This is a genomic window from Dorea sp. D27 (genome assembly GCF_001185345.1).
Taxonomy (GTDB): domain Bacteria; phylum Bacillota; class Clostridia; order Lachnospirales; family Lachnospiraceae; genus Extibacter.
Map to the genome: position 1 here is coordinate 832,053 of NZ_KQ236743.1, position 56,299 is coordinate 888,351.

Annotated in this window: 56 protein-coding genes, 1 tRNA gene, 1 pseudogene and 2 riboswitches (2 of these 60 only partly in view); of the genes and pseudogenes, 43 read left to right on the forward strand and 15 right to left on the reverse strand. The window is 50.2% G+C overall.

What is annotated here, in order from left to right:
- The 4 genes in view from HMPREF0980_RS03960 to HMPREF0980_RS03975 are tightly spaced (at most 29 nt apart) and all read left to right on the forward strand, a layout consistent with a single transcriptional unit that may run on beyond the window.
- Positions 1–529 carry the 3' portion of a ribonuclease HII gene (locus tag HMPREF0980_RS03960; protein WP_049727819.1) on the forward strand. The gene continues 131 nt to the left of window position 1, outside the view, so the window shows 529 of its 660 coding nt (coding positions 132–660); the start codon falls outside the window, past its left edge; the stop codon is at positions 527–529.
- A gap of 29 nt (positions 530–558) precedes the next feature.
- Complete coding sequence (locus tag HMPREF0980_RS03965; RefSeq protein WP_049728319.1) at positions 559–909, forward strand: YraN family protein; 351 nt, start codon at positions 559–561, stop codon at positions 907–909.
- 9 nt (positions 910–918) lie between these two features.
- Complete coding sequence (gene pgeF / locus HMPREF0980_RS03970; RefSeq protein WP_049727820.1) at positions 919–1,752, forward strand: peptidoglycan editing factor PgeF; 834 nt, start codon at positions 919–921, stop codon at positions 1,750–1,752.
- A 20-nt stretch (positions 1,753–1,772) separates the two neighbouring features.
- Positions 1,773–2,654 carry a mechanosensitive ion channel family protein gene (locus HMPREF0980_RS03975; RefSeq protein WP_049727821.1) on the forward strand — a complete coding sequence of 294 codons (882 nt, stop codon included), beginning with the start codon at positions 1,773–1,775 and terminating at the stop codon, positions 2,652–2,654.
- A gap of 61 nt (positions 2,655–2,715) precedes the next feature.
- On the opposite strand, the gene HMPREF0980_RS03980 is transcribed toward HMPREF0980_RS03975, so the two are convergent.
- Positions 2,716–2,788: transfer RNA gene (locus HMPREF0980_RS03980), tRNA-Thr, on the reverse strand.
- A gap of 141 nt (positions 2,789–2,929) precedes the next feature.
- Between HMPREF0980_RS03980 and HMPREF0980_RS03985 the strand changes: the two genes are divergently transcribed.
- Both HMPREF0980_RS03985 and HMPREF0980_RS03990 read left to right on the forward strand, forming a co-directional pair.
- Entirely contained in the window at positions 2,930–3,835 is a 906-nt protein-coding gene (locus tag HMPREF0980_RS03985) for a S66 peptidase family protein (RefSeq protein ID WP_049727822.1), read from the forward strand.
- A gap of 116 nt (positions 3,836–3,951) precedes the next feature.
- Positions 3,952–4,860, forward strand: a complete 909-nt coding sequence (locus HMPREF0980_RS03990) for a tyrosine-type recombinase/integrase (RefSeq protein ID WP_049728320.1) — start codon at positions 3,952–3,954, stop codon at positions 4,858–4,860.
- Between the two features lie 8 nt (positions 4,861–4,868).
- Here HMPREF0980_RS03990 and HMPREF0980_RS03995 read toward each other — a convergent pair whose 3' ends face one another.
- Positions 4,869–5,900: a 3-deoxy-7-phosphoheptulonate synthase gene (locus HMPREF0980_RS03995; protein ID WP_049727823.1), complete on the reverse strand. Its 1,032-nt coding sequence runs from the start codon at positions 5,898–5,900 to the stop codon at positions 4,869–4,871.
- Between the two features lie 154 nt (positions 5,901–6,054).
- Between HMPREF0980_RS03995 and HMPREF0980_RS04000 the strand changes: the two genes are divergently transcribed.
- A complete protein-coding gene (locus HMPREF0980_RS04000) occupies positions 6,055–6,393 on the forward strand; it encodes a hypothetical protein (RefSeq protein ID WP_049727824.1) in 339 nt (112 codons plus the stop codon).
- Positions 6,394–6,478: 85 nt separating this feature from the next.
- Positions 6,479–7,027, forward strand: a complete 549-nt coding sequence (locus tag HMPREF0980_RS04005) for a glutathione peroxidase (RefSeq protein WP_049727825.1) — start codon at positions 6,479–6,481, stop codon at positions 7,025–7,027.
- Here the strand turns inward: HMPREF0980_RS04005 and HMPREF0980_RS04010 are convergent, their stop codons facing one another.
- On the reverse strand, positions 7,028–8,014 hold the full coding sequence (locus HMPREF0980_RS04010) for an amidohydrolase family protein (RefSeq protein ID WP_049727826.1): 987 nt from the start codon (positions 8,012–8,014) through the stop codon (positions 7,028–7,030).
- Entirely contained in the window at positions 8,011–8,574 is a 564-nt protein-coding gene (locus HMPREF0980_RS04015; protein ID WP_049727827.1) for a TetR/AcrR family transcriptional regulator, read from the reverse strand. The genes HMPREF0980_RS04010 and HMPREF0980_RS04015 overlap by 4 nt, the downstream gene beginning before the upstream one ends.
- Before the next feature lie 172 nt (positions 8,575–8,746).
- On the opposite strand from HMPREF0980_RS04015, the gene HMPREF0980_RS04020 reads away from it, so the two are divergent.
- From HMPREF0980_RS04020 to HMPREF0980_RS04060, 9 genes are all read left to right on the forward strand, one after another.
- Positions 8,747–10,501 (forward strand): NAD(P)/FAD-dependent oxidoreductase, encoded by a 1,755-nt coding sequence (locus HMPREF0980_RS04020; protein ID WP_049727828.1) that lies wholly within the window; start codon positions 8,747–8,749, stop codon positions 10,499–10,501.
- Positions 10,485–11,753 carry an NAD(P)/FAD-dependent oxidoreductase gene (locus tag HMPREF0980_RS04025; protein WP_049727829.1) on the forward strand — a complete coding sequence of 423 codons (1,269 nt, stop codon included), beginning with the start codon at positions 10,485–10,487 and terminating at the stop codon, positions 11,751–11,753. The genes HMPREF0980_RS04020 and HMPREF0980_RS04025 overlap by 17 nt, the downstream gene beginning before the upstream one ends.
- Positions 11,750–12,112, forward strand: a complete 363-nt coding sequence (locus tag HMPREF0980_RS04030) for a DUF1667 domain-containing protein (RefSeq protein WP_049727830.1) — start codon at positions 11,750–11,752, stop codon at positions 12,110–12,112. The genes HMPREF0980_RS04025 and HMPREF0980_RS04030 overlap by 4 nt, the downstream gene beginning before the upstream one ends.
- Before the next feature lie 14 nt (positions 12,113–12,126).
- Positions 12,127–13,866: an FAD-binding oxidoreductase gene (locus HMPREF0980_RS04035; protein ID WP_049727831.1), complete on the forward strand. Its 1,740-nt coding sequence runs from the start codon at positions 12,127–12,129 to the stop codon at positions 13,864–13,866.
- Positions 13,867–13,887: 21 nt separating this feature from the next.
- Positions 13,888–15,453 (forward strand): FGGY-family carbohydrate kinase, encoded by a 1,566-nt coding sequence (locus tag HMPREF0980_RS04040; RefSeq protein ID WP_049727832.1) that lies wholly within the window; start codon positions 13,888–13,890, stop codon positions 15,451–15,453.
- A gap of 298 nt (positions 15,454–15,751) precedes the next feature.
- Positions 15,752–16,420: a hydrogenase nickel incorporation protein HypB gene (gene hypB, locus HMPREF0980_RS04045; RefSeq protein WP_049727833.1), complete on the forward strand. Its 669-nt coding sequence runs from the start codon at positions 15,752–15,754 to the stop codon at positions 16,418–16,420.
- Between the two features lie 30 nt (positions 16,421–16,450).
- Positions 16,451–19,153 (forward strand): FAD-dependent oxidoreductase, encoded by a 2,703-nt coding sequence (locus HMPREF0980_RS04050; protein WP_049727834.1) that lies wholly within the window; start codon positions 16,451–16,453, stop codon positions 19,151–19,153.
- Between the two features lie 6 nt (positions 19,154–19,159).
- The gene (locus tag HMPREF0980_RS04055) at positions 19,160–19,504 is read left to right on the forward strand and encodes a hydrogenase maturation nickel metallochaperone HypA (RefSeq protein WP_049727835.1); all 345 of its coding nucleotides are present in this window, start codon (positions 19,160–19,162) and stop codon (positions 19,502–19,504) included.
- A gap of 18 nt (positions 19,505–19,522) precedes the next feature.
- Positions 19,523–20,563 carry a DUF5692 family protein gene (locus HMPREF0980_RS04060; RefSeq protein ID WP_049727836.1) on the forward strand — a complete coding sequence of 347 codons (1,041 nt, stop codon included), beginning with the start codon at positions 19,523–19,525 and terminating at the stop codon, positions 20,561–20,563.
- Between the two features lie 98 nt (positions 20,564–20,661).
- Here the strand turns inward: HMPREF0980_RS04060 and HMPREF0980_RS04065 are convergent, their stop codons facing one another.
- Both HMPREF0980_RS04065 and HMPREF0980_RS04070 read right to left on the reverse strand, forming a co-directional pair.
- Positions 20,662–21,372: a FadR/GntR family transcriptional regulator gene (locus tag HMPREF0980_RS04065; protein ID WP_049727837.1), complete on the reverse strand. Its 711-nt coding sequence runs from the start codon at positions 21,370–21,372 to the stop codon at positions 20,662–20,664.
- Positions 21,373–21,419: 47 nt separating this feature from the next.
- Positions 21,420–22,373, reverse strand: coding sequence for a LysR family transcriptional regulator (locus HMPREF0980_RS04070; RefSeq protein WP_049727838.1), 954 nt, complete (start codon positions 22,371–22,373; stop codon positions 21,420–21,422).
- 137 nt (positions 22,374–22,510) lie between these two features.
- Between HMPREF0980_RS04070 and HMPREF0980_RS04075 the strand changes: the two genes are divergently transcribed.
- The 5 genes from HMPREF0980_RS04075 to HMPREF0980_RS04095 all read left to right on the forward strand — a co-directional run bounded on the left by HMPREF0980_RS04075 (position 22,511) and on the right by HMPREF0980_RS04095 (position 29,924).
- On the forward strand, positions 22,511–23,815 hold the full coding sequence (locus HMPREF0980_RS04075) for an NCS2 family permease (RefSeq protein WP_049727839.1): 1,305 nt from the start codon (positions 22,511–22,513) through the stop codon (positions 23,813–23,815).
- Between the two features lie 16 nt (positions 23,816–23,831).
- Complete coding sequence (locus tag HMPREF0980_RS04080; RefSeq protein WP_049727840.1) at positions 23,832–25,562, forward strand: adenine deaminase C-terminal domain-containing protein; 1,731 nt, start codon at positions 23,832–23,834, stop codon at positions 25,560–25,562.
- Positions 25,563–25,645: 83 nt separating this feature from the next.
- A complete protein-coding gene (locus HMPREF0980_RS04085) occupies positions 25,646–26,074 on the forward strand; it encodes a hypothetical protein (protein ID WP_049727841.1) in 429 nt (142 codons plus the stop codon).
- 50 nt (positions 26,075–26,124) lie between these two features.
- A complete protein-coding gene (secD, locus tag HMPREF0980_RS04090) occupies positions 26,125–28,296 on the forward strand; it encodes a protein translocase subunit SecD (protein ID WP_049727842.1) in 2,172 nt (723 codons plus the stop codon).
- Entirely contained in the window at positions 28,293–29,924 is a 1,632-nt protein-coding gene (locus tag HMPREF0980_RS04095; protein ID WP_049727843.1) for a Na/Pi cotransporter family protein, read from the forward strand. The genes secD and HMPREF0980_RS04095 overlap by 4 nt, the downstream gene beginning before the upstream one ends.
- A gap of 30 nt (positions 29,925–29,954) precedes the next feature.
- Here the strand turns inward: HMPREF0980_RS04095 and HMPREF0980_RS04100 are convergent, their stop codons facing one another.
- Positions 29,955–30,326, reverse strand: coding sequence for a metal-dependent transcriptional regulator (locus tag HMPREF0980_RS04100; RefSeq protein ID WP_049727844.1), 372 nt, complete (start codon positions 30,324–30,326; stop codon positions 29,955–29,957).
- Between the two features lie 138 nt (positions 30,327–30,464).
- Here HMPREF0980_RS04100 and HMPREF0980_RS04105 point away from each other — a divergent pair, with 138 nt between their 5' ends.
- From HMPREF0980_RS04105 to HMPREF0980_RS04180, 17 genes are all read left to right on the forward strand, one after another.
- Positions 30,465–30,647 carry a YjfB family protein gene (locus HMPREF0980_RS04105; RefSeq protein WP_049727845.1) on the forward strand — a complete coding sequence of 61 codons (183 nt, stop codon included), beginning with the start codon at positions 30,465–30,467 and terminating at the stop codon, positions 30,645–30,647.
- 373 nt (positions 30,648–31,020) lie between these two features.
- The gene (locus HMPREF0980_RS04110; RefSeq protein WP_049727846.1) at positions 31,021–31,524 is read left to right on the forward strand and encodes a MogA/MoaB family molybdenum cofactor biosynthesis protein; all 504 of its coding nucleotides are present in this window, start codon (positions 31,021–31,023) and stop codon (positions 31,522–31,524) included.
- Between the two features lie 33 nt (positions 31,525–31,557).
- Positions 31,558–32,709, forward strand: coding sequence for a ThiF family adenylyltransferase (locus tag HMPREF0980_RS04115; protein ID WP_084002644.1), 1,152 nt, complete (start codon positions 31,558–31,560; stop codon positions 32,707–32,709).
- A gap of 102 nt (positions 32,710–32,811) precedes the next feature.
- Positions 32,812–32,943: riboswitch (molybdenum cofactor riboswitch) on the forward strand.
- Positions 32,944–32,991: 48 nt separating this feature from the next.
- Positions 32,992–33,471: a 4Fe-4S dicluster domain-containing protein gene (locus HMPREF0980_RS04120; RefSeq protein WP_049727848.1), complete on the forward strand. Its 480-nt coding sequence runs from the start codon at positions 32,992–32,994 to the stop codon at positions 33,469–33,471.
- The gene (locus HMPREF0980_RS04125) at positions 33,468–35,270 is read left to right on the forward strand and encodes an aldehyde ferredoxin oxidoreductase family protein (protein ID WP_049727849.1); all 1,803 of its coding nucleotides are present in this window, start codon (positions 33,468–33,470) and stop codon (positions 35,268–35,270) included. The genes HMPREF0980_RS04120 and HMPREF0980_RS04125 overlap by 4 nt, the downstream gene beginning before the upstream one ends.
- Before the next feature lie 104 nt (positions 35,271–35,374).
- Positions 35,375–35,650, forward strand: coding sequence for a MoaD family protein (locus HMPREF0980_RS04130; protein ID WP_049727850.1), 276 nt, complete (start codon positions 35,375–35,377; stop codon positions 35,648–35,650).
- 2 nt (positions 35,651–35,652) lie between these two features.
- Positions 35,653–36,138 carry an NADH-quinone oxidoreductase subunit NuoE gene (gene nuoE / locus HMPREF0980_RS04135; protein WP_049727851.1) on the forward strand — a complete coding sequence of 162 codons (486 nt, stop codon included), beginning with the start codon at positions 35,653–35,655 and terminating at the stop codon, positions 36,136–36,138.
- Positions 36,139–36,846, forward strand: a complete 708-nt coding sequence (locus HMPREF0980_RS19710; protein WP_330375843.1) for a (2Fe-2S) ferredoxin domain-containing protein — start codon at positions 36,139–36,141, stop codon at positions 36,844–36,846. It begins immediately after the preceding gene.
- Positions 36,779–37,957, forward strand: a complete 1,179-nt coding sequence (locus HMPREF0980_RS19715) for an NADH-ubiquinone oxidoreductase-F iron-sulfur binding region domain-containing protein (protein WP_330375844.1) — start codon at positions 36,779–36,781, stop codon at positions 37,955–37,957. The genes HMPREF0980_RS19710 and HMPREF0980_RS19715 overlap by 68 nt, the downstream gene beginning before the upstream one ends.
- A complete protein-coding gene (locus HMPREF0980_RS04145) occupies positions 37,957–38,718 on the forward strand; it encodes a 2Fe-2S iron-sulfur cluster-binding protein (protein WP_049727852.1) in 762 nt (253 codons plus the stop codon). The genes HMPREF0980_RS19715 and HMPREF0980_RS04145 overlap by 1 nt, the downstream gene beginning before the upstream one ends.
- A gap of 13 nt (positions 38,719–38,731) precedes the next feature.
- The gene (gene moaA, locus HMPREF0980_RS04150) at positions 38,732–39,709 is read left to right on the forward strand and encodes a GTP 3',8-cyclase MoaA (RefSeq protein ID WP_049727853.1); all 978 of its coding nucleotides are present in this window, start codon (positions 38,732–38,734) and stop codon (positions 39,707–39,709) included.
- A gap of 6 nt (positions 39,710–39,715) precedes the next feature.
- Positions 39,716–40,144, forward strand: coding sequence for an MOSC domain-containing protein (locus HMPREF0980_RS04155; RefSeq protein ID WP_049727854.1), 429 nt, complete (start codon positions 39,716–39,718; stop codon positions 40,142–40,144).
- Between the two features lie 18 nt (positions 40,145–40,162).
- Positions 40,163–40,300: riboswitch (molybdenum cofactor riboswitch) on the forward strand.
- A gap of 114 nt (positions 40,301–40,414) precedes the next feature.
- Positions 40,415–41,311 carry an ABC transporter substrate-binding protein gene (locus HMPREF0980_RS04160; RefSeq protein ID WP_049727855.1) on the forward strand — a complete coding sequence of 299 codons (897 nt, stop codon included), beginning with the start codon at positions 40,415–40,417 and terminating at the stop codon, positions 41,309–41,311.
- A gap of 33 nt (positions 41,312–41,344) precedes the next feature.
- A complete protein-coding gene (locus HMPREF0980_RS04165) occupies positions 41,345–42,028 on the forward strand; it encodes an ABC transporter permease (RefSeq protein WP_049727856.1) in 684 nt (227 codons plus the stop codon).
- Positions 42,015–42,620: an ATP-binding cassette domain-containing protein gene (locus HMPREF0980_RS04170; protein ID WP_049727857.1), complete on the forward strand. Its 606-nt coding sequence runs from the start codon at positions 42,015–42,017 to the stop codon at positions 42,618–42,620. The genes HMPREF0980_RS04165 and HMPREF0980_RS04170 overlap by 14 nt, the downstream gene beginning before the upstream one ends.
- Positions 42,617–43,849 carry a molybdopterin molybdotransferase MoeA gene (locus HMPREF0980_RS04175; protein ID WP_049727858.1) on the forward strand — a complete coding sequence of 411 codons (1,233 nt, stop codon included), beginning with the start codon at positions 42,617–42,619 and terminating at the stop codon, positions 43,847–43,849. Before HMPREF0980_RS04170 ends, HMPREF0980_RS04175 begins: the two co-directional genes overlap by 4 nt.
- A 24-nt stretch (positions 43,850–43,873) precedes the next feature.
- Positions 43,874–45,781, forward strand: a complete 1,908-nt coding sequence (locus HMPREF0980_RS04180; RefSeq protein ID WP_049727859.1) for a molybdopterin biosynthesis protein — start codon at positions 43,874–43,876, stop codon at positions 45,779–45,781.
- A 119-nt stretch (positions 45,782–45,900) separates the two neighbouring features.
- Here HMPREF0980_RS04180 and HMPREF0980_RS19890 read toward each other — a convergent pair.
- Positions 45,901–46,017, reverse strand: a pseudogene (locus tag HMPREF0980_RS19890) (ABC transporter permease); the annotation flags it as partial.
- 296 nt (positions 46,018–46,313) lie between these two features.
- Between HMPREF0980_RS19890 and HMPREF0980_RS04185 the strand changes: the two are divergent.
- From HMPREF0980_RS04185 to HMPREF0980_RS04190, 3 genes are all read left to right on the forward strand, one after another.
- Positions 46,314–47,171: a DUF4003 domain-containing protein gene (locus HMPREF0980_RS04185; protein ID WP_255351346.1), complete on the forward strand. Its 858-nt coding sequence runs from the start codon at positions 46,314–46,316 to the stop codon at positions 47,169–47,171.
- Positions 47,172–47,251: 80 nt separating this feature from the next.
- Positions 47,252–47,407: a hypothetical protein gene (locus tag HMPREF0980_RS18860; RefSeq protein ID WP_157039362.1), complete on the forward strand. Its 156-nt coding sequence runs from the start codon at positions 47,252–47,254 to the stop codon at positions 47,405–47,407.
- Entirely contained in the window at positions 47,404–49,200 is a 1,797-nt protein-coding gene (locus HMPREF0980_RS04190; RefSeq protein WP_049727860.1) for a recombinase family protein, read from the forward strand. Before HMPREF0980_RS18860 ends, HMPREF0980_RS04190 begins: the two co-directional genes overlap by 4 nt.
- Positions 49,201–49,278: 78 nt before the next feature.
- Here the strand turns inward: HMPREF0980_RS04190 and HMPREF0980_RS04195 are convergent, their stop codons facing one another.
- The 7 genes from HMPREF0980_RS04195 to HMPREF0980_RS04225 all read right to left on the reverse strand — a co-directional run bounded on the left by HMPREF0980_RS04195 (position 49,279) and on the right by HMPREF0980_RS04225 (position 54,721).
- Entirely contained in the window at positions 49,279–49,578 is a 300-nt protein-coding gene (locus tag HMPREF0980_RS04195; RefSeq protein ID WP_049727861.1) for a hypothetical protein, read from the reverse strand.
- 28 nt (positions 49,579–49,606) lie between these two features.
- On the reverse strand, positions 49,607–50,632 hold the full coding sequence (locus tag HMPREF0980_RS04200; RefSeq protein ID WP_049727862.1) for a zinc-binding dehydrogenase: 1,026 nt from the start codon (positions 50,630–50,632) through the stop codon (positions 49,607–49,609).
- Entirely contained in the window at positions 50,632–51,288 is a 657-nt protein-coding gene (locus HMPREF0980_RS04205) for an L-fuculose-phosphate aldolase (RefSeq protein WP_049727863.1), read from the reverse strand. Before HMPREF0980_RS04205 ends, HMPREF0980_RS04200 begins: the two co-directional genes overlap by 1 nt.
- Before the next feature lie 30 nt (positions 51,289–51,318).
- On the reverse strand, positions 51,319–52,386 hold the full coding sequence (locus HMPREF0980_RS04210) for a 2-hydroxyacid dehydrogenase (RefSeq protein ID WP_084002645.1): 1,068 nt from the start codon (positions 52,384–52,386) through the stop codon (positions 51,319–51,321).
- A complete protein-coding gene (locus HMPREF0980_RS04215; RefSeq protein ID WP_049727864.1) occupies positions 52,383–53,780 on the reverse strand; it encodes a PTS galactitol transporter subunit IIC in 1,398 nt (465 codons plus the stop codon). The genes HMPREF0980_RS04210 and HMPREF0980_RS04215 overlap by 4 nt, the downstream gene beginning before the upstream one ends.
- 19 nt (positions 53,781–53,799) lie before the next feature.
- Positions 53,800–54,165: a PTS sugar transporter subunit IIB gene (locus HMPREF0980_RS04220; protein ID WP_084002646.1), complete on the reverse strand. Its 366-nt coding sequence runs from the start codon at positions 54,163–54,165 to the stop codon at positions 53,800–53,802.
- A gap of 103 nt (positions 54,166–54,268) precedes the next feature.
- The gene (locus tag HMPREF0980_RS04225) at positions 54,269–54,721 is read right to left on the reverse strand and encodes a PTS sugar transporter subunit IIA (RefSeq protein WP_049727865.1); all 453 of its coding nucleotides are present in this window, start codon (positions 54,719–54,721) and stop codon (positions 54,269–54,271) included.
- 229 nt (positions 54,722–54,950) lie between these two features.
- Here HMPREF0980_RS04225 and HMPREF0980_RS04230 point away from each other — a divergent pair, with 229 nt between their 5' ends.
- Positions 54,951–56,299: the 5' portion of a BglG family transcription antiterminator gene (locus tag HMPREF0980_RS04230; protein ID WP_049727866.1), read on the forward strand. The gene runs 652 nt beyond the window's last position; 1,349 of the gene's 2,001 nt are visible here — the first part of the coding sequence; it begins with the start codon at positions 54,951–54,953; the stop codon falls past the right edge of the window.

Sequence of the window (56,299 nt, forward strand, 5' to 3'; positions counted from 1 at the left end):
AGTAGGCAGGGGACCGCTTGCCGGGCCGGTAGTGGCCGGGGCGGTAATCCTGCCTAAAGACAATCCGATACTGTATCTGAACGACTCCAAGAAGCTGTCGGAAAAGAAAAGGGAACTGCTGTACGATGAAATCATGGAGAAAGCAGTGGCAACCGGCATCGGTATCATAGGGCCGCGGCGCATTGATGAAATCAACATCCTGCAGGCCACATATGAGGCCATGCGCATGGCGGTCGCAGACTTGAAGGTACGGCCGGACATCCTGCTCAATGACGCGGTAACGATTCCGGAAGTGGATATCCCCCAGGTACCCATCATAAAAGGAGATGCCAAAAGCATATCCATAGCGGCGGCAAGCATTATTGCCAAGGTGACCAGGGACAGGCTTATGGTGGAATATGAAGAGGTTCTGCCGGGATATGACTTTGCAAACAACAAAGGATATGGTACGAGGGCACATATCGCGGGTCTGAAAGAACTTGGACCATCACCTATACACAGGGCGACATTTATCAGGAATTTCATATGAGCGGCAATCCGCGACGGAAAGAGGTGACGATGGCTTACAATAAGAGGGCAGAGGGCAGCCGGTATGAACAGATGGCCGGAACGTATCTGGAAGAGTGCGGTTACGAGATTATCCGCTATAATTACCGGTGCCGTATCGGCGAGATTGATATCATTGCGAGAGACAAGGATGCACTCGTATTCTGTGAAGTCAAATACAGAAGGAATACATCCAAAGGACATCCCGCGGAGGCGGTGGATGCAAGGAAACAGCGGGTGCTGGCAAAATGCGCCATGTGCTATATTACCGTAAACGGGCTGTCCGGCATGTCTTGCCGGTTTGATGTGATAGCAATACTGGGGGGAGAAATCTCTCATATTAAGAATGCATTTGAATGTTGAGGAGAACAGATGAAGCTGGATTTAAAATACAAGAATAAGGAACATATATTTGACATCAGAGAAAAGGAAGGGGTGCCATATCTTGTCTATCCGCTGCTCGAAGAGACGGGAATCATAAAGCATGGATTTTCTACGAGGATGGGGGGCGTCAGCACAGAAAACTGCGCCACGATGAATATCAGCACGACGCGTGGGGACGCGCCGGAAGCCGTGACGGAGAACCGCAGACGCATAGCAGCGGCAATCGGGGTACGGCCGGAAGATATGACATACACGCACCAGACGCATACCACGAAGGTTGCAGTGGTTGAAGAAAAGGACAGAGGCACCCGTTTTATGGAGACGGATGGAATGGTGACGAATGTGCCTGACATATGCCTCGTCACATTCTATGCCGACTGTGTGCCGCTGTTTTTTGTTGACCCGGTGCATAAGGCTATCGGTCTTACGCATTCCGGATGGCGCGGCACGGTAGGGAGAATCGGGGAGGTCACGGTGGAGAAGATGGCCGAGAATTACGGCACGGATCCGAAAGACGTGATTGCTGCCATCGGGCCTTCTATCTGCCAGGACTGCTATGAAGTCAGTGAAGATGTAATCTGTCGTTTCAGGGAAAATTTTCCTGAGGACTGCTGGCCGGATATATTCTATAATAAAGAGGATGGAAAGTACCAGCTGAACCTGTGGAAGGCCAACGAACATGTTCTCACGAAAGCTGGTATACTGAAAGAACATATAGCGACGACGAATGTCTGTACACATTGTAATCCGGACATTCTTTTCTCACACAGAACGGCAGGAGAGAAAAGGGGAAACTTAAGCGCGTTCCTTGCACTTAAGTAGACGCGGGAGGAGTATAACTTATGGGAACAAACGAAGTCACAGAAGTTACGCAAGAAGCGGTAGAAAATGCAAATGAATTTGTACAGTATTTCCAGGATCATATTCCGTCCCTGATTGGATTTGGGATAAAAGTACTGATTGCGCTCATTGCATTTTTTATCGGCAGGATACTGATAAAATGGGCGAGAAAGATAGTGAGGGCATCTCTGGAACGTTCTGAGGCGGATAAAGGCGTGGAGCAGTTTGTAGATTCCGTTCTCAAAGCGGGCCTGTACGTCTTGCTCATATTTACCATTGCCGCAAAGCTGGGCGTGGATACGACATCCGTGGCGGCGCTTGTGGCATCGGGAGGCGTGGCTATCGGCCTTGCGCTGCAGGGGAGCCTGTCGAATTTTGCAGGAGGAGTGCTCATACTACTTCTGAAGCCGTTCACGGTAGGAGATTACATCATCGAGGATTCCAACGGCAATGAAGGGACTGTGAAGGAGATTCAGATATTCTACACGAAGCTCAGCACGATTGACAATAAGACGATTGTCATACCTAACGGCATGCTCACGAACAACAGCCTGACCAATGCCACGGCCAAGGACGAGCGGCGGCTCGACCTGAAGGTAGATATCTCTTATCATGCAGATTTGAGGAAGGCAAAAGATATCATTGAAAATCTGCTGAAAAAAGATGACTGCATATTGAAAGAGGAAGAGATTGTCGTGTTCGTAGATGAGCTGGCGGCGAGCGCTGTCATCATCGGAGCCCGGGCGTGGGTGAAAAGCGAGGATTTCTGGCCGACAAAGTGGCGGCTGCTGGAGGAGATCAAGCTGACGCTTGATGCAAGGGGAATAGAGATTCCGTACCAGCAGGTAACGGTGCATATGTCACAGCAGGAAGCAAAGAGATAATAGAACATAAATAGAGTAGAGAAATAATTCTCAGCAATTATTTCTCTACTCTATTTATATAAGCTGGAAATCGGACTTGAACCGACGACCCCTTCATTACGAGTGAAGTGCTCTACCGACTGAGCTATTCCAGCCTGCCGACTGCTTGACCGCAGCCACAAATATTATTATAGCGTATTTGCCAAGTTTTGCAAGAACTTTTTGCAAATATTTTAAAGATTATGTTAGAATAGGTTATACAATGCATAAAAATCGTATTTGATGAGGAATGAGATATGGAACATAGAGTGATTTATCCCCGTCCGTTGAAAAAAGGGGATCAGGTATGTGTTATTGACCCGGCCAATGCATTTACGGAGGAAGGAATCCGCAATGCGCGGGCATTTTTGGAAGGGAAAGGGTTTCGAGTCGTCTTTTCGGAGGATATGGCATTTAAACGGGGAACGGCCGAAGAGAGGGCAGACAGGCTGAATGGCGTACTGCGCGACCGAAGTAACAGGGCGGTGCTCTGTATGTGGGGCGGCTATGGTACGATACCGCTGCTTGATAAGATAGACTATGAGGCGGTAAGAACCAACAGGCCCATATTTTCCGGATTCAGTGATATTACGGCAATCCACACAGCCTTCCAGAACAGGGCAGGCCTTGTGACATTCCACGGTCCTGCTCTTTACAGTCCCAAACGTCCGGTAACACCAGAGGCGCAGAAGCAGTTTATAGATATGGTGATGCACCCGCAAAGCAGGAGAGAATTATGTAACCTGAATGGCGAACCGTTCCGCACCATCAGAGGGGGAACCGCGCAGGGCCGCCTTACAGGGGGGAACATGACAATCGTAAGCCGGCTTATGGGGACGCCTTATGAGATTGACACAGAAGGCAAAATCATTTTTCTGGAAGAGGTGGGAGAGAAGCCGTACCGCCTCCATGGAATGCTGTATCAGCTCAAGCTCGGCGGAAAATTCAAGGATGCCGCGGGCGTCATCATCGGCGGGCTGACCGGGTGTGACGACGAAGGCCGTCCTGGAAGCGGAGAGGAGGCTGTCCGTACCGTTCTGGAAGATACGGATATCCCTGTCATCTGCAATGTGCGCGCAGGCCACTTGCGTGATCCTCTGACGCTGCCCCTTGGGTCAGAAGCAAAGCTGGAAGGAGACAGAGTGATCATCATAGGGACATAAATGCAGAAGCGGAGCTTTTCTTGTATTTTTTGTGATTTTATGTTATAGTATGAATAATACTACTAACATTATTAAAACATTTTTCGTACAAGCGGGGAGGGGTTCCAGTGGAGTGCATGCTGACGACTGATCTGGCGTCAAAAAAGCTCGGCCAACGTATATGGCCGGACTATACGAAGCATTTTAAAAGCAGCACGACTGCGGCGTCATACCGGGCGGACATACAGGAATTCATGGAATTTTGCGGGAAGGATTTTCTCAGGACGGACAGGGAGGACGCAGAAAGATATTATCTGTATCTCAAGGAAAGGCAGGAACATGATGTTCTGGGCACACAGACAGTATCCAAGAAGATAAGAGAGCTCCATTCCTTTGCCGGATTTATAGAAGAAAACAGAACTGTTTATGCGATAAGAGAAGAGTTTCAAGACCACTTCCGCCTCTTCATAAGCCGGCTGGAAAGACAGGAAAAGCTGGCGGGATCAATACCTGTAGAACATGTGGACGCGCTATTTAGAGCAGCAGAGGATAATCTGATGGCCTATACCATCTTTACCCTGCTGTACAGAGTGTCACTGTCTTCGACAGAGATTGCGGGACTTCGGATCGGAGACTTTGCAGCCTACGACGATGGGGTATATGTGTTGGCAGGGAACCGGAGAGAACCATGCTTCGTACCAGATGACGCAGCAGAAGTACTGGAGCGGTATCTTGAAAAAAAAGCCACGGAAGGATACCTGTTTTGCAACAGCCGTGGAAAGAAGCTGAACGTGATGTTCATAAGCCGTCTTATGAAGAAGTATACTTTACAGGCCGGGATTCCGGGCTACAGCGCACAGGAGCTTAAGAATTCCTGTGCGTTCACCCTGTTTGCCTATGGGGCCGGACCGGAAGAGACAGCCCGGCAGCTCGGAATTACAGTGACGCAGATTAAGCGCTACCGCGGCAGGAGCTACCGGGAAAATATGATGAGGAAAGCCAACGAGCTTGTTAAGCTCAAGGTTGAGCCGCCCGGAAAACAGTGAAGGGACTCCTACGCTTCATCCGCAATTTTCAAGATAAGCCGGCGAGTGTCTTCCCATCCAAGACATGGATCCGTGATAGACTTTCCATATACACGGCTGCTGTCGATCGGCTGGCAGCCTTCTTCGATATAGCTTTCTATCATTACACCTTTGATGAGGCTTTTCAGCCCGGAATTGTATCTGCGGCTGTGAAGCACTTCGCTGACAATCCGTATCTGCTCTTTGAACTGCTTGTCGGAATTAGAATGATTCGTGTCAATCACTGCTGCAGGGTTCCTCAGTTCCCGTTCCTGATACAGCGCAAGCAGACGCACCAGATCCTCATAGTGGTAATTCGGGATACATGTACCGTACTTGTCCACACCTCCCCTGAGTATTACATGTGCGAGCGGATTGCCGTCTGTCGCCACATCCTGCCCGCGGTAGATGAAGCTGTGAGAGTTCTGTGCGGCGGTAACGGAGTTGAGCATGACGGAGAGATCTCCACTCGTAGGGTTCTTCATACCGACAGGAATATCCATTCCACTGGCGGTCAGGCGGTGCTGCTGGTTCTCGACAGAGCGTGCGCCGATGGCTTCGTAGGAAAGTATATCGTCCAGGTAGCTGCGGTTTTCTGGATACAGCATTTCGTCCGCGGCAGTGAGCCCGCTCTCTTTTATAGCGCGTATATGCATCTTGCGGATTGCGATAATGCCTCCCAGAAGGTCGGGGGCTTGATCGGGTACGGGCTGGTGGAGCATGCCTTTGTAGCCCGCTCCCGTAGTGCGGGGCTTGTTCGTATAGATTCTGGGGATAAGCACAAGCCGCTCGCGCACATCGTCATTCAGCCTTGCCAGACGGCTGACATATTCACATACGGAGTCCTCATTGTCAGCAGAACATGGACCTACGATCACCACGAACCTGTCGGATAAACCTGTGAAAATGTCGCGGATCTCCTTATCCCGCTTCCGTTTTAATGCAATCATATCATCTGTCAGCGGATACTCTGATTTTAAGTCCGCCGGAAGAGGAAGTTCTTTATTTACAGTCATTCCCATTACATCACCTGCTTTCTCTATTATACGGAGTTGATTGTACCATAGTTGGCGCATTTTGTAAAAATATGTTGATACTTGCGATTTCTTTTACTATATTTTGACATTTGGATAAGCTATAATAGAGGAAAAACAATCAGTATAAGGGGTAAAGAGTATGGAGGATAGAGAATTTAAGATTTGCACGTGGATTCATCATGCAGCCACATTCACGGGACTGTCCGCAGGCATCTGGGCGCTGGACAGGAGAACGCGAAACACGAGGCAGAAGCCGAGCGTGCTGAAAGAGACTGCGCTCGTACTGTACATAATCTGCCAGATATGGGCGGCAGTTAAGATCGTGGCGTCCCTTCTGTCCGGCAGGGAGCGGTTGAAAGACAGTTATGACAATATACACAGCCTGTGCAATGATAAGAAGAAGGAGAGGGGGCTCACCTGGATGCTTACCATCGTATCAGCCTGTGTAAAGACAGGCACGCCGGTGCTGCTCAGATAGATTTCAGATGCCTCCAATTGGGAATAATTACTGCATTATCAATGCATACTAAATGAAACATGATTACCAGGAGGAGTGGAAGCATATGAATATGAACGAGATTGAATTGAGACGTATTGACGGTACGATGGAAAGTATGGAGAAGTATAAGGGGAAGATCCTTCTTGTCGTGAATACAGCGAGCAAATGCGGGTTTACCCCGCAGTACGAGGAACTGGAAGCTCTCTACCGCAAATACCGTGAGAAAGGATTTGAAATTCTTGCGTTTCCGTGCAACCAGTTTAAGGAACAGGAGCCAGGCGATGATAAGGAAGTGGAGGCATTCTGCAGAAAGAATTACGGAGTGGACTTTCCTGTATTTTCAAAGACGGAGGTAAAGGGGGAACACGCGCATCCACTCTACCGCATTCTGACCGAACAGCAGGAATTCAGAGGATTCGACTCCGAACACCCGCTGAGCGGAAAGCTTCACGAGATTCTGTCTGCCGAGGACCCGGATTATACGGAAAAGAATGACATCAAGTGGAATTTTACGAAATTCCTGATCAACAGGGACGGTACCGTCGTAGACCGGTTCGAGCCAACCGCCGGTATGGATAAAGTAGAGCAGGCGGTAGAGCAGCTGTGCAGATGATCATTTTATGAAATCAAGAAAATTATAGGAATAGATATGTTCCAGTACAGGGCCGGGCAGCCCGAGTCCATGCATGGTGACAGGAGGTCTCTCGACGACATAGTGACCGTCTGATTCAAGAAGATAGTCACCTTCTGTCTCAAGATAACTTCGGATCAGCTTGACGCGGGACCGGCATTCTTCCAGATTGAGCGGAACGTCTTCCGATTTGATGAGTGCGCGTGCCCCGATGTCTGTGCCATAAAGGATACGGCTCTCGTATGCCAGGAAGAATTCCCTTGCCCTGTCAGCCTGAGACGACAGATTGTAGTAGAGCTCGATGCCAGGCGTGATATCGATCCTCATTTCAGGAAAGGCATCCAGTATTTCGGACAGCCGTTCAAGCTGTTTAGAGAGGAAGAAAAAATGTGGAAATAAAATTTTAAGCCGGGGGTGCCGTTCTAAGACATGCAGTATCTGGCCGTACTGGTCTTCATTGCCTATGAAAGTGCCGTCATAGAACCACCCGGCTTTTTTTACATAGTCGGCTACATGCTCTGCATCCCAGAATTCTTCCGGATCATTTATATGCATATACACAGGTATCTGCTCCTCTTCCAGCCTTGCCCAGTATGTCTCCCATACAGGGCTGTCAAAGTCTGGTACATGGAAGTGCTTTCTCACATCGGGCTTTCCCTCCAGCATCTTGATACCGGTACAGCCCATATCCATAAGCCTGGTCACCTCTTTGTCGAGACGTCCGGAAAGCCGGGAGGCACTGTCCGTGGAAAGGTCAGCCGTATCGTAGACAGAACGTGCGATGCCGCCAAAGACATATACAGGTACGGAGCACTGTTCTTTGAATGCGAAGGCATCTTCTTCCACCGGCAGGAGCCCTCCCTTTGGTATGCACTGCAGTGCCACCGCTTCAAGTCCAATCTCACGTATAATCTTATTCAGGCGGTCCATGCCGACGGAAGCGGCGTAGTGAATATGTGCGTCAATCATAAGAACTCCTCCTGTATGAATTGTTCGGTCTGCTGAATGAACCTTGCGGGGTCAAGTTCGCCGTTGCCAAGCTTCTGGTGTAGGAAGAGTCCGTCGGACAGGAGCAGAAGCAGCCAGGCAAAATAGTCGGGGGGAACCCGGTCTGTGCGTTCGCTGATTTTTTCTGATATGACAGAAGCGAATTCCCGGTAGCGGTCCAGAAGCTTTTCACGGATAGCTTCATTTCCAAGCATAGCGTCGTAGAAAAGATGAAGCCGCATCCCCGCGGTAGAGATATCCCGTTCCAGAATATACTTTACAAGCCTGTGTACGGAAGTATCCTTTGAGGCATCCCCGGTCCATTCGATGAGGTCATGATACTGCCGGTCCAGATACTTGTCCGTGATATCAAACAGAATGTCGGTCTTCGTCTTATAATGGTAATACAGCGTACCTTTCGAGATTCCGGCAAAACGCGCGATCTCAGACAGGGAGATATCAGAAAGCTTCTTAGACTTCAGCAGATCTTCCGTTGCCTCGATTATCAGTTCTTTTACATTGTCTTTTCTTGGTGCAGCCATATCAAATCCCCTTAATCCTTTTATATATCCAGTTTACAGCCCGTGCCCCGGAAAGTCAATTTCAGAATTCTTCCGGCAGAAACTGCTTTCTGATTGACAATTAAAAATCGCTTTGCTACTATGAGAATAAGAAGTCGGTCGTGTGGACGACTATCGGGAAAGAAGTGATTAGATGAATGGAGATAGTCTGGAAAGAAAGCTGAATAAAAAGCTGCAGAAGCACTACGGGACGGCAGTACGGGCCAGGATAGGCCAAGATGCCATCCGTGTGTCGGGGACGCTCTCCAGTTGGACGGATATTGTTGCCGCATGCAGCATGTGTGTGCAGAAGGGCTCACATCTGCATGTGGTCAATGATATCGTTCTTGACGGCGTCGCGATGCCAAAGATGCGCGAGCCGTCCTGGAGCGATGAGAAGCTGGAGGGAAGGCGGCCGGATGTACTTGTCATCGGCGGAGGAATATCCGGAGCCAGTATCGCGAGGGAGCTTTCCAAATGGAAACTGGACATCCTGCTTGTTGAGAAGGAGGCAGATCTTGCCGTTCAGGCATCGGGCAGAAATGACGGGGAGGTGCATCCGGGCGTGGACCTGAATAAAGGGACGCTGAAGCAGCACTATGTACTTCTTGGCAATAAAATGTACGGGAAAATCTGCCGGGAGCTCGACGTGCCCTTTGAGCGGTGCGGCCAGTATGTGGGATTTACCCGGTGGTGGATGTATCCTGCCGTGCTGGCCTATGTCTGGCACAGGAAGTTCATATGCAAAGTTACAGACACCGTGATTCTCGGCCGGAAGGAACTTCGCAGGAAAGAGAAAGAACTGAATCCAAAGATATACTTTGCCATGTACAATCCGAGCGCCGGTTGTGTCTGCCCTTACGGCCTCACGATAGCCTATGGTGAGAACGCGGCGGAAAACGGGGCACAGATAAGCCTCAATACGGCGGTACTCGGGATGGAGGTGAAGGAAGGGCAGATAGAAAGCGTACAGACAAACAGAGGGCGCGTCTATCCTGCCATCGTCATCAACGCGGCAGGGACTTTTGCGGAGGATATCGCAGCCATGGCAGATGACAGGTTTTATTCCATCCATCCACGAAAAGGGACGAATTCCATACTGGATAAAAAGGCAGGACATATTGTAAAAGGCATCGCATCTGTCAAGACATTGAAGCACAATCCGGCCCATACGAAAGGGGGAGGCATCCTGCATACGGTACATGGCAATCTGCTCGTAGGTCCCAATGCAGAAGAGACATACGAGAAGGAGAACTTTGCGACGAGGCAGGAGAGCATCGATGCAGTGTTTGCCAAACAGAAGATGACGGCAGGGAGGCTTGATAAGAAGGACATCATTACATATTTTACCGGAGTCCGTCCCGCTACCTATGAGGAAGATTTCATAATAGAGAAAGGCCGCAGGACACAAAACCTCATACACTGTGCAGGCATACAGTCCCCGGGCCTTACGGCCGCCCCCGCGGCTGCGCTCGATGTGGAGAAGATGGCGGTGGAAGAGCTCAGAAAGAAAAGGGCGGTAGAGCAAAATGATGCATTTAATCCGATTCGCAAAGGAATACCGGTACTGAAAGATATGCCAAAAGAAGAAAGGGACAGGATGATTCGTAAGAATCCTGATTATGGGATCATCGTCTGCCGGTGTGAAGAAATCAGCAAAGGAGAGATACTGGATGCATTGAAATCCCCCGTCGCCGTTCCTACGGTAGACGGAATCAAGAAGAGGCTGAGGCCAGGCATGGGGCGCTGCCAGGGAGGATTCTGCCTGCCCCTTGTCATGGATATCATAAGCGAGTACCTGCAGCTTCCGCCTGAGGATGTAACAAAGGCTGGAGCCGGTTCCGCCATAACGTATGGACGGACGAAAGGAGCGGGACAAAGGAGGCGGGACGATGGAGAGACCATATGACGTGACGGTGATCGGTGGCGGTCCCGGAGGACTTGCAGCCGCGCTCAAGGCAGATGAAGCGGGGGCGCATGTTCTGCTGATTGAGCGGGAGGCACGGCTGGGCGGGATACTGAAGCAGTGTATCCATGATGGATTTGGTCTGATACGGTATGGGGAAAGGCTCTCCGGGCCGGAATATGTAGAACGCTTTACAGATTCTTTCAGGCAGCGGACGATCGCATGTCTGCTCCAGACGTTTGTCACTGCGATTGATCAGCGTAAAGATGGATTCCTTCTTACGGTGGTGAATGCGCACGGTGTCATGGAATATAGGACGAAGACGATTGTGCTCGCCACCGGCTGCCGGGAACGGACGGCGAGGCAGGTGGCAATCCACGGTACAAGGCCGGCCGGCATATTTACGGCAGGGACGGCACAGCATCTGGTCAACCTGTCGGGGCAGATGCCAACGAAAAGATGTGTCATCCTGGGAAGCGGCGATATCGGCCTCATAATGGCGCGGCGTCTTACGCTGGAAGGGGCGGAGGTTGCAGGAGTGTATGAAGTCAAGCCGGAACCGTCGGGACTTAGGAGGAATATTGCCCAGTGCCTGGAGGACTATGACATTCCGCTTCATCTGTCCCAGACGGTGACAAGAGTGTTTGGCGACAGCCGTCTGGAAGCGGTGGAAGTCGCCCGTGTGGATAGTAGTATGCGCCCTGTGCCTGGAACAGAGAAAATAATCGGCTGTGATGCGCTCATACTCTCCGTGGGGCTGATACCTGAGAATGAGATTGCAGAAACGCTCAAGGTGCCGATGGACCGGGGGACAAAAGGACCTGTCTGCAATTCAGATTTCATGACCTGTGTGCCCGGCGTATTTTCATGTGGAAACGCCCTCCATGTCAGCGACCTGGTCGATTACGTATCTGAGAGCGGAGAACTGGCAGGGGCTGCCGCGGCCTGCTACCGGCCGGAGGCTGACTGTAAAGAGGATGTGCCGCTGCTGCCTGACGGCTCGCTGCAGTATATCGTGCCACAGAAGATAAATGTACATGACGGGAAAGAGACGGTTCTGTATTTCAGAAGCCGGGAGACTGTAACGGACGGTACATTCGTCATCGAAGTTGACGGAAAGGAACTGTTTGTGAAGCATTACCGGAACTTAAGGCCGCCGGAGATGGAACGAATCAAAGTGGATTTCAGCGGGTCCGGGCTGAGGGAGGATGCCAGAATCACAGTACGTATCCGGCAGAAGGAGGGAGCAAGATGAAAGAGCTGACCTGTATCGTATGCCCGAATGGATGCACGCTTTATGCAGAAGAAACGGAAGCGGGATTCCAGGTGGCCGGGAACCTGTGCAGAAGAGGGGAAGAATTTGCCATAACGGAGCTGACCAATCCGGTGAGGACGGTATGCTCTACCGTGGCAACGGCATTTCCCAGAGTACCGGTCATACCAGTCAGAGTGTCCAGGGAGATTCCGAAGGAGCGGATATTTGACGTTATGGAGGAAATCAACAAGATTGTCGTGTCAGAAAGAGTGGAAAAAGGAGCTGTCCTGATGGAAGATGTGCTTGGGCTGGGAGCAGACATCATCGTGACGAGCAGTATACTTTCAGAGCAGGAATAAAGGAGAGGAAGCATATGAGCAAACCGTACAAAGGTTTTGAACCAAAATGGGTGAAGGAGGCTGCGCCGAAAGACAGCTATCGTTCCATCTTCCGATGGGGAGATCCGGATTACGTGAAGTATCCGAAGGAATCCCTTTACAAGATGATGAAGGAAAAGTTTAATATGACGGATGACGACTTCAGACAGTACGACGGGGATATCGGGATGGACCGCGTAGAGCTGGGAGCTCCATGCGGACTCGCAGGCGTTCATCTGGATGCGCTGCGGGAAATTGCCGGGAAAGAATATGTGACGACAGAGGATTATCCCCGGCTGGCGGTAGCTTACGGCAAGACCGGATACGACGCTCTGCGGCTGCGCCGCAGGCGGGTGGACTGCCTGCCGGATGTGGTCGTGTATCCGAGTACGACGAAGCAGGTAGAAGATATCGTGGCATATTGTTCCGCACATAAGATTCCCCTCTACGTCTACGGAGGCGGGAGCAGCGTCACCCGCGGAGTGGAGCCGGTGAAGGGCGGAGTATCGCTCGACATGAGGAAGCGTTTCCAGAAAGTCATCTCCTTCAACGAGACAGATCAGACGATTACCGTGCAGAGCGGCATGGCTGGTCCGAAGCTTGAAAAGGCGCTGAACCGCGCCCCGGAATTGTTCGGGGCCAGACGCCGCTATACGTGCGGCCATTTTCCACAGTCATTTGAATACAGCAGTGTCGGCGGATGGGTCGTTACGAGGGGGGCTGGACAGAACAGTACATATTACGGCTGTATCACAGATATCGTCATGGGTCAGAAATATGCAACCCCGACGGGAACCATACAGACGAGCTGCTATCCAAGAGAAGCGACCGGACCGAACCTGAACCAGATTATGATGGGAAGCGAAGGGGCGTTTGGTGTGCTGACAGAAGTGACGCTCAAAGTATTCCGCTACATGCCTGAAAACAGGGAACGCTTTTCCTATATTTTTAGAAATTGGAAGACAGCGCGGGAAGCCGCCCGCGAGATGATGCAGTGCGAAGCAGGATTCTCTTCCGTATTCCGCCTGTCGGATCCAGAGGAGACGAACCTGATGCTGCGCCTTTATAATGTGGATGAAACGCCGCTCTGGAGCCTTCTCAACGTGCGTGGATACGAGGACATGAAACGATGTCTGTTCCTTGGATTTACAGACGGAGAGAAAGGATTCTCAAAAAATGTGGCTGACAATATCAGACGCATTGCGAGAAAATACGGGGGAATGAGCCTGACGTCTTATGTGACGAAGAGCTGGGAGAAAGGCCGGTTCAATGACCCGTATCTCAGAGATACGCTTCTGGATTTCGGAATTATGACCGATACGCTCGAATGTACCGTCAACTGGTCAAACATGGCGAAGGTACACAGGGAAGTGAGGAAAGTGTGCCATGCCCTCCCGAATACGATTGTGACGACACATATGTCGCACTGCTACCCACAAGGGGCTAACCTCTACTTCATCTTCATCACACGGATGGATGATGCGGACAGGTTTAAAGCGTACCACAGCACGATACTGGATGCTATCCAGAAGTCAGGAGCGGCCATGAGCCACCATCATGGCATAGGGAAAATGTTCGCTCCATGGCTGGAAGGGCAGCTTGGAAGAACGGAGTATGGAGCTTTTAAAGCGCTGAAAGAATATTTTGACCCGGATAATGTCATGAATCCCGGCGGTACGCTTGGCCTTGACCTACCGGAGGAGGAAAAGCGGTTTCTGAGGGATGATATCCGCTAGGGCAGGAGAGGGGGGACCTTGATGAAACAGGAACATATCGTACTTACCTTTGACGTGGGTACCCAGAGCTCCAGGGCCATGCTGATTGACAGCAGCGGAGCCATCCTTGCAAAGGCGCAGGAAAAGCATGAACCTCCATATTATTCTGTGGAGCCGGGATATGCCGAGCAGCGGCCGGATTTTTATTACGAACATATATGCAGGGCATCGCTTCAGCTAAAAGAGCGCTGTAGAGAACTGTGGGAGCGTATCGGGGCTGTGACAATAACGACAATCCGGGACACGACGGTCTGTGTGGACGAGGATGGAATCCCGCTCCGCCCTGCAATCGTATGGCTGGATAAGCGCAGGGCCAAGGGGCGGCCCGCCATGTCGCAGGTTACCCGGATCATGCTGAAAGCGGTCGGTATGGAAGAGACGGCCAATCTGCAGTATACGAAATCACACTGTAACTGGATTATGCAGAACGAGCCGGATATATGGAACCGCACGTACAAGTACCTGCTTCTTGGCGGCTATCTCACTTACAAGCTGACCGGGAACATGTCTGACGCGGCGGCCAGCCTCGTGGGGCATCTTCCTGTGGATGCGCAGAGCCGTTCCTGGCAGAAGAAGGGGGCGCTGACGCGGCCGGTCTTTGATATTCCTAATAGCAAGCTCTGCAATGTCGTCGAGAGCGGCCGGCCGCTTGGCAAAGTTACCGGGCAGGCGGCGAAGGATACGGGGCTGGCCGAGGGTATGCCGGTGCTGGCGACCGGTTCCGACAAGGCGTGTGAGATACTCGGACTTGGATGTGTGACAAAAGAGAAGGCCGCAGTCGGGTTCGGGACGACAGCAACCATTACATATACGATGGACCGGTATCTGGAACCGGAACGCTTCATACCTCCTTATATCTCGATTCTTCCGGGCTGCTATACACCTGAGATAGAGATCTACAGAGGTTACTGGCTCATATCGTGGTTCAAACAAGAATTTGCTGAAAAGGAAGTAAAACAGGCGTCCGAACTTGGGATACCTGCGGAGGAGCTGCTGAACAAGCGGCTTCAGGACATACCTGCAGGCTGTGACGGCCTGCTGTTCCAGCCTTATTTTACGCCGAATGTGACGATGCCGGCGGCAAGAGGGGCAATCATAGGCTTCTCCGACCAGCACACGAGAATACATATCTACCGTGCCATCATCGAAGGAATCAACTTTGCGCTTATGGACGGGATGCGGCTGATGGAGAGGCGGTCCGGACATAGGTTCAGGGAAGTGCGGCTTGGAGGAGGAGGTTCCAGAAGCAGTGAAATCTGCCAGATTACAGCAGACATGTTCGGCATTCCAGTCATCCGTACACAGACATACGAGGTGACAGGAATCGGAAGCGCCATGACCGCATTTGTGGCAATGGGCGTATTCAAGGACTATGAGCATGCGGTTCAGGGCATGGTACATGTAAAAGACGTGTTTGAACCAGATCTGAAGCAGCATGAGATATATGAAGAGCTGTATGCGGATATATTCCGGAACATCTATGGAAAGCTGTCTCCCCTTTACACGAAGCTGAATGAGATATATAACAGGAAAACTACAGACAGGTAATTTCAGGAAGGGGTGCATATACCCGTGGCAGCATGTTTTGTCCGGGTATATGCACCCCCTTAGCCTTTCGTTGTAAGGAGAGAATGTCCCGCCTTGTCCGATACTATAAAATTGGAATTGGCTAAACCAGATACCAAATATTAAAAATAAAAAATAATAACCAATAATAGAATTTTATTTAGTGTAAAATGCATGAAAAAATCGCTTTAAATTGACATATATTGTTTAAAATAATATAATCAAATTACAATGACAGAAAAATAACGATAACTGGTATAACCAAATGGAGATGAGAAAAATGGAAAAATTCAGGGTACTGGAAATCAAGCAGAGTGTTTTTGCAGACAATGACAAGCGGGCGGATGAGCTGAGGAAGGAGCTGAAGGCAAAGAAGGTATTTCTCCTGAATCTCATGTCTTCTCCCGGTGCGGGAAAGACGTCGACTCTGGCAAGGACGGCTGAACAGCTGAAAGACGAGATGCGGATTGGCGTGATGGAGGCAGATATTGACTCGGATGTCGATGCCAGAACGATGGCGGAGCTCGGTGTTAAGACGATACAGCTCCATACAGGGGGCATGTGCCACCTCGACGCCGGCATGACGGCCCGGGGATTAGAGGGGCTTCAGACGGACGATGTGGATCTGGCCATTCTTGAGAATGTAGGGAACCTCGTCTGTCCGGCGGAATTTGATACCGGGGCGGTAAAAAATGCCATGATATTGAGCGTGCCGGAAGGGGACGACAAGCCGTTGAAGTATCCGCTCATGTTTACTGTCTGTGACGTGGTTCTGATCAATAAGATTGACGTGCTGCCTTATTTTGACTTTGATATGGATCTATGCAGACGGAACATCTTAATGCGCAATCCGAATGCCCGGATCATTCCGGTCTGCGCGCGAACCGGCGAAGGGATTGATGTCTGGGCCGACTGGCTCCGGATGCAGGTGGAGGAATGGAGAAGATAAGGGCAGGCCGGGAAAGAAAGGAGAGAGGGCATGGCAGAACAGAGAGAATTGATTATACAGCTGGGGCAGAAGATTACAGACCGGATTGGCCATAAGGTGACGGTGGAAGATCCGGAATACTGGGGGCTTGCCTGCGTCGTATCTGACGAGATGGCAGAGGTGGCATTGAAGATGAAGGTACGTAAGCCAATGACATTTGAGCAGCTTCTCGCCGCTACGGGAAAAGAGGAAAAGGAGCTCCAGGAGCTGCTGGACGAGATGAGCCGGGTGGGAATACTGGAATACAACTGGGAGAACCCGGAGCGTAAGAAGCAGTATGTGCTGCCGATGTTCGTTCCCGGGAGCGCTGAATTCACCAATATGAACAAGGAACAGCTGGAAGCCCATCCGGAACTTGGGAAATTCTTCGAGCGCATGTCCAGGCTCCCTTTAGAGAAGGTCACGCCCTTGGTGCCTCAGGGAGGCGCTGGGATAGGGATGCACGTCATACCTGTGGAGAAAGCGATTGAGATGGAGCAGGAATCCGTGGATATCGAGCACATCTCCCACTGGCTGGAAAAGTATGACGGGAAATACGCCGCGAGTCCCTGTTCATGCAGAATGTCGAGGAAGACATATGATGAGGGCTGTGCGGACGATCCTCAGGACTGGTGCATCGCAGTGGGCGATATGGCGGACTACGTGGTAGAGACGAATAAGGGAGGAAGGTACGTCACATACGACGAAGTTCTGGATATATTAAAACGAGCAGAGGACAATGGATTTGTACATCAAATAACGAATATAGACGGCAGGAACAAGATATTTGCCATCTGTAACTGCAATGTCAATGTCTGTTACGCGCTTCGTACTTCGCAGCTTTTCAACACTCCCAACATGTCCCGTTCTGCTTACGTTGCAAGGGTTGAAGCAGAAGATTGCGTCGCCTGCGGACGTTGTGTGGAATACTGCCCGGCAGGGGCGGTAAAGCTCGGACAGAAGCTGTGTACGAAAGAAGGACCGGTGGCCTATCCGAAGCATGAACTTCCGGACGATACGAGATGGGGACCGGATAAATGGGATGAGGACTACCGGGACAACAACCGGATCAACTGTTATGACACGGGTACCGCGCCGTGCAAGACGGCCTGTCCGGCCCACATCGCCGTACAGGGGTATCTGAAAAAAGCGGCACAGGGAAAATATACAGAGGCGCTTGCGCTGATCAAAAAGGAGAACCCGTTCCCGGCAGTGTGCGGACACGTATGCAACCGCCGCTGTGAGGATGCATGTACAAGAGGAACCGTGGATCAGGCTGTAGCCATCGACGAGGTGAAGAAATTCATCGCCCGGCAGGATCTGGATGCAGATGTACGTTATATCCCGCCCATTATCCCGCCGACTACGGGGCGGCTGTTCGAGGAAAAGATTGCGATTATAGGGGCGGGGCCGGCCGGCTTAAGCTGCGCGTTCTATCTGGCGGAGAAAGGTTACAGGCCTGTAGTGTTTGAAAAGAATGAGAAGCCCGGTGGCATGCTCGTATATGGCATTCCATCATTCAAGCTTGAGAAAGATGTGGTTGACGCAGAGATAGAAGTCATACGCCGGATGGGCGTAGAGATTCGCTGTGGTGTCGAGGTTGGAAAAGATGTCACCTTGGATGAACTGCGTTCTGAAGGATACAGGGCATTCTATATCGCCATAGGCTGCCAGGGAGGCAGGATGGCGGGCATACCGGGAGAGACGGCGGACGGCGTGATGACGGCGGTGGATCTTCTGCGTATGGCAGGGAAAGACGAGTCATATAAGATAGATGGACGGACCGTCGTAGTCGGAGGCGGCAACGTTGCCGTCGATGTGGCGCGGACCGCTGTAAGATGCGGTTCATCTGAAGCAGCCATGTATTGTCTGGAGGGGCGTGATACCATGCCGGCTTCTGCGGAAGAAGTGGAGGAGGCCGAAGAAGAGGATATATCCATCCACTGCGGATGGGGACCGAAGGAGATACTCACGGAGGACGGAAAAGTCAAGGGCATCCTATTTAAGAAATGCCTGTCCGTATTAGATGAAGAGAACAGGTTCGCGCCGGTCTATGACGAGGAAGAGACCGTTACTGTTCCGTGTGAGCACGTATTCTTGAGCATCGGCCAGAGCATCCTTTGGGGGAATCTGCTGGACGGCACCAGGGTAGAACTTGGCAGGGGAAACGGCGCTGTGGCGGACACGCTTACATATCAGACATCAGAGCCGGATATATTTGTCGGCGGGGATGTGTATACAGGTCCGAAGTTTGCCATTGACGCCATCGCGGCAGGCAAGGAAGGTGCGGTATCCATCCACCGGTACGTGCAGCCTCACAGCAGTCTCACGATAGGGCGGAACCGCCGCCAGTTTATTGAGCTGGACAAAGAAAACATAGAACTTGAAGCCTATGACAATTCCTCCCGGCAGACACCGGGAACGGATGAGAGCATAGACCGGCGCAGGTCATTCCGTGACGTCAGGAAGACGTTTACGGAGGAACAGGTCAGGACCGAGACGGCCCGCTGCCTTGGGTGCGGGGCTTCCATAGTGGATGAGAACAAATGCATCGGATGCGGGGTATGTACGACAAAGTGCGGATTTGACGCGATTCATCTGTTCAGGGAGCACCCCGGCTGCAGCAACATGTATCGTTCGGAAGAGAAGTTCAGGGCGATTCTGCCATATGCGGTGAAGCGGGGGCTTAAGATCAAGTTCGGCAGAAAGGATTAGGACGGTATGCATGAGCTTGGAATCGTATTTCATATTATCGACAGCCTGGAAGCTGTAGGAAGAGAGAACCGGCTTTCGAAGGTTGCCAATGTTACGCTGGAGATTGGAGAGGTCTCAGGCGTGGTGGATTCTTATCTGAAAGACTGCTGGAAATGGGCGGTAGACAGGTCCGAACTTCTGCGCGGCGCGGAACTTATTACCCTCGATATGCCGGCGGTGACGCTCTGCGAGGACTGTGGCAAATCTTACGGTACGATAAAGTACGGGAAGACTTGCCCATACTGTTCAGGCGGAAATACATACCTCGTGGCAGGGAATGAATGTAACATCAAAGAAATAGAAGCTTGTTAGAAATGAGGGAGGATACTTATGTTATTTCAAATCTATGGTGATAACGCGGGCTGGCAGCTGCTAGGCTGGCTTCTCGTATTTGCAGGACTGGTGCTTGTTAATGAGCTGGCAAGACGGACGAAGAAAGGTGGAATCTTCTGCCTGATGATCATACCGGCCGTCCTTACGGTCTACTTTATCGCAATCTATGTCGGTGCGGCAAATGGGGCGGAGTGGGCACTCGATAATCCCACCTATGTTCATATGAACAGCTGGTTCCATTATGCGAAGCTTTATGCGGCTACCGCCGGCTGTATCGGATTTATGATGATTAAGTATAAATGGAAATTTGGAAAAGCAGATTGGTTCAAGGTATTTCCATTCATCATCGTAGCGGTCAATATCCTGATAGCGGTGGCCAGCGATTTTGAATCAGGGATAAAGGGCGCCATGGCGCTTGCGGAATATGGAGACCGCTGGTGGCTGTCTTCTGAAAATGTATGGCTGTACGGTGGCTGGTGGAACTGGGTAAATGGAATTGCAGGAATACTCAATATCTTATGTATGACAGGCTGGTGGGGAATCTACTCGTCCAAAGACCGGAAGGATATGCTGTGGCCGGATATGACATGGTGTTTTATCATAGCCTATGACCTCTGGAACTTTGAATATACTTATAACAATCTCCCCACCCACGCTTGGTATTGCGGTCTGGCGCTGCTGCTGGCCCCGACATTTGCCAATGCCTTGTGGAACAAGGGCGGATGGATCCAGAACAGGGCGAATACGCTGGCGCTCTGGTGCATGTTTGCACAGGTGTTCCCGATGTTTCAGGACACGAGCCGCTTTGCGACGATTCCAGTCTTATATGCGGACGGATTCATGGACGCGGCTACGAGACCTACAGCGGCCAATCCTGTCATGCAGGGAGTGGTGGCCCTGCTTGCCCTTGGAGCAAATGTAATCTGCCTGTCCGTGATAATCAGAAGGTCGAAGCAGCAGAAGAAGAATCCATACAAGAACGAGATATTTACAGACCAGAGAGATTATCAGCTCGCGATTGCAAGGGCTGAGAAGTGAAATCTGGTTGAGGAAGATGAATAGAAGATGAAAGCGTACGGAGAAGCGGACGTGCGTATAAGGGCATGTGCCCCTATACGCACGCACGCTTCTCCTGACTAGACATCGTAATAGATTTCCCGGCTTCCGCTGATGCATTCCCCGATGGAATAATTGATCCATTCGATGGCGCCTTTCGTATCCCGGCTGCTGATATAAGTCCACATCGTATAGTTGCTTTCATAAAGCGACTGTATGCCATACAGATCCAGATATCGCTCCCACATCGTGAAGATGGGGGCGCGGAACGACTGGAAGATGAGGGGAAGCAGCGTGTTCTGCGACGCCAGGGCAAATTCATGCTGGAATTCAAAAGCAGCCTGAATGGCATCTCTGGTGCTTTGCGCATCTCGAATGTGCTCTACCTTTTCGCGCAGGACTTCCACCTCCTCATCGCTGATACGGTCGATACAGAGCTGTGCAGCCAGAGTATCAAGGGCGATGCGGACTTCGAAGATAGAACGGATCTCTTCGTTGCGTATCCGCCCGCCGTTGTACTTCATGATAGACATTAAGGTGTCGAGGGTCCCTTTCCTGCGGTAGTCGGCGACATACGTCCCGCTTCTTGGCTTCACGATAAGAAACCCCTTTTTTTCCAATTCAGAAAGCCCGCTGTTGACGACAGCGCGGCTTACCTGCATCATTTCAGCCAGATGCCGTTCCGGGGGCAGTTTCTCGCCAATCTTCAATTTTCCTGATAATATCATATGTTCAAGCTGGTCAACAAAAAGTTCTCGCAGTGAGGGAGAACTGATTTTCTGAAATTCCATAAACATCCTCCTCGTCTGTATTATAGCTGCCAATAATCTGCCTCTGATTATTGACAGCGGGGATACCTGCCGCCACTTGTGAAAGTGACGAAGTATTCGCGGGCGCTGCTGATAAAATCTCTTGCATAGACCGGCAGGTAAGCTCCTTTCCGGTATGCGGCGACTGTTGAGGTAAAGGCCCTCTCATCTCTAAGAGAAAAACAGACCGGCGGCAGGTCGAAAGCCGTGCTGCGGACATAAGTCTCCGGTGCGAAGCAGAGCCCCTCATTGTGCTGTACGAGCAGAAGGGCGGCCTGCGTATTGCGCGTGTAAAAGGAGACCGACGGATTTACATAGTGCTCTTTCAGAAGCCGGGCCGTGACTGCACCGGTGTTCTGCTCCGGCGAATTGAGGATAAATGTCTCTCCCCTCAGCATTTCCCAGTCCACAGACGGATAACAGCCTCTCGCCCGTTGATAATCAGGAAGTCCTTCTGCCATCGGATGCTTTTGGGAGACGACGAGCAGTATCTCTTCTCTGCCCAGTTTTTCGCAGTCCAGTTTGGGATGGATATTCTCTTCGCTGAAAATTGCAAAATCTATCTGGCTGTCCTCCAGCAGCCGTTCCTGTATCGAATGGGTCTCCTCCAGAAAATGCACCTTTACGTGAGGATGCAGCCTGTGAAAAGCGGGCAGGATAAAAGGAAGCATACAGGAACTGCGCATGAGCGGGAACGCTACCGTCAGTTCCCCGTCCTTGAGCGAGAGCAGGTCTCCAAGCTCCTTTTCCCAGTCCTGCGTCAGCGCAAGCACCCTGGAAGCGTACTCCATGTAGCGCCTGCCGGCATAAGTTGGAATGTAGCAGTTGTCTATCCGGTTGAACAGCTTCAGGCCGAGGTCGCGTTCCATCTTCTTCAGATGCTTGCTCAATGTCGGCTGGGAAATGAACAGATCCTGTGCCGCTTTTGTAATATTTTGATGTTTTGCAATGCAGATTACGTAATTGAGTTCATGAATATTCATAATAATATCTCCGGAAGTATTCTCATTTGGAATGGTGCCCATGGTTAAGATGAATTAGACAATCAATTATGGTTATCATACAATGAAAGGGCAAAAGAAGCAAGAAAATACAATGAGGAAAATAGGAGAGTAACTTTATGAGACAGTGGCTGGAAAAACAATTTAAACTATCAGAATTTCACACCAATATAAAGACAGAGCTTCTGGCGGGAATCACCACGTTCGTGACGATGGCTTATGTGCTTGCAACCGTTCCGAACATGTTGGAATCGGCAGGACTTGACAAGCATGTGATGTTCACGGTGCTGATACTGCTCGTCATCCTTACGACATGCGCGATGGCGCTGTACACGAACCGGCCGTTTGCGCTTGCGCCGGGCCTTGGCAGTGTAGGGATCGTGACAGCAATGATGGCAAATGACGGAATCGCGCCGTCCGTGACGGCAGGCGTCATATTCTGGAGCGGCGTGCTGTTTATTGCCATATCATTCCTGGGACTTAGAGAAGCGGTCGTGCGGGTCATACCTGTCAGCCTGAAACATGCCGTCAGCGCTGGCATCGGCCTTTTCATCGCACTGCTCGGCGCAAAGAGCTGCGGCCTTATCATAGCAAATGAAGCGAAGAAAAGCCTTGGATTCGGTGATTTGAAATCACCGGAGGTAATTGTCGCGGTCATCGGTTTCATCCTCCTGCTCATTCTGAAGTCCAGGAAGATCCAGGGAGATATGATACTTGCAATCGCGGCAACTACCATCGTGGGAATCCCGTTCGGAGTAACTAAGATGCCGGAGAGCCTGCTGACGATGCCGGCAGGTATCGGCGGACAGTTTATGAATATTGATCTTATGGGAGCGTTGAATTTTGCATATATTCCGTTTTTGATCGCATTGTTTGTGCCTGATTTCTTTTCCACATTTGGGACAGTGCTCGGTGTCGGGGCCAAAGCAGGATATCTTGATAAAGACGGCAACCTTCCGGGCATAGACAGGTGCTTCAAGGTAGATGCTATTGCGACAAGCTTCGGAGCCTTATTCGGAATGCCGAGCATGACGACGTACCTGGAATCTTCGGCAGGTGTTGAGGCAGGAGGCAAGACCGGGCTTACGGTTATATTTACTTCTGTCCTGTTCGGGCTTGCGCTTTTCCTGGCACCTGTGGCGCTCATGATACCTTCGGCGGCTACCGCACCGGTGCTCATCTATATTGGCGTCAACATGCTCGGCGCTATGAGGAACATCAAGTATGACGATCTGACGGAAGCCTTTCCGGCCTTTGTCTGTATCGCGTTTACAATCTTCGGCAACAATATCGCAAATGGTATCTGTGCAGCGCTGCCTTCTTACCTTATCATGAAGACTGCGTCCGGCAAGATCAGGGAAGTAAAGCCGGCTATGTGGATACTTGTGGCAGTATGTCTCTTGTACTTTTATTCCATTTTGTAGATAGAGAGGGGATGTTATGGAGAAGGTAGATTGGCTCATTAAAAATGCAGAAGTATATAATTCATATCTGAAGCTGTTTGAAATGGCAGATGTGTACGTATTAAAAGACAGGATTTACTATGTATGCAGGGAGGCCCAGAAATCGGAACAGCATAGTCTTGAGGCGGAGCATGTGCTGGACGGGAGCGGTTACCGTATGCTGCCGGGCTTCGTCGATATCCATATGCATATAGAGAGTTCCATGATGACGCCGGTATCATTTGGAGAACGGGCGGCTGAGTGCGGGGTGACGACCCTGGTATCAGAGCCTCATGAGATTGCAAATATAGTCGGTGTCTCGGGCATTCATGAGATGATCAACGGCGCGAAAGATGCGCCGATAGATATCTATTATGGAATCCCAAGCAGTGTGCCGTCCACGAACAGCCGTCTTGAGACGACAGGCGGTGTCATCGGATTTGAAGAGATGAAGCACCTGATGGACGAGGACGGTGTCGTGTGTGTCGGGGAAGTCATGAATTACCGCCAGATTATACGCGGGGATGAGCTGGAGATTACAAAGTATCTTGATTATCTGAGGGAGGAAGATCCATACGCTGTGATAGAGGGACACTGTCCGTCCCTCACAGGGCTTGATCTGGCGAAGTTCCTGTACAGAGGAATTGACGGCGACCATACGGAACATACGCTGGCGGAGCTGAAAGACCGCTTCGCCAATGGAATGTTCGTCGAGATACAGGAGAAGATGCTGCGGCAGGAAGTGCTGGATTACATTGTGGAAAACAGGCTATATGAGCATTGTTGTTTCGTGACCGATGATACGATGGCGGATGAGCTCATGGAGCACGGGCAGCTGAACCATGTCGTACAGACTGCGGCTGCATTGGGATTTCCTCTGGAAGAGGCCATATACTGCGCTTCCTACACACCGGCACGACGGATGAACTTAAGAGACAGAGGGGCAATCGCCCCGGGCAGAAAGGCGGACTTCCAGCTTCTGAAAACGGCGGAGTGCGGCAGCTTCCAGCCGGAATATGTGTTCAAGGATGGAAGAGAAATCTATCGGAAAGGGGCTCGGCGGAGGCAGGAGGGCACTTACGCTTTTCCGGCGACATTCTATGACAGCCTCCATCTGCCGGAACTTACCGCTCAAAAGCTCGTACCGGCGGAAGGCATTGCAGGGAAGGAAGCAGAAGTGCGTGTCATCCAGGTACAGGACGGCTGTACGCAGACGAAAGAAGTCCGTGTAGTGATGCCGGTGGAAGGCGGCCGCCTCCGGTGGGAAGAGAGCGGATGTATGCTGGCGGCTGTGTTTGAGAGACACGGAATCAACGGCAATATCGGCTATGGATTTGTCACAGGCGACTGTATCAGCAGAGGGGCGGCAGCTACCACTTATTACCATGACCATCACAACCTGCTTGTAATCGGAAGTAATGTGGACGACATGCTTGCAGCGGCACGGCGCATAAAAGAGCTCAAGGGCGGCATCTGTACGGCAGAGGACGGCACGATAGCCGCGGAGCTGCCTTTGCCGGTTGCAGGCATCTTGTCAGAAGAGCCGGCTGACGCAATTGGCAGGATGCTCGGAAGGGTCAGGAAGAGTCTGATCTCTCTCGGGTACCGGCACTATAATCCGATTATGTCGCTCTGTACGCTTGGCTTACCGGTCAGCCCGGCACTAAAGCTGACGGACTGCGGACTTGTGGACGTAGTAAAAGGTGAGACCGTACCGCTTATCCTGTAGGCGGGATGCTTTAAAAGCCCCTATTGACGGATACCGTCCGGCATGTTAAAATCTGCATTATAAATCAAGCAGGAGGCGGCCCTATGGACAAGAAGAAAAGGTATTTTAAATTATTCCTTTTTACATTGTTTTTCACAGGGCTGCTTTTTGCTTTGAAACAAGCAGGACAGCAAGATGCGGCAGATCTGGACAGAAGCTCCTATACACACGATGCTATAACGGAGAGGGGGCATATCATTGACATGCCCCGGTCAGAGCAGGCCAAAGCCGGCATAAAGGAGAGCGGGCTTGAGAAAACCAGTCCCGCCCCGCTGAAATTGAGGAAAGGTTCCGGTTTCTTTCTGCTGTTCGGAATATCTATTTGTCTGCCCATGGCTGCTTTCAGAGGAAGGTTCAGAAGCAGTCTTATTTCATTTCTGATATTCTGCATTGCTCTTGCAGATGTGCATCTTTGCCATATCAGGCTAATCCACGAAAGGGATGGTAAAAAACGTGCTGTTTCCGCCAGATAGAATATAGACGGCCATAGCTGCCGGATAGAAATATTGGAGGTAACGGTACATTGAAAAATAAAAAGAATCATATCTGGGTGGCATTGACGATTATTGCAGCCTTTGTTTTGTTTGCCTTTTTCGGCCTCGGGGATGACCTGAAAGGGGTACGGGATATGCGGCTTGGCATAGATATCAAAGGAGGCGTGGAGGCGGTATTCGAGCCTGTTGGGATGAAACATGCGCCATCCGCGCCTCAGCTCGAGTCTGCGAGAAATGTTATCGAAAGCCGGCTGGACGCAAAGAACATAACAGACCGGGAAGTCACGGTTGACAAAAAAGAAGGCCATATCATCGTACGATTTCCGTGGAAGTCGGATGAAAAAGAGTTCAACCCGGAAGCCGCGATATCTGAGCTTGGTGAGACAGCCAAGCTTACGTTCAGAGACCCGGATGGAAACGTACTGATTGAGGGGCAGAACGTTAAGAACAGCCAGCCTGTCAAGAATACCGAGACGGGAGGTTATGAGGTGCAGCTTTCTTTTGACAGCAGGGGGACGAAAGAATTTGCCGAGGCCACGGGAAGCCTTGTAGGACAGCAGCTGCAGATCTATATGGACGATACTTTGATCTCTTCACCTGTCGTACAGCAGAAGATTACCGGCGGGGAGGCGGTAATAAACGGCATGGAATCGATGGACTCGGCCAGAGCGCTGTCTGAAAAGATTCATGCAGGAGCGCTGCCTTTTTCCATGGAGACTACAAATTATAATACGATCAGCCCGAGTCTCGGCAACGATGCACTGAAGGCTATGGTGGCCGCCGCTGCCGTATCATTTGCATTGATCTGCATATTTATGATATACAGCTACAGGCTGCCGGGAGCAATCAGCTGTATGACGCTTGTGTTCCAGATGTCGCTTCAGATACTGGCCCTGTCGCTTCCGCAGTATACATTGACACTGCCAGGGATAGCAGGACTTATCCTGTCGGTGGGCATGGCGGTTGATGCTAATATTATTATCAGTGAACGGATACAGGAAGAACTGAAACGGGGGAAACGTGTGCGGCAGGCCGTGAAAAACGGGTACAAGAATGCCTTTTCTTCCGTGCTGGACGGCAATATCACGACGGCAGCCGTGGCTCTGATATTGATGCTGTTCGGTTCAGGTACGATGCTGAGCTTTGGCTATACCTTGTTTACCGGGGTCATCATAAATCTTCTGGCAGGGGTATGGCTGTCCCGTTTCATGCTTACGTCTGCAGTCCGGTACGATATGTTCCACGATGAGAATATGTTCCGAAGAAAAAAAGAGCAGAAGCTGCTCAGGCTCGCATCAGGGCGCAGGAAAGTCTATCTGATTACAGCCGCGGTGCTGCTGGCTGGCGCCGCTGCCAGCGCTGCGAACGGTATCAGGCTGGATACCCAGTTTACCGGCGGAGCGATTCTCCGCTATACATATACGGGCGAAGCCGATACGGCACAGGCAGAGACGCTGGCGGAAGGCATACTGGACCGCCCTGTCAGTACACAGATATCAGAAGATCCGGTGTCCGGCCAGAAGAAGCTTATCCTGACGCTGGCCGGGCACAGAGGAATTGCTCCGGATGAACAGGAAAAGGTGCTGGAAGCACTGAACAAGGATGGAGAAGCAGAATATATGCTGTCAGAGACATCAGTGGTCGAACCATACATCGGAGCCAAGGCGCTTAGAAATTCCGCCGTTGCAATCGGCCTGTCCTCGCTGTTTATCGTACTCTATATCTGGATACGTTTTTCCGCACTCTCAGGGTTATCGGCCGGCATAACGGCTGTGATTGCCCTGCTGCACGATGTAGCTATCGTATTCTTTGTGTTCGGGGTCGGCAAGATACCACTGAACGATGCTTTTGTAGCAGTGACATTGACAATCATCGGGTATTCCATCAATGATACCATTGTCCTTTATGACAGGATACGGGAGAATCTGGCACATCAGGCAAGAAAGAAGGAAGGCCTGTGCATGCTCGTGGACCGGAGTATCACAGAGACGATCGGCAGGTCTGTCAGGACCGCGTTTACAACAGCCCTCTGCGCGGCGGTCGTCCTTGCATTTTCATTTATGTATGATATCGGATCTATCAAGGTATTCGCGCTGCCACTTCTGGCCGGCGTCATCAGCGGATGCTATTCATCAGTCTGTATAGCCGGACCGCTGTGGATTACGTGGAAGGAGTTCAAAGAAAGGAGAACGAACAAGTGAGAGGAACAGATATCTTGACGCTGCTTGGGGGACTGGCGCTGTTTCTGTATGGCATGCAGATGATGAGCAATGGCCTTGAGACAGCGGCGGGTAATAAGATGAAAGCGATTCTGGAGAAGCTGACCTCCAACGGAATCAAAGGCGTATTAGTGGGGGCGGGAATTACAGCTGTCATCCAGTCCTCGTCTGCCACCACAGTCATGGTCGTCGGATTTGTCAATTCGGGTCTGATGAGCCTGAACCAGGCAGTATGGGTCATCATGGGTGCCAATATCGGTACGACGATTACCGGACAGCTTATCGCTCTTGACATAGGTGCGGTTGCCCCACTCATCGCATTTGCCGGTGTTGCCTGTATCTTATTCGTAAAAAACAAGCGGATATGCCATATAAGCGAGATATTTGCAGGACTCGGCGTGTTGTTCATCGGAATGGATATGATGGGGAAGGCGATGGAGCCGCTGCAAGACTCGGAAGCATTTATCCATTTTATGACAACCTTCAGCAATCCGCTCCTTGGCATACTGATTGGAGCCATATTTACCGCGGTTATCCAGTCTTCGTCCGCCTCCGTAGGGATTCTCCAGGCGCTGGCGGGAACCGGCATGATTCCGCTGTCCAGCGCGGTGTACATCTTGTTTGGACAGAATATCGGAACGTGCATAACAGCGGTGCTGGCCTCGATAGGAACGAAAACAAACGCAAAGCGCACGACCATTATACATCTGATGTTCAATATGATAGGGACGGCAGTATTCACATTTATCTGCATTGCCACGCCGTTTGTGTCCTGGATGGAAGCAACGGCGCCGGGGAACCAGATACAGCAGATTGCCAATATACATACGACATTTAATATCGTCACGACATTGCTGCTTCTGCCGTTCGGCGGCCTTATGGCCCGGGCGGCGGTGCGTATGCTGCCGGATAAAAAGGAAGAGGCAGATGAAATCAGACATCTGAGATACCTTTCGCCCTTCGAACCGTCATATCCGGTAGGACATGCGGCTGCGGCACTGTCAGAGATTGAAAGAGAGGTGGACAGGATGCTTTCCATGGCCAGGAATAATACGGCGGCAAGTTTTGACGCGGCGCTGGAAGGCGGGCATGGAACGCTGGAAAAGATTGAGGCGGCGGAAGAGTACATAAATTATCTGAATACGGAGATATCACGTTATATCGGGCGTCTGATGACAGTTGAGATGAGCGTGCAGGACTCGAAATGTATCAATGCCTATTATGTAATTATCAGCAATATAGAACGTATCGGAGACCATGCGGTAAACATAGCAGGGTATGCGGAAGATATGCGGAAATGGGGACTTTCTTTCTCAGAACATGCGCTGGATGATATAAGGAAGATGAAGCAGACGAGCCTGGAGACACTTGATATACTTGGGTTTTCAACCGGATCTTCAGGCAGGGAAATGCTGGAGAGGACGGCTCAGAATGAACAAAAGATTGATGATATGCGGCAGAGCTATCTGAAAAAGCAGATCAAGCGGATGCAGAGTGGAGACTGCAGGGCAGAAGCCGGCCTTTTATTTTCTGAGATGCTGACTGATTTTGAAAGAATCGGGGATCATGCGCTCAATATTGCGGAACTATATTCTGAAATGTCAATCTGATCATGTGCAAGTATTTGGAAGAGCAGCTTCTTATACAGCGGAATCTTTCACATGTCTCTTGATAGCGGCAAAGCTTTCGGCACTGATGACGTGCTCCATCCTGCAAGCGTCTTCCGCGGCAATGTCAGGAGCAACCCCCAGATCGGCAAGCCAGTTTGACAAAAAGGTATGGCGCTCGTACATCTTTTCGGCTATTTCCCTGCCTGACCTGGTCAGTGTAATATGCCCGTCCGGATCCATCGATATAAATCCGTTGCTGCGCAGGTTTTTCATGGCAACGCTTATGCTCGGTTTGGAAAACCCGAGTTCATTTACAACGTCGATGGATCGCACGGCGGCCTTTCGCTGCTGCAGCATCAGTATCGTCTCCAGATAATTTTCTGCGGATTCGTGTATTTTCATAAAGCGACCTGCTTTCCTTAAGATTTATGATTCTGGGACAATTATAGCAAGAGTAAAAACAGATTGCAAATATTAGTTAAGACGACGTGCCGGTCTGTCGATATATGTTACATAAGGACATAAAAGGAGGTATGTACAATGGATATGGCAGCGGGTATTGCAAAAGCAAGCATGGCATTGAGTTCCGCAAAGCTTCAGATGAATGTCAACCTCACCATGGCAAAGAAAACGATGGATAATCAGGAAATGGCTGCACAGCAGCTTCTGGATATGCTTCCGTCTGTCCAGGAATTGGGACAGTATGTGGATGTCCGTGCTTGACATCATGAATACCGTAACAATTTTTAAGTGAGGAGGTAAGCTTCCTCACTTTTTCTTTGCCGGCAATCCAAGGCTGTCGCCTTGCCGCCGTTACCGGCGGATTATACCCGGTAATCCACCGCTTGAAAAGTAAATGCCATTACATGGCGCTTCCTTTTCTGCGCTTGTGGCATAATGATTGCACTTGCGTGCAATCCAAGGCTGTCGCCTTGCCGCCGTTACCGGCGGATTATACCCGGTAATCCACCGCTTGAAAAGTAAATGCCATTACATGGCGCTTCCTTTTCTGCGCTTGTGGTATAATGATTGTACAAGAGGCGATTGCCAATAGATAAGGCGGAGGGTTTCTGCGGACGGAAAGGATGGTAAGAAGATGGGAACATACAGATGGAAGACAGCAGTAATTACATTGAGCGATAAAGGCTACAGAGGCGAGCGGACGGACGAAAGCGGTCCGGCTGTACGGGACATGCTCCCGGAAGAGGAATACGAAGTACGGGAAATCATTGTTCTGCCCGATGAGCAGGGACTGATTGAACAGGAGCTGATACGGTTAAGTGATGAAGAACGGATGGATCTAATACTGACTACAGGGGGGACGGGATTCTCAGAGAGGGACTGTACCCCGGAGGCAACACTTGCTGTTGCCACGAGGAATGCGCAGGGGATTGCAGACGCCATGCGTTATTACTCCCTTCAGATTACGCCAAGGGCCATGTTGAGCAGGGCGGTTTCGGTCATAAGACACAAGACGCTGATCATCAATCTTCCCGGAAGCCCAAAGGCAGTGCGGGAGAATCTCTCTTTTATCCTGCCTTCCCTTTTGCATGGCCTTGGCATATTAAAAGGGACCGATGGCGAATGTGCCAGAAGCTGACGGTCTGCTTATGTTTTAATGGGAGGTGCGGTTATGGAAGTTGGGAAGATCAGCGGTTTACACATATTTGAGGAAAAGGGGAAGCCCGGCATTGAGAAAGACAAGGTAAAGGTCTTAAAAGGCGGAGGGATTGAAGGAGACCGCCATTGCTTTGACAAGGACAGACAGATCAGCATCGTGACAGGGGACACGCTTGCATGGATGCAGAAGCAGGAGGTGGAAGGCCTGTGCTTCCAAAAGTTCAAGGCGAATATTATTATAGAGGCCAGAGGAACAGATATACGGGGTACGAGGATCAAGGCCGGAGATACCGTTCTTGCAGTGGAAGGGAAGAAACGCTGTTTTGAAGGCTGCAGACGGTGTCAGGAAGAGATGGACTGCATGCTGAAAGAGTCTTGCTATTATGCATCGGCCGTCTCGGACGGGGAGTTACATGTGGGGGATTTGATTCATTATGATTATAATTGGAACCGCTATGTAAGGCAGATGCTGGTGCCGGGAATCGGAAGGAAAGAACAGGAAAGGCTTAAGAATGCTTCTGTGCTCGTAATCGGCGCGGGTGGACTCGGCTGCCCCGTTCTGACCGTACTTTCGGAGGCCGGACTTGGCAGGATCGGGATTGTGGATGGCGATGTCGTGGAGGAGACGAACCTGAACCGGCAGTTTCTTTATAGTCCTTCGGACCTTGGAAAGAATAAGGCTGCATGTGCCGGAAGATGGGTGAAGGCGTTCCGTCCGGACTGCCGTACGTCAATGTATACGGAATGGTTCACGGAAGAAAACGGAGCATCCATCATGGAGGACTATGACCTTGTGATAGCGGCGGTTGACCGGGTACCGACAAGGCTTTTGATCAACCAGATGGCGGTTTCCCTGCATAAGCCATTCATTGACGGCGCGATTGACGGCTTTTATGGGACGGTTACGGCAGTTCTGACGAAAGAAAGCCCTTGCCTTGCCTGCATGAATCCAGAGGGGAAGGAGCCTTTACATGTGAGCAGTTCTCTTGGAACGACGACGATGATCGTCGGAGCGCTGGAAGCGCAGTCCGCTCTGATGTATCTTGCGGGTATTCCTTCGCAGAACGGGTCTGTACTAAGTTATGACGGAATATATGGAACGCTTGAAGAAATCCCTGTAAAAAAGAATGCCCATTGTAGAGTGTGTGGAAATCGTCATATTTGACAAAAAAATAACAAAAGTGAAGCGGAAAATATAAAAAACATACAAAATACGACATATTTTTATGGTATTATCCGGCAATATATATTATACTATATATAAGAACAATTTAAAAAACTCCGAGTCCTGCATTTCCGACGTATAGAACCGGTTACATATACGGGAAAGCCGGACCAATGGGTATCACCGGGAACGGTGGTGCCTGCCTGATTGCGAAGGAGTCCATTATTATATCGGAGGATATAGTAATGGATTTTTCTATGTAGAAAAGGAGGTATTTAGAGCATGGGAAAACAGTTATTGATTAAACCCGAAAAATGCCTGGGGTGCAGAACGTGTGAACTCATCTGTTCCTTTGGGCATAATGGCGCGTTTAATCCGAGATTTGCCAATGTAAGCGTCATGGCATACGAAGAGGCGGCTATCAGCATTCCGGTCATGTGCATGCAGTGTGAGGACCCCTGCTGTCTGGATGTCTGTCCGGTAGGCGCCATCTCCCGGGATGATAAGGACGCGGTCGTGATAAACACGGACAAATGCATCGGGTGCAAGATGTGCATGAATGCGTGTCCGCTCGGCAATATCGGATTCAACACGGAGAGGAGACAGGTGCATAAGTGCGACCTGTGCGGCGGAGAGCCCAAATGTGCGAAATTCTGTCCCACCGGAGCGATTACATATGAAGACCCGGAAGAGGGGATTGACAGAAGGCGTGCTGTAGCTGACCACTTTAAGGATGTATTCGGAGAGGAGGCAAAAGCATGAGGAACGGATATATGGGACAGATTCTGAGAGTGAATCTGGATACGAGAGAGATTATAAAAGAACCCCTGGATATGCAGGCAGCAAAAGATTTCGTAGGTGCCAGGGGACTTGGGACAAAATACTTCTGTGATGAGGTGGATCCAAACGTAGATCCTCTCGGGCCGGACAACAAGCTTATATTCATGACGGGACCTCTGACCGGAACAGCGGCATCCTGCAGCGGCCGGTACGAAGTAGTAGCGAAGGCGCCGCTCACGGGAACCATCGGTGCTGCCAACTCAGGAGGGCATTTCGGACCGGAGCTTAAATATGCAGGATATGACGGCATCATCTTCGAGGGTGCCAGCGACCGTCCGGTGTATCTCTACATCAATGATGACACGGTGGAACTAAGAGACGCCGAAGACCTGTGGGGCAGGACGGTGTATGACACGACAGATGAGCTGAACAACAGATGCGGGGCTTCTTTCAGAATATCGTGTATCGGGCCGACAGGCGAAAATCTCTGCCTGTATGCGGGCGTTATGAATGATAAGCACCGTGCGGCCGGCCGGGGAGGCCTCGGCGCGGTGATGGGGAGCAAGAGATTGAAGGCGGTCGCAGTAAAAGGTACAAAGTCCATCCATGTTGCCCGCCCGGAGGGATTCATGGATGCCATTGCACATGCACGGACTATGCTGAAAGCCCATCCCGTAACGGGAGAAGGGCTTGGGGCCTACGGGACGGAGATACTCGTCAATATCATCAATGAGTCCGGTGCGCTGCCGCTTCGCAACGGCCGGGACGGTTCTGTATTTGCAGATGCAGACAATATATCCGGGGAAGCGCTGGCAGAAAAATACCTCATCCGCAACAAGGGCTGCTTCGGCTGCTGCATCGGATGCGGGCGCGTCGTCGATATTCCGGACGGCCCGTTCAAATCAAGAGGCGAGGGGCCGGAATACGAGGCAGGATGGTCCTTTGGCGCGGATTGTGGAATTGACGACCTGGAGGCTGTATGTAAGGCCAACTTCATCTGCAATGAATACGGATTCGACCCCATAACGCTGGGAGCTACGATAGCGTGCGCCATGGAATTGTCCGAGGCAGGATATCTGACCGAAGAAGATACGGGCGGTATAAAGATACGGTTTGGCGACGCGGCCACCATGGTGAAGCTTGCAGAGCTGACCGGTAAGAACGAAGGGTTCGGCGCGCAGCTTGCATTAGGCTCTTACAGGCTGGCAGAAAAATACGGACATCCCGAACTATCCATGTCTGTGAAGAAACAGGAGATGCCGGCATATGACGGACGTGCAATGCAGGGAATCGGCCTGGAATACGCGACCTCCAACCGGGGCGGCTGCCATGTGCGCGGGTATATGACATCACCGGAAGTATTAGGGCTTCCGACGAAGATGGACCCTCTTGTGACAGAAGGCAAGGCAGGAATGCTGAAGGTATTCCAGGATCTGACGGCTCTGATCGATTCTGTGGGAATCTGCCTGTTTACCTCTTTTGCAATCGGGCTGCCGGAAGTGTCGGCACAGTACAGGGAAGCAGTGGGAAGCGATGAATCGGATGCTGATATCCTCCTGAAAGGCGAACGTGTATGGAATCTTGAGAAGAAGTTCAATATTGCAGCAGGCGTGGAGAAAGATACCCTTCCGCCGAGGCTGTTAAGAGAGCAGCTGCCGGAAGGGCCGGCACAGGGCAAGGTGAATGAACTTCACACGATGCTTAACGAATACTACCAGGTAAGAGGCTGGAATGCAGACGGCATCCCCACCCCGGAAAAGGATCAGGAACTGGGACTGTAGCTGAAGACAAGAGACTTGCACAGCAGATAGAGCATGTCGGCACAACCTGCAGGGGGAGGGCGTCTCTTGCCAAGAGCCCTTCCCTCTGGAAGAAAGGACTAAACATGCAGATTAAATTCTTTGCATATCTCAGGGAATATACCGGGTGTAAGACAACGGACTTTCCTTACAAGGAGGACCTCTATCACCTGGCCCATGCTCTTTGCGATACGTATGGCGGGAAGCTTCGGGCGAAGATGCTCTCTCCGGACGGGGAGGACCTGGGAGAAGAGATTATTATCCTTGTGAACGGAAGGCATGTGGCACATCTGGGCGGAATCCACGCAAAGCTGGAGCCTACGGATATCGTGTCCATCTTTCCGGTTGTAGCAGGGGGGTAAAGGTGGTGGAAGTATTGGAAGTATCCAGAGAAAGTATAGAGGAGATGATTCACTCCTATGAATGTAACCAGAGGTATGCGCTGGCGATTATGCAGGACATGCAGAGAAGATACCAGTATGTCCCGAAAGAAGGCCTCCGCGCCCTGGCGGAATATCTCGGTTGCCCGGTGTCCGCCTTGTATGCCATGGCTACTTTTTATAAGGCATTAAGTCTTGTACCCAAGGGCGAACATATCATCAAGTGCTGTGACGGGACTGCATGCCATATCAGAGGCGCGTCCACGCTCATAGACGGGGTGGAGCGTGAGCTTGGCATCCGCCCGGGGGAGACGACAGGCGACGGCCTGTTCTCCTTTGAGACCGTGAACTGTCTCGGGTCCTGCGCGCTGGCGCCGGTACTGGTGGTGGATGACGTGTATTATGGCAAGGTGACGCTGGAAAAGCTGAAAGAGATTATACAGACGGTCCGGGAAGGTGGTGCAGTCTAAATGAAAAAACAGATATTAATCTGCTGCGGTACCGGCTGCCGGGCCAATGGAAGCATGAAGACGGCAGAAGCACTGAATACGGCAGTAAAAAAACAGAACGGACATGCAGAGGTTATTGCTGACATAAAGACAACAGGCTGCAACGGTTTCTGTGAAAATGGACCAATTGTTAAAATTATGCCTGATAATCTGGTATACTATAAAGTAAGGCCGGAAGATGCAGACGAGATTGTAGAAAAAAGCGTGCTTATGGAGGAGGAAATCAGACGCCTCATGTATAAGGACGATTCCGGGAAGCCGGTCCGTTCCCAGGAAGAGAATCCTTTTTATGCCCACCAGCATAAGACTGCTCTGCGGGATATCGGAAGGATTGACCCGGAAAGTATAGACGATTATCTGGAAGCAGGCGGATATGAAGCCCTAAAGAAGGCAGTATCCGTGTCTCCGGAAGAGATTATCGACGAGGTGGAAAAGTCCGGCTTAAGAGGCCGTGGCGGCGCGGGATTCCCTGCGGGCCGGAAATGGAGGACTGCCAGAGGGTACGATAATAATCCGAAATATGTAGCCTGTAACGGTGACGAGGGAGACCCGGGTGCGTTCATGGACCGCTCCATACTGGAAGGAGACCCTCATTCCGTCATTGAAGGACTGGCCATCGCCGCGATTGCGGTGGGTGCGGAGGAAGGATTTTTTCTACATCAGAGATGAATATGACCTGGCGGTAAAGCATGTCAGGAAAGCGATACAGGACGCAGAGAGCAGGGGAATGATCGGAGCGTCTGTAATGGGTTCGGGGCATGCACTGAAACTATCGGTGGTACGGGGCGGAGGAGCCTTCGTCTGCGGGGAATCGACGGCTTTGATGGCTTCGATTGAAGGCCGTGTCGGGGAACCGAGGGCAAAATATATCCGCTCGGTACAGAGGGGACTCTGGAATCAGCCTACTGTATTGAATAACGTGGAAACACTGGCGAATATTCCGAAGATTTTACTGGAGGGCGGTGAGAAATTTGCTGAAACCGGAACAACGGGAAGCAGCGGCACCAAAGTATTTGCCCTTGTAGGGAAGGTAAAAAGGACAGGGCTTGTAGAAGTGCCTATGGGCACTACATTACGGCATCTCATATATGATATCGGCGGGGGAATCCTTGGGAACCGCCCGTTCAAGGCGGTTCAGACCGGAGGACCATCCGGGGGATGCATTCCAGAGTCGATGCTGGACCTGAAGGTTGACTTTGACTCCCTTGCAAGCTATGGGGCGATGATGGGCTCCGGCGGCATGATTGTCATGGATGACAGAAGCTGCATGGTCGAGGTCGCCAGATACTATACGAACTTCCTCTGTGAAGAGAGCTGCGGGAAATGTACGCCATGCCGGGAAGGCTTGAGAAGGATGCTGGAGATACTGACCGATATATGCGAAGGAAGAGGACGGGAAGGCGACATCGGACTGCTTGAGCGGCTCGGCCATGCAATGCAGGATGCTTCCCTTTGCAGCCTCGGAAAGACAGCAGCCAATCCGGTGCTGACGACGATACAGTATTTCCGGGAGGAATACGAAGCACATATCAGGGAGAAGAGATGTCCGGCAGGCGTGTGCAAGAATCTGACCCGCTTTGAGATTGTGCCTGATAAATGTGTCGGGTGCGGCATGTGTGCCAGAGGATGCCCGGTAGATGCAATCAGCGGCGGGAAAAAGGAAACACATGTCATCGACCAAGCAAGGTGCATCACCTGCGGAAGCTGCCGGGAGGCCTGTAAATTCAGCGCTGTCATAGCCGCGGGAAGGGAAAATATTTCGGAAGGGAGGCAGGCGTAATGACCAAAAAGCAGCAGATAGACATTAAAATCAACGGCAGGCCCTGCACCTGTACGAAAGGAGAGTTCCTGCTGGAAGTCGCAAAGAGAAACGGATTCTATATTCCTACGCTCTGCCATCATCCGGGGATAGCGGAACAGGGATGCTGCAGGGTATGTCTTGCTGAAGTGGCGGAGAATGGGAGAAGTAAGATCGTAGTATCCTGTGTCTATCCGGTAGAGAGGCCCTGTGAAGCATATACTGACAGTGAACGGGTGAAAGAGGACAGAAGCGTGGTGCTTATGCTTCTTGCCATGCGGGCGCCAGAAAGTACGGAAATCAAGGCTCTTTGCAAACAGTATGGGGCGATGGACCACAGTCGTTTTAAACCTATTGACGGGGAGAAATGCATCATGTGCGGCCTGTGTGCCAGAGCCTGTGCAAGCCTTGGGGCGGGAGCTATCTCAACGGTGTTAAGAGGTACGTCAAAGAAGATATCGACGCCTTATGATGAACCGTCAGAGACTTGTGTCGGATGCTTAAGCTGTACGAAGGTTTGTCCCACCAATGCGATAGCATATACGGAAGACAAGGACAAAAGAAGCATATGGGGAAGGGGATTTACGCTTATCAGCTGCCCGGAATGCGGGGAGCCTATCGGCACGAGGGAAGAGATGGAGCTGGCCGCCTTAAGAAGCGGTGAAGAGGTACAGGAGCTGTGCCCGAAGTGCAGGAAGAAAAAGATGTCGGATGTGCTGGCGCATACGTATGGCATTGAGTAAAAAGGAGTTGCACATGTTAGACGAGTATGGACGCAGCATCAATTATATAAGAGTATCCGTGACAGACCGGTGCAATCTGCGGTGTACGTACTGTATGCCGGAAGAAGGCGTGGAACAGGTGTCCCACAGCGATATCTTATCCTATGATGAGATTGCCCGCGTTATCAGACTCTGTGCGGAGAGAGGAATATCCAGGGTAAAGCTTACCGGAGGGGAGCCCCTTGTCCGCAGAGGACTTCCCTCCCTTGTAGAGACATTGAAGCAGATTCCCGGAATCGAGCAGGTCACGCTGACGACAAACGGGGTGCTTCTGAAAGAGCAGATGGGGGCGCTTGCCGGGGCAGGAATCGATGCAGTAAATATCAGTATTGATACATTGGATCAAGAGATGTATGCGCATATTTCAAGAAGAGATAAGCTGGCTGATGCACTGTCGGGGCTTGAAGAAGCCCTTAAGTACCGGGAAGTGAAGGTGAAGATAAACTGCGTCCCGCTGCTGGGAGTAAATGAAGACCAGTGGGTGCCGCTATCGCTTCTGGCAAAGGAAAAGCCGGTAGATGTAAGATTCATCGAGATGATGCCCATAGGATATGGGAAAAAGTATCAGGGGAAGACGCAGGAGGATATCCTGTCTGTACTGAGAGAGGCATATGGGGAAGAAAGGTGTTCAAGCGGGGTGTTCGGCAACGGGCCAAGTACGTATGTGGAATTCCCGGGCTTTCGGGGAAAGATTGGATTCATCAGTGCCATGTCCCACAAATTCTGCAGCGAATGCAACCGCGTAAGGCTGACGTCAGAAGGGCTGCTTAAGCCGTGCCTTCAATATGCTGCAGGGGAGGACTTGAGGACGCCGCTGAGGCGGGGAGCCTCGGAAGACGAGCTGTCCCGGCTCATCGGACGGGCCATATACCATAAGCCCCTAAGCCACCACTTTGAGATGGAAGAAGGGGAAGGATTTGAAGAAAAGCAGATGTCTAGAATTGGAGGTTGAGCGTAGATGGGAAAGGTAATCGCAGTCTGCAAAAGCTCTGCCAAAGGTACTCAGAAGACGAATGTAGGTGAGGCGGCCTTTCTGGAAGACTATGGAATAGAAGGCGATGCCCATGCGGGCAAATGGCACCGCCAGGTAAGCCTTCTGTCCCATGACAGGATTGAAGCATTCCGGAAGAAAGGAGCCGAGGTCGCAGACGGTGCCTTCGGAGAGAATCTTGTAGTGGAGGGAATCGATTTTAAAACGTTGCCGGTAGGCACGAGATTCCAATGCAATGAGGTGGTACTTGAGCTGACCCAGATTGGTAAGGAATGCCACCAGGGATGTGAGATATTCCAGAAGATGGGCGACTGTATCATGCCCAGGGAGGGAGTGTTCGCAAAAGTAATCAAAGGAGGTGTAATCAGGACCGGTGACATGTTGGAAATAATGTAAATGCGTAAAAACAGCATATTGATAGCAGGAATTCGAGCTTTGCAGTCTAAAGCGTTCCGGGAGCCGATATCCGGGATGCCATGATGAAAAGCCAATGGGTATGATCCGAAAGGGACATGCCTTCCGTATTTGAAAAGAATGTCCGCACAGATTCCTTACAGGGATAATTTAGCGTGGTCTTCTTTTTCAAAGAGCCACTTTTTTTATTACATTTAGAAACTTTGGCTCCTGTGCATGTAATACGCGGAACTTGAAAAGGAGGAGAGATTTATGAAGAAGAAGCTATTGGCAGTGTTTCTCGTTGCAGTGATGAGTTTTTCCCTTGCTACATGTGGAGAAAAGAAGGAAGAGAAAAAAGAAGAGACAAAAGAGACGACAGAAGAAAAGAAGGAAGAAAAGGCTGAGGACAAGGGAAAGCTTATGATGGCAACGACCACCAGTACGGAAGATACGGGGCTCCTTGATTATCTGAAGCCTGTCTTTAAAGAAGATACGGGATGGGATCTGGAGTGGAGTGCTGTCGGTACGGGAGAAGCCCTCAAAATGGGCGAGAATGGAGATGTTGATGTAGTCCTTGTTCATGCAAAAGCGAGTGAAGAGGAATTTATCGCCAACGGGTTCGGCGTGGAGCGGTTCCCCGTTATGTATAATGACTTTGTTGTGGTCGGTCCAAAAGAGCCGGTTGCAAAGACGGATGATATTAACACGGTGTTTACGCAGATCATCAACGACCAGCTTCCGTTCGTATCGAGAGGAGATGATTCTGGTACGGATAAAAAGGAAAAGAAAATCTGGGAAAGCTTAAGCCTTGACCCGGCGGCAGACCCGAACTATATCGAATCCGGACAGGGCATGGGAGCTACGATCACTATGGCGGACGAGCAGAAAGCGTACTGCCTGACAGACAGGGGGACATGGCTCAAACAGAGCAAGGACGCAACGCTCGAAAGCGAGCTTGAGATTATATGTGAAGGTGATAAGAATCTTCTGAACCAGTACGGTGTCATCGCGGTCAGCCCCGATAAATATCCGGAGGTCAACAATGAAGGCGCCAACGACTTCATAGAGTGGATCTGTTCAGACAAGATCCAAAAGCTCATCGGGGAATACGGAACCGACGAGTACGGACAGGCACTATTTACGCCAAATGCAGGGACGGATTCATAGAAAGAAAAAGATTTGCAGCGGGGGACGGATATTATGTGGGAATGGCTGAAAAGTATAGTGTCAGATACCGGAATTATGAGCGCTGTCAAGGTGACATTCATCATGGCGGTTTCTTCGACTGCCATTTCCTCCGTGCTTGGCATTCTATTCGGGCTTCTGCTGGAGCGTTTTTCCTTCCCCGGCAAAAGAATCGTCGTCCGCATCAACAGGACTCTAATGGGGGTGCCTCCGGTCGTGGCAGGCCTGGTCGTGTACCTTCTGATTATGCGGAGAGGGCCTTTAGGTCCTCTGTCGCTGTTATTTACCATTAAGGGTATGGTTATCGCCCAGGTTCTGATTATCACGCCTATCATCAGCGGCATGATCTATTCTTATGCCAGGAAGGCGGCACCGTCAATCAGAGTATTTGCTGCCACCATGGGCGCTGACAGATGGCAGACCGCCAGATTGATCATAAGAGAACTGCGGAAGGAAATCTATTTCTGCATGGTGACAGGGTTCGGAAGGTCCATCAGTGAAGTAGGGGCTGTGATGCTCGTAGGGGGGAACATAAAAGGAAGGACAAGAACGATGACGACTACGATTTCCCTCCTCAAGAGCCAGGGGATATTTACGGAAGGGGTTGCCCTGGGCATTGTGCTGCTTGTCATGGCTTTTATACTGCAGTGGATCTGCGACCTGCTCCAGAAAGAAGGGGAGGAAGATGAGAATTACTGATCTTGAGAAGACAATCGGAACGTTCCATATGGAAGTGGATGATTTATATATAGAGCCTGAGAAGATACACGGCATCGTGGGGCCAAATGGCTGCGGCAAGACCGTGTTTCTGAAGATAGCGGCCGGGATTCTTCCACCGGATACGGGGACCGTCGATTATGACGGCCTCTCGCCCCGGGATATCACGATGATGTTCCAGCGGCCTTATCTTATGCATACGACAGTGTATGAGAATCTCATATATCCGCTGAAAATCCGGGGCATCCGACCGGATGAGGAAGAGATTGACAGGATGCTCTCCCGCGTCGGGCTGAAGGAACAGAAGAGGCAGTATGCCCGTTCGCTTTCCAGCGGAGAAAGGCAGAAGCTATCGTTCCTCCGGGCCGTTATTTTTAAACCAAGAATGATCATGGTGGATGAGACGCTGTCCAATCTGGACTCTGAGAGCGAGGAGCTGTTTGCAGGGATGATAGGCGAGATACAGAAGGTAAGGCCTGTCACATGGCTGATTGTTAACCATCAGATGGATCATATCTGCCGGCTCTGTGATGAGATGCATTACATGGAAAAAGGAAGGTTTGTAAAAAGATGAAGCTGCTTAAGGTGGATACTATTGATGAGGCCCGTGGGAAACTTACGGACGTGCTTAAGGAAAAAGGAAGGAAATCCGCTGTAAAAGGAATCCTGGATGCGGCAGGATATGTGCTGGCGGAAGACATCCGTGCAGAAGAACCTGTGCCTGCGTTCCGAAGGTCCACGGTGGACGGTTATGCGGTACGGGCTTTGGATACAGGAGGGGCATCGGAGAATATGCCGGTGTTTTTAAAGATTACCGGTGAAGTCAAGATGGGACAGCCGGCAGAAATGAAGGTGGCTGCAGGGGAGTGCGTCTATGTCCCCACCGGAGGGATGGTGCCGGACGGCACGGACGCTGTGGTCATGGTGGAATACTGTGAGCTGTTTTCAAGTGATGAGACTGCAATATATAAGGCCGCAGCCCCCGGCACTAATGTGGTACAGCCGGGAGAAGACATGAAGGCGGGTGAGCTTATCCTTTCCAGGGGCAGGAAAATAAGACACCAGGAGACAGGAGCGCTGGCGGCTCTTGGTATTACAGAAGTGCCGGTGTATGAGCCTTTTTGCATCTCGATTATCTCTACAGGGGATGAGCTCGTATCTCCTTCGGATGAACCATATCCGGGGCAGGTAAGAGATATCAACACTTACGGCCTCCATGCACAGGCTTTGAAATGGAATTTCCGGGTACGGCATGAGACTGTCTTAAGGGATGACCGGGCACTTCTTATGCATACTGTGAAAGCCTTTATGGCGGACAGCGATATCGTGGTCGTCTCAGGAGGAAGTTCCCAGGGGAAAAAGGATGTGACGGCCTCTGTCATAGAAGAGCTTGCAAGTGAAGGCGTGTTCACCCATGGACTTGCTTTAAAGCCCGGAAAACCGACAATCACCGGCTATGATAAGCCGTCGGAGACGCTGCTTCTCGGCCTCCCGGGCCATCCGGCTGCAGCCATGATAGTATTTGAAATACTGGCAGGATGGCTGTGGCGGAATCTGACAGGAGAAAAAGAAGCCTTTGGCATCCCGGCAGTGATGTCTACGAATGTGCCGGCGGCACCCGGCAGACAGACATGCCAGCTCGTGAAGATCGAGAGGGGGAAGGGCGCAGAGAACCTGGCCGTCCCGGTACTGGGCCGCTCCGGCCTCATCACTACGCTTACAAAGGCAGACGGGTACGTGCTCACCGGGGAACATGCAGAAGGACTTAAAAGGGGAGAGCACGTAACCGTATATCAGCTTTAACTTACAGGAGAAAGGGGAAGACATATGGGCAGGAGAAACATATACCTGAATACCGTTCCGATAGATGAGGCGACGGCTGTCTATAAAGAAGCGGTGCTGAAAGTGATGAGCCGGAAGGCCGAGTGGGTGAGGACCGAGGAAAGCCTTGGGAGGATAACCGCATCGGCGGTGCATGCGAAATACTGCTCCCCTCTCTATAATGCGGCGGCCATGGATGGGATTGCAGTCATTTCTGCACATACGGCAATGGCTTCGGAAGCAAGCCCCCAGGTGTTAAGACAGGGGGAGGATTACCTCGTCGTAGATACTGGGGATCCGGTACGTATGCCCTATGATGCTGTAATCATGGCAGAAGATGTGCTGGAAGCAGAAGAGGACAGTGTGAAAATCATAAGCCCGGCCCCGGCCTGGCAGCATGTGCGTCCTGTGGGGGAGGATATCGTGGCAGGAGAGATGCTTCTGGCAGGAAATGCAAAGATACGCCCCATTGATATCGGTGTTCTCTTAAGCGGCGGGATTGTCAAGATAGAAGTCGTGAAGAAACCGGAAATAGGCATAATCCCTACAGGTACAGAAATCATTGAGGCGGACGAGGAGCCGGGGGAAGGGGATATCATCGAATCCAATTCCCGGATGTTCGCCGCCATGACTGAAAGCGGCGGTGGCGTCCCGAGACGCTATGCGACAGTGCCCGATGATTATGAAAAGATAAAAGAGGCTGTCCTGACTGCTGTAAGGGAAAACGACATCGTCATTGTCAACGCTGGTTCCAGTGCGGGTACAGAAGATTATACGGTGCATATCTTAAGAGAATTGGGGGAGGTCCTTGTCCACGGGGTGGCCATCAAGCCCGGAAAACCAGTGATTCTATCTGTTGTAGAAGGGAAGCCTGTTATCGGGCTGCCGGGATATCCTGTATCTGCATATATTGATTTTGAAAATTTTGTCCGACCGGTTATGGATTTATATTCCGGGGAAATGAAGTCCCGTAGGAATGAGATGGAAGCTGTTTTGTCGAAACGGCTCGTCTCCTCGCTGAAACATAAGGAGTATGTGCGTGTGAAGGTGGGAAAAGTTGACGGACGCTTTGTGGCATCCCCACTTGCCAGGGGGGCAGGGGCAGCCATGAGTCTTGTCCGCGCCGACGGGTTCTGTATCATAGATAAGAACAGCGAAGGTTACGAGGCCGGTGAGACGGTGAGGGTGGAACTATTCAGGGATATGGAGGAGATCAGCCATACGGTGGTGGCGGTCGGAAGCCATGACTTGATTCTGGATATTCTGGCAGATAGGATGCCCCTCGCCCATCCGGGGATGTATCTTTCCAGCACCCACGTGGGCAGCATGGCAGGGCTGATGGCTTTAAAGCGCAGGGAAACGCATCTGGCGCCCACACATCTTCTGGACGAGGAGACAGGCGTCTATAATATCTCTTATCTGAAACGGCTGTTTACAGACAGAAAGCTGGTATTAGTCAAAGGAGTGAAGCGGATCCAGGGCATCATCGTAAAAAAGGGAAATCCGCTGGGAATAAAAGGAATCAGCGACCTTACACGGGTGAACTATGTAAACCGGCAGAGGGGAGCGGGAACGAGGGTATTTCTCGACTATAAATTGAAAGAAGCAGGGATTGATTCGGCGGAAATCGACGGATATGATAAAGAGGCATCCACGCATATGGCAGTGGCGGCTCTTGTGAGGAATGGAGATGCAGATGCAGGTATGGGAATCTATTCCGCGGCAAGGGCGATGGATCTTGATTTCCTTCCGGTGGGTGAGGAAGAATATGATTTTGCCATTGAAAAGAAGAATCTGGATCTTCCGGAAGTACAGGCTTTTATTGAAGTGCTGAAAAGCAGCTGGTTTAAGGAAAAAGCAGAGGCTGCCGGCGGATATGGACTTAGCAGGGCCGGGGAAATCGTGGAAGTGTAGACAGGACGTTAATAAAGAAGGCTATGTAGACAGCTGTGGGTAAACCGCAGCTGTTTTGTGCGTTTGATGGGCCAGGCCCGGCACATATATAATCATCTGTTCTCTGTGGAGCAACAAAGTCATACCCGTTTTAGATAAATCTTTTCCAGAAAGTTTATGAGCGAATACAACCCCATTGCCATGATGCAGAGAAGCACGATGGACATCAGGAGCCAGTCGAGTTTAAAGACCTGGGAGGGGATTTAGACAGTATGAATACCATGACGAGCCGGGCTCTAGCTATTACTGCGTTGTACCGTGTCTGAATCTATGGTAAAATCATATATATGAAGTCCCGGCCTGGACTTTGAATCAGCATGGCGGTAAAAAAATAAATGTCAGAGAGGTAGAACATATGAGACAAGACTTGACTTTGTTATGTGAAAAATTCATTGACAACAGGGATAGGATAAAAGCCGGATTTGCGTGGGACAGCGCTTATATATATCCGGTCTGCGCAGCCATCTTCACAGATAAAGGCTAGCTGGCGGATGTGGGGCAGATGAGACGCTGCAAAGATATTTTAAATGAACAGACCGGTGTATTTTCTAATTTCAGAGGGACTGTCAAGCTTCCCATGATATCTATGCTGGCTGTAGACGGAAATCCGGAAGGAAAGCTTCAGAAAACGCTTCAAGTCTATCATTCTCTGAAAGGCTTCTTCTTTTCCTCATCGTATCTGCCACTGGCATCTATGATTATTGCCGATATAACGTCGCCTGGCTTATATGATGAAATTGCCGCCCGTACAAGGCATATTTATGATCTTATGAAAGCGGAGCACCCATTTCTGACGTCGGGGGAAGACAGCGTGTTTGCCTCACTTTTAGCACTGTCTGAGCTTACAGACGAACAGATAGCAAAAGAGACAGAACTGTGTTATAAGATACTGAAAACGGAATTCTATTCAGGAAATGCCGTCCAGTCTCTCAGCCATGTGCTGGCGCTTGGAGAAGGCAGTGCCCAGGAGAAATGTAAAAGAACGATAGAATTATACAAAAGCCTGAAAGGGAAAGGGTATAAATATGGCACGAGCTATGAATTGTCTAGCTTAGGAGTGCTGGCATTACTGCCGATGGAGCAGGATGCTCTCGTAGAGGAGCTGGTTGAAGTGGATGGTTTCCTGTCCGGGCAGAAGGGCTTCGGAGTATGGGGAATCGGAAAAAAACAACGGCTTATGTATGCGGGAATGCTGCTGGCCAGCAGCTACATAGGCCAGGAGTCCAGTCCGGTGATGACGACGGCGGCAATCAGCAGCACAATCTCATTGATGGCGGCACAGCAGGCGGCAATGTGTGCTGCTGTTGCGGCTTCCGCTGCAGCGGCATCCAGTTCAGGTTCCGGAGATTAGCCATTACAGGAAGTGAAATAGAATAAATAGAATCTTCACATTCATATATTGAAAAGACCATAACTGATGTGGGTGACAATATGCCAGAAAAGTCTACTGCAGGAAAGAATGCGATACGGATAAAAGAAGAAAGCATCCTATTCAAAATACTGCGCCTGTTAGCCGAGGAACACTTGATCAGCCTTGAGGAAGAGCTGAAAGGAAAAGAACTGCTTCAAAAGGAAGCTGAAGTATGATCAGGACTGTGATATACTGCCGCTGCAGCACAGAAGAAGAGAGCCAGAAGGAGGCATTGAAACAACAGGTAATCGAGGCGAAAGACAGTGTGAAGGAAAATGGCTGGATGCTCGTTGACGAGTATATTGAATCAAAGAGCGGAACTACGGCAGAAAAGAGAAAGGAGTACAAGCGCCTTTTTGATGATCTGCAGTCGGATAAGTTTGATGTGGTCCTGATCAAGAGCCAGGACCGGCTGATGCGCAACACGAAGGACTGGTATCTGTTTGTCGACCGTCTCGTGACGAATGGAAAAAGGCTGTACATGTATATGGAACGAAAGTTCTATACAACGGATGATGCTTTGATAACGGGGATCAAAGCGATTCTTGCTGAAGAATACAGCAAAGACCTGTCGAAGAAGATCAATAATGCACACAGAAGCAGGCAAAGGCGCGGAGAGTCTTTTATTCTTCCGTCCGGAACTTACGGTTATGAGAAGCTGCCGGATAAATCAATTGCAATTGTAGAGGAGGAAGCAAAAGTGATACGCCTGATGTTTCATCTATGCCAGTCGATGGGATGCGGGAGAATCGCATCGGTTTTGGCAAGCGAAGGGTACCGGGACAGAAAAGGACGCCTTTTCCATGAGGAGGCTGTCAGAAGAATTATCAGGAATCCAATCCGATGTGGAACGGTTGTACAAAATAAACGTCATTTTGATTTCCAATTGAAGCAGGAACTGAAGGTGCCGGAGGAGGAATGGATTGTCCATAAAGGAGCGGTTCCCGCCATTGTCAGTGAAGATACGTGGCAGAAAGCGAATAAGGCAATGGATGAAAGGGCCGGCACATATCGTACGAAGAACAGTCGCACTAAAATGGCCGCAGGAAAGTATGAGCTATCCGGAAAAATACATTGCGGCCTGTGTGGCGGCAATTATTATCGAACGTACAGAAGCCGTTTTAAGGATCATGCCCAGATAATTGAATGGAAATGCCGGAACTATTTACGCTACGGAAGGAATGACAGCATGAAAGCCCGGCCCCAAATGCGTAAAGCACCTAAGATAGATGGCAAAGGCTGTGACAATATACATCTGGAAGAACAGAAGCTGTTCGTCCTTTTGGAAGGAGCGTGCGATACTTATTATCAAAATTATGGGATAGATTGTATGCAGCTTCAAGATAAGGCAGTATCAGTTTTAAAAGAAGTTCTCGTTAAAAAGGAGCCGCCGGAGAAAATCAGAGCACTGAAAACAAAAATACAGAGGCAGGCGGATTTGAGGCAAAAGCTCTTAGATAAGCTGCTGGATGGAATTATATCTGATGAAGATTATAAGAGCAAGAAGGCTGAATTTGATGAAATATTGCAAAATCTGAAGGCTGAATTAGAAATCTGCCAGCAAACAGAGCACAATCATAACGAGGCAGAACAGAGAATGCATAAAATAGCGAAGCGGCTTGCTGATGATATCATTCGTAAGGCGGTTCTGTCGGAAATGCTTGGCAATATTGAAAGCATGGAAGTATTTGAGGATCATTTGATGTTACGATTCTATATGGGGCCGACATTGGAAATACCGCTGGATAATGAGTTTGCATATGCATCCAGGAAGGAAGCCGAGCGGGAAAGAATTATAGCATATATGAGGGAAAATCCCAGTATAACGGCAAAGGAAATAGCAGAAATCGAACATATCAGCCTTACTGCAGCCAATTACCGAATCAGAAAATTACGACAGCAGGGCAGGATATATTTCAATGGAAGCGGAGGACATGGGAAATGGACGGTAAGTAATGTAACTAAGTAGCTGAAGCAAGTAGCTGCAATGAAATATGGAGCGCCGGCGGACTTGGGAGATAGGAGGTCCGCCGGCGCTTGTTTGGGGCTATCTATTCGAGTATCTGTATGTTGTCCAGAAGGATATCATTATGCTTATGACTGCACATGTAATCACAGCAGCCATGATGTTAAGTGCATACTGAGAATATCTGTCTGCACACCAGATCAGGACCGCGCAGATGCCCCACAAAATATGCACGGTACCTGTGCCATGGCACCATCCTTTTAATTGCTCCTCGTTATCCTGCAGTCTGAGCATAACATTCCTGGGCACCATCCGTCCCACGAACATGAATAATCCCTTAAAAACAAAGCATACACCGAATGCACACAGCAGAGCAGCCATCGTATCGTCCTCCGTTCATTGTCTGGTTCTATACATCAAATAAGATTTTATTCTTGATGCACGTTCCTTTTGCATGTTCCAGTATCGCAGTTTCAATCTCATCCAAAGCGTAGCTCCCAGAGATGAAATCCTCCGCTTTGACGGCGCTGCTTTTCAGCAGCTCGAATGCCGCCATCGTATACCGCGGGGCAGTGTGATACAGCCCCATTATCGTCAATTGAGAGTAATGGACAAGATTGGCGTCGGCAATCAACTGCGTGCCGGCTTTCGTCCCGCCAAATAAGAGTACAGTCCCGCCTTTGCGGGCCATAAGTATATTCTGTTCCCACACCTCCGGATAGCCGGTCGCCTCGATGGCAATATCACAGCCTCGTCCCCCGGGCGTCAATGACTTGACTTTTGCAGCCGCCTCCCCGTTCGAAGCGTTAACCGTTGCAAAGGCCCCCAGTTTTTTGGCCGACTTAAGACGCGTCTCCGACAGGTCCGTTGCAATGACCTGCGCTCCTTTTTTTACCAGCAAGGCTATATACATCAATCCGATAGGGCCGGCGCCGTTCACGACAACCGTATCTCCCAATTGCACGCCTACGCGTTCTGCCCCGAACACGACACAGGATAAAGGTTCCATCAGGGCCGCCGTTTCATGAGACATCGTATCCGGCAGGATAAATGAGTTCTGGTCGACAATTCTTTTCGGAATGAGCTGATACTGTGAGAAGGCGCCCATATTGTATAACATGTCGTCACACATGGAGTGGATTCCCTTCTTACAATAAAAGCATGTCTGGCAAGGGGCTGAATTATGACATACGATGCGGTCGCCCACGGATATGCCGGCCACTCCTTCCCCTACGGCGTACACGACCCCGGAGGCTTCATGACCAAACCCATAGGGCGGGATATCTCCCGGATATCCCCGCATATATGTCTTGACATCTGTGCCACACGTAAGAGCCACCTTGTTCCGGACGACGATTTCTCCATAGCCCGGCTTTGGAACCGGGCATTCTTCGATACGGATATCTTTCGGATCATAGAACATTACTTTTTTCATTAGGAGTCTACCTCCGGCTGCACACCATATGTCTCAAATTTTTTCAGTACCGTATCCATCTGGCTGTCGCTGAGCAATACCGGATTACCGGCCGCCTTACATTTATAATAGATTTCAGCGCAGAATTCAATTTCTTCGGCATTATCAAAAGCGGCTGCAAGGTCTCCTCCGCCTGCCAGGAGGCCGTGATTTCCAAGCAGTACGGCATATCTGTCTTTCATGCCTTCCAGAGCGCTTGCCGCTAATTCTGGAGAACCAAAGGTTTCGTACTTTGTGCATCGCACATTTTTCCCGGCAGAACCAATGAGATAAGTACACGGTTCAATATCCCAGTTCAGGCATGCGAGAACGCTGGCGTAGGGACTATGGGCATGTACTACGGAGCAGATGTCATTTCTTTCCCGGTAGAAGATGCTGTGCATTTCATATTCGCTGGAAGGTTTTCTCTTTCCGTCTATGATATTCCCATCTAAATCCATGACTACGATATCTTGAGGCTCCAGTTTAAAATAATCCATGCCGCTTGGGCTGACCGCCATGAAGTTAAGCGTTTTGTCGTATACGCTGATGTTCCCCCCGGTTCCCTTGGTCAGCCGGTGTGTGATTAACATTTTCAGATACGCTACAATCTCGGTTCTCTCTTGTTCCATTAACATAGCTGCTGCCTCCTTGTCATTGATAAAAAGTTATGATAAATTGCACACATTTCTGCTGTTTCCTGTTTCCCAGTATTCGGTGATAGCCTGAACGAGCGGGAAAGGTGAGTTTGCTATCGAATCGACAGTGTCTCCGGCCATATGCGGAGTCAGTGTAATATTATCGAGAGTCAGATATGGATGGTCCGCGCTTAAGGGTTCATGCTCAAACACATCCAGAGCGGCTCCGGCAATGCTGTGGTCTTTCAGTACGTGAAGCAAAGCGGACTCGTCAATCAATCCCGCGCGGGATGCATTAATCAGATATGCGGTACGTTTCATCAGGCTCAACAATTCAGGCCCGATCATGCCTCTGTTTTCGGCTGTAAGCCGTAAATGCAGTGAGACGATATCCGCCTGTCGGAAGATATCCTCCATAGAGTCCGCTGGGACTGCCGGCAGCTGCCTGATAGCGTCTGCCGTCAGGTATGCATCGTAGCCGATTACTTTTACGCCGAGCGCGTGCAGTTTCCTGGCCAGCAGTGCACCGATATTTCCAAGGCCGATGATTCCGACAGTCAGATTCTTAAGTGTTGAGGTAAACCCGGCATTAGAGAAGCCGACCGGCCATTGGCCGTCACATATTTTTTTGTGGCTTCTGGCAATGTTCCGTGTCTCCGCCAGCATCATCCCGAGTGTAAATTCCGCGACGGCCTCCGCATTCCGGATGATATGAATCAATGGGATGCCCTGCCTTTTGAGCGCGGATGCATCAATATTCTCATAACCGCCACGGCATATACCGACTAATTTCAGACGGCGTGCGTTGAGGACAAGCTTTTCAGGAACGGGACAAAAATGCACCATCAATAGGTCGGCGGTCTTTACCGCGTCCTGAAGCCCTTCCGGATACGGGACGGCATCCGGGCCATCGTGCTCAAGCTTTGTCTGCATTTCGCTAAATTCATCTTTATCCCCGGTCCCCCACATAAAGGGAATGATCTCTATAGGAGAGAAAGGAAGTGCCTTTGCCGCCTCTTGAAGGACGGCCGGAGATACATATGCATCTCCGACCACGACGACGCGGCGGACCGGAGGGGCTTCATTCATCATCGTCATACCACTCCTCCAGCCGGTTTTACATCGTTACATGTAAGCATATAGTTCGTAACCGCATCTTTGTTCTTCTTGTATAAGAAATAAAGGACAAAATAGACAATCACGGTCAACGCGATGATGATTACATTCTGTGACAGGAATGCCGCGAACAGCAGGGCCAGGAGAGGCATGAAGCACGTACATGTGATGAGCATGGTCGCGCTTGTCAAGGTGAATCCTGCTTCTACGGCTACGGCGGTATACAGGTCGGCCATCCATCCCCATACATATAATGCCAATGAAAAATATAAGATGGTACCAATCAATGTTTTCAGCATGTTTCCTTTGGATATGCTGATCATCGGAATCATGCAGTACGGCATTGCAATCAGGTCGACCATAATAAGCGCGCGGTTGCCGGGCAGTAGGAAAGCCAATACGAGCATGATTGGGATCATCAAGGTTCCGACCATGATCGTGGCAGGTTCGCCATATCCGGTTGCATCGTTTACTGCCAGGTACCACGTTCTGCCTTTGCCATGCTTTTTAGCCGTACCTTTCGTAGATTCGGTCAAAAGTGTAAAAGCCGCGGCAAAGAGGGAGGCTATTTTGGGGAAGATAGCCATCACTGCAGCGGTGCTGATTGCCGCCGTCGTTATCTCGCCCCAGGTGGCAAGGCTGTCCAGTTCACGTATATTCCCGATAAATCCAAGAATGAAGCCGATAAATAATCCAAGCACCATCGGTTCGCCGAAAAGTCCCAATTTCTTCTGGACTGCGCTTAAATCCATGTTGACTTTATTTAATCCGAGCTTATTCATAATCCAGTTTACGAGGATATAGAACGGGACGCCTTCCGCATGATGCGGTGCGGTCAAGGCACAGCCCGGATAATTATAATAGGTTGAAAAGCAAGGCGCCAGCACTTCTGCAAACAGCAGTATATAGAGATTCATCAATATCATCAGCCCCATAGACAGCCATGCATTTTTAGTAGCCATATACAGCGTAGAGCCCCATAACATGAATGAATATGTATTCCACAAGTCGGACGGCATAAATATGTCTGTCCATTTTGTGATAAACAAGATGATCTGCAGGACAATAGCGACAATTAAAAAGGCCATGCCGATTTTAGTGGAGTATGCGACAAGGGCACACGCCTGCCACCCTACGTCCAATACGGGCAGATTCACCCCTGTATTATCTACCATCTTATCTACAATACCGCTGATTGTCGGCATATACGCGTTGATCATCAGGCTGAAGCCGGTCAGGGCCACGCCTGCCAGCAAAGCCGAACGGAACGCTTTGTTCGGCTTTGCCTTCATTACAATCGCTATGATGAAGATGATAACCGGAACTGACACGGATGCACCAAAAGTATCAAATACGTTCGATAAAGTTTCTAACATCTCTTATTTCCTCCTTTTCTTATTTTCCAAGTTCATCCAGCACTTTCAGGGCTTCATCCATAAATGCATCTTCTGCAAACCCGGTCATGAAGCTGACGGCATTGATTTTGGGTATGTCAACGTCATCTTCCACAGGACTTGTATATGCTATAAAATCATATTGTCCGGACATAAGTGCCATTTTGACGCCTCCGGGATTTACTTCCGTGGCTTCAAAGCGATAGCCAAGCGCCTCGAAGCGTTCTTGCATCTTCACGGCTATCATAGTGGAACTGACTGTGCCGGAACCACATACAGACAACACCCGGACCGTCTTTCCGATACCTCTTAGCGGTGCCTCCGCCTCATTTGGGGCGGAAAGTCGATTTTTCTTTTTAAACAGCATTTTGTTTCCTCCTTTCTCATTCCTCGTTCTGTTCCTGCGCATAGCCTAGCGCCATATAGTGGCGTATTAACGCCGTGAGGCACTAGTTCTTCAACGTGGCATATCATGGTTCGTCGATATGCCGCAGCAGTTCATACATTTCAGTAGGCGTACTGCTTGCCATCAGCGTTTTCAGGACATCCACGTCAGAAAACAGACGCAAGATTTTTTTCAACAGGCCGACCTGCTCTTCAGGATTGGAGATTGCCATCATCATAACTAATGAGACATCCAGAGCGTTATCTGCCGATCCCATTTCCGCAAAAGAGACAGGGCTTGCTAGTTTTGCAACCGCAATAGCCGGCTGATTCACATGAGCTGCAAATGTGTGTGGAATCGCGATGCAGTACTCTCCTAGAGAGAGGCCCGTCGGGTATTCTTTTTCCCGCTCTAAAACTGCATTTCTGTAAGAGTCCTTCACATAACCGGCGGCCAGCAGCCGGTCTGCCAGCTGAGTGATGACCTGTTCCTTCGTGCTGCCTTCTAAATCAGTAAATATGAATTCCTTATGTATCATCTATATATCCCTCCTTTCAAATGAATTAAACAAGAGCACCCTTTGTTGTTGGTAATTATAGCAGAATCTACCGCGATTTGAACGTCCAGATTTGTTCAATATTTTGGAAGGAAGTTAGACTTCCCGGTTTTGGAAAAGGATAATATAATGAGTTTGTCAAATGCTAAAAGCAGAATGAGAATATTATAAGCATAATCACCAAATCCTAAACGGAAAGGAGTGATGTGATATGAGTATAAATAAAAAGCAAAAAGAGTTCTTTCATGAAATCATGAGATGCCCAAACCGCGGCAGAAGTTATAAGGAACTGTCCGACCTGTTGGATGTAAGCACACGCTCCATCCGGAATTATTGTACTGCATTAGAGGATTTTGCGGCTCAAATAGGAATCGAGGAAATCATCGAACGCACGTCTACCGGAATAACGTATACCGGCGGAGATAACGAGACGCAGCAGATTCTGTCGCGCATTAACACAAGCAATTTCTATGAATACCATCTCTCTCCTGATGACCGTATACTTTCTATTGTCTTAATCCTGCTTGACGCGGAACGTCCGGTTACAGTGATGGAATTATGTGATACGCTGTTCGTAAGCAGGGCTACGATCTTGAACGATATTGAAAAGGTGAAATTATATTTCAGTCAGTACCATGTAGCATTCAAGCAGAGCATGAACCGCGGGTACAGTCTGCAGATAGAGGAGCCTAAGCGCCAGGAGATCCTATTGAACACATGCTTTCCTTACCTGAAAAACTGGAATCCCTTTGAGGACGAAGCAGGGACATCCCATTATTTGTTTGATTTGATTTTGAACTTGAGACAACTGCTTCCGGATGTATTGAACATAGTGCAGGAGGCAGAACGGCAATTTGGCATTACCATCGCGGATACATTTTATAAGCAGACAGCATTTACGTTTGCCTTATTATGCAAAAGGTTAAAAACAGGAAAAGAGATTGGGACATCCTTTACCTTCGATAGTCAGCTGATGAACGTGTCTGTCGGCGACATTGCCCGTTTTATGCTTTCAAAGGCAGAGCGTTCTATCGGTATCACGTATAGTGACAATGAAGTTCTTTATCTGGCCTGGCGGCTGCACATATGCCATTTTGATCTGCTGCAGAAGTTTGAACACTCCGTGGATCTGTATTTTTATATGGAAGTGTGGCAGTTTTTACAGGAAATAGAACATGACCTGCACTGCAGCTTTTCAAATAATCAGAATTTTGCGATTTCACTGACAAGGCATATCTGGAGCATCCGCAATAATGCTATCGAGAAAGATACGGTAATTGATGAAAAAATAATTCAGAATTATCCGATACAATACAAGGCGGTGAAAGACCATATAGGAATCATTGAAAGCAGCATTGGCCGCCGCTGCACGGATACGGATATGTACTACATTTTAGTATATATAGTAGCCGAGCTGGAAAACCAGACGAGAAAATGGTCCAAACCACGTGTCATCGTCTTATGCCATGTAGGCATCGGAACGGGAAACTATCTGGCCAACCGGCTATTGCAGACCTTTAATCTAGAAATATCAGACATAACGGCAACACACAAGCTCCA

What these genes read in the sequence shown, in the direction of transcription:
- HMPREF0980_RS04200 (WP_049727862.1), bottom strand. Translation starts at nt 50,632, where the DNA reads ATGAAAAAAGTAATGTTCTATGATCCGAAAGATATCCGTATCGAAGAA.
- HMPREF0980_RS04115 (WP_084002644.1), top strand. Translation starts at nt 31,558, where the DNA reads ATGGAAGTTGGGAAGATCAGCGGTTTACACATATTTGAGGAAAAGGGG.
- HMPREF0980_RS18860 (WP_157039362.1), top strand. Translation starts at nt 47,252, where the DNA reads ATGCCAGAAAAGTCTACTGCAGGAAAGAATGCGATACGGATAAAAGAA.
- HMPREF0980_RS04080 (WP_049727840.1), top strand. Translation starts at nt 23,832, where the DNA reads ATGGAGAAGGTAGATTGGCTCATTAAAAATGCAGAAGTATATAATTCA.
- HMPREF0980_RS04025 (WP_049727829.1), top strand. Translation starts at nt 10,485, where the DNA reads ATGGAGAGACCATATGACGTGACGGTGATCGGTGGCGGTCCCGGAGGA.
- HMPREF0980_RS04075 (WP_049727839.1), top strand. Translation starts at nt 22,511, where the DNA reads ATGAGACAGTGGCTGGAAAAACAATTTAAACTATCAGAATTTCACACC.
- HMPREF0980_RS04070 (WP_049727838.1), bottom strand. Translation starts at nt 22,373, where the DNA reads ATGAATATTCATGAACTCAATTACGTAATCTGCATTGCAAAACATCAA.
- HMPREF0980_RS03985 (WP_049727822.1), top strand. Translation starts at nt 2,930, where the DNA reads ATGGAACATAGAGTGATTTATCCCCGTCCGTTGAAAAAAGGGGATCAG.
- pgeF (WP_049727820.1), top strand. Translation starts at nt 919, where the DNA reads ATGAAGCTGGATTTAAAATACAAGAATAAGGAACATATATTTGACATC.
- HMPREF0980_RS04010 (WP_049727826.1), bottom strand. Translation starts at nt 8,014, where the DNA reads ATGATTGACGCACATATTCACTACGCCGCTTCCGTCGGCATGGACCGC.
- moaA (WP_049727853.1), top strand. Translation starts at nt 38,732, where the DNA reads ATGTTAGACGAGTATGGACGCAGCATCAATTATATAAGAGTATCCGTG.
- HMPREF0980_RS04085 (WP_049727841.1), top strand. Translation starts at nt 25,646, where the DNA reads ATGGACAAGAAGAAAAGGTATTTTAAATTATTCCTTTTTACATTGTTT.
- HMPREF0980_RS04060 (WP_049727836.1), top strand. Translation starts at nt 19,523, where the DNA reads ATGTTATTTCAAATCTATGGTGATAACGCGGGCTGGCAGCTGCTAGGC.
- HMPREF0980_RS03990 (WP_049728320.1), top strand. Translation starts at nt 3,952, where the DNA reads ATGCTGACGACTGATCTGGCGTCAAAAAAGCTCGGCCAACGTATATGG.
- HMPREF0980_RS04155 (WP_049727854.1), top strand. Translation starts at nt 39,716, where the DNA reads ATGGGAAAGGTAATCGCAGTCTGCAAAAGCTCTGCCAAAGGTACTCAG.
- HMPREF0980_RS04170 (WP_049727857.1), top strand. Translation starts at nt 42,015, where the DNA reads ATGAGAATTACTGATCTTGAGAAGACAATCGGAACGTTCCATATGGAA.
- HMPREF0980_RS04100 (WP_049727844.1), bottom strand. Translation starts at nt 30,326, where the DNA reads ATGAAAATACACGAATCCGCAGAAAATTATCTGGAGACGATACTGATG.
- HMPREF0980_RS04175 (WP_049727858.1), top strand. Translation starts at nt 42,617, where the DNA reads ATGAAGCTGCTTAAGGTGGATACTATTGATGAGGCCCGTGGGAAACTT.
- HMPREF0980_RS04015 (WP_049727827.1), bottom strand. Translation starts at nt 8,574, where the DNA reads ATGGCTGCACCAAGAAAAGACAATGTAAAAGAACTGATAATCGAGGCA.
- HMPREF0980_RS04040 (WP_049727832.1), top strand. Translation starts at nt 13,888, where the DNA reads ATGAAACAGGAACATATCGTACTTACCTTTGACGTGGGTACCCAGAGC.
- HMPREF0980_RS04020 (WP_049727828.1), top strand. Translation starts at nt 8,747, where the DNA reads ATGAATGGAGATAGTCTGGAAAGAAAGCTGAATAAAAAGCTGCAGAAG.
- HMPREF0980_RS04120 (WP_049727848.1), top strand. Translation starts at nt 32,992, where the DNA reads ATGGGAAAACAGTTATTGATTAAACCCGAAAAATGCCTGGGGTGCAGA.
- HMPREF0980_RS04145 (WP_049727852.1), top strand. Translation starts at nt 37,957, where the DNA reads ATGACCAAAAAGCAGCAGATAGACATTAAAATCAACGGCAGGCCCTGC.
- HMPREF0980_RS03965 (WP_049728319.1), top strand. Translation starts at nt 559, where the DNA reads ATGGCTTACAATAAGAGGGCAGAGGGCAGCCGGTATGAACAGATGGCC.
- HMPREF0980_RS04035 (WP_049727831.1), top strand. Translation starts at nt 12,127, where the DNA reads ATGAGCAAACCGTACAAAGGTTTTGAACCAAAATGGGTGAAGGAGGCT.
- HMPREF0980_RS04110 (WP_049727846.1), top strand. Translation starts at nt 31,021, where the DNA reads ATGGGAACATACAGATGGAAGACAGCAGTAATTACATTGAGCGATAAA.
- HMPREF0980_RS04000 (WP_049727824.1), top strand. Translation starts at nt 6,055, where the DNA reads ATGGAGGATAGAGAATTTAAGATTTGCACGTGGATTCATCATGCAGCC.
- HMPREF0980_RS04195 (WP_049727861.1), bottom strand. Translation starts at nt 49,578, where the DNA reads ATGGCTGCTCTGCTGTGTGCATTCGGTGTATGCTTTGTTTTTAAGGGA.
- hypB (WP_049727833.1), top strand. Translation starts at nt 15,752, where the DNA reads ATGGAAAAATTCAGGGTACTGGAAATCAAGCAGAGTGTTTTTGCAGAC.
- HMPREF0980_RS04105 (WP_049727845.1), top strand. Translation starts at nt 30,465, where the DNA reads ATGGATATGGCAGCGGGTATTGCAAAAGCAAGCATGGCATTGAGTTCC.
- HMPREF0980_RS04160 (WP_049727855.1), top strand. Translation starts at nt 40,415, where the DNA reads ATGAAGAAGAAGCTATTGGCAGTGTTTCTCGTTGCAGTGATGAGTTTT.
- HMPREF0980_RS04180 (WP_049727859.1), top strand. Translation starts at nt 43,874, where the DNA reads ATGGGCAGGAGAAACATATACCTGAATACCGTTCCGATAGATGAGGCG.
- HMPREF0980_RS04005 (WP_049727825.1), top strand. Translation starts at nt 6,479, where the DNA reads ATGAATATGAACGAGATTGAATTGAGACGTATTGACGGTACGATGGAA.
- HMPREF0980_RS04190 (WP_049727860.1), top strand. Translation starts at nt 47,404, where the DNA reads ATGATCAGGACTGTGATATACTGCCGCTGCAGCACAGAAGAAGAGAGC.
- HMPREF0980_RS03975 (WP_049727821.1), top strand. Translation starts at nt 1,773, where the DNA reads ATGGGAACAAACGAAGTCACAGAAGTTACGCAAGAAGCGGTAGAAAAT.
- HMPREF0980_RS04220 (WP_084002646.1), bottom strand. Translation starts at nt 54,165, where the DNA reads ATGCTGTTTAAAAAGAAAAATCGACTTTCCGCCCCAAATGAGGCGGAG.
- HMPREF0980_RS04050 (WP_049727834.1), top strand. Translation starts at nt 16,451, where the DNA reads ATGGCAGAACAGAGAGAATTGATTATACAGCTGGGGCAGAAGATTACA.
- HMPREF0980_RS04215 (WP_049727864.1), bottom strand. Translation starts at nt 53,780, where the DNA reads ATGTTAGAAACTTTATCGAACGTATTTGATACTTTTGGTGCATCCGTG.
- HMPREF0980_RS19710 (WP_330375843.1), top strand. Translation starts at nt 36,139, where the DNA reads ATGAAAAAACAGATATTAATCTGCTGCGGTACCGGCTGCCGGGCCAAT.
- HMPREF0980_RS04030 (WP_049727830.1), top strand. Translation starts at nt 11,750, where the DNA reads ATGAAAGAGCTGACCTGTATCGTATGCCCGAATGGATGCACGCTTTAT.
- HMPREF0980_RS04225 (WP_049727865.1), bottom strand. Translation starts at nt 54,721, where the DNA reads ATGATACATAAGGAATTCATATTTACTGATTTAGAAGGCAGCACGAAG.
- HMPREF0980_RS04205 (WP_049727863.1), bottom strand. Translation starts at nt 51,288, where the DNA reads ATGTTAATGGAACAAGAGAGAACCGAGATTGTAGCGTATCTGAAAATG.
- HMPREF0980_RS04130 (WP_049727850.1), top strand. Translation starts at nt 35,375, where the DNA reads ATGCAGATTAAATTCTTTGCATATCTCAGGGAATATACCGGGTGTAAG.
- HMPREF0980_RS03995 (WP_049727823.1), bottom strand. Translation starts at nt 5,900, where the DNA reads ATGGGAATGACTGTAAATAAAGAACTTCCTCTTCCGGCGGACTTAAAA.
- HMPREF0980_RS04065 (WP_049727837.1), bottom strand. Translation starts at nt 21,372, where the DNA reads ATGGAATTTCAGAAAATCAGTTCTCCCTCACTGCGAGAACTTTTTGTT.
- HMPREF0980_RS04125 (WP_049727849.1), top strand. Translation starts at nt 33,468, where the DNA reads ATGAGGAACGGATATATGGGACAGATTCTGAGAGTGAATCTGGATACG.
- HMPREF0980_RS04165 (WP_049727856.1), top strand. Translation starts at nt 41,345, where the DNA reads ATGTGGGAATGGCTGAAAAGTATAGTGTCAGATACCGGAATTATGAGC.
- HMPREF0980_RS04055 (WP_049727835.1), top strand. Translation starts at nt 19,160, where the DNA reads ATGCATGAGCTTGGAATCGTATTTCATATTATCGACAGCCTGGAAGCT.
- HMPREF0980_RS04210 (WP_084002645.1), bottom strand. Translation starts at nt 52,386, where the DNA reads ATGACGATGATGAATGAAGCCCCTCCGGTCCGCCGCGTCGTCGTGGTC.